This window comes from Bradyrhizobium sp. ORS 111 (assembly GCF_045571485.1).
GTDB lineage: Bacteria > Pseudomonadota > Alphaproteobacteria > Rhizobiales > Xanthobacteraceae > Bradyrhizobium.
In genome coordinates, this window is record NZ_CP120701.1 from 7,407,501 (window position 1) to 7,464,781 (window position 57,281).

General features: G+C 64.7%; 50 protein-coding genes, 1 rRNA gene and 1 riboswitch (2 of these 52 cut by a window edge). Of the genes, 22 read left to right on the forward strand and 29 right to left on the reverse strand.

Going from position 1 to position 57,281, the window contains the following annotated elements; translation table 11 throughout:
• A 16S ribosomal RNA gene (locus P6U30_RS34245) occupies positions 1-1,338 on the reverse strand; it reaches 151 nt to the left of the window's first position.
• An 857-nt stretch (positions 1,339-2,195) separates the two neighbouring features.
• Here P6U30_RS34245 and P6U30_RS34250 point away from each other — a divergent pair.
• The 3 genes from P6U30_RS34250 (at position 2,196) to P6U30_RS34260 (ending at position 5,164) form a co-directional block, all read left to right on the forward strand.
• Positions 2,196-4,259 (forward strand): M23 family metallopeptidase, encoded by a 2,064-nt coding sequence (locus tag P6U30_RS34250; RefSeq protein ID WP_407167098.1) that lies wholly within the window; start codon positions 2,196-2,198, stop codon positions 4,257-4,259.
• A gap of 194 nt (positions 4,260-4,453) precedes the next feature.
• Positions 4,454-4,816, forward strand: coding sequence for an SPW repeat protein (locus P6U30_RS34255; RefSeq protein ID WP_407167099.1), 363 nt, complete (start codon positions 4,454-4,456; stop codon positions 4,814-4,816).
• An 87-nt stretch (positions 4,817-4,903) separates the two neighbouring features.
• The gene (locus tag P6U30_RS34260; protein WP_407167100.1) at positions 4,904-5,164 is read left to right on the forward strand and encodes a hypothetical protein; all 261 of its coding nucleotides are present in this window, start codon (positions 4,904-4,906) and stop codon (positions 5,162-5,164) included.
• A gap of 3 nt (positions 5,165-5,167) precedes the next feature.
• Here the strand turns inward: P6U30_RS34260 and P6U30_RS34265 are convergent, their stop codons facing one another.
• The 3 genes from P6U30_RS34265 to P6U30_RS34275 all read right to left on the reverse strand — a co-directional run bounded on the left by P6U30_RS34265 (position 5,168) and on the right by P6U30_RS34275 (position 9,348).
• Entirely contained in the window at positions 5,168-5,578 is a 411-nt protein-coding gene (locus P6U30_RS34265) for a hypothetical protein (RefSeq protein WP_407167101.1), read from the reverse strand.
• Between the two features lie 252 nt (positions 5,579-5,830).
• Entirely contained in the window at positions 5,831-8,482 is a 2,652-nt protein-coding gene (gene clpB, locus P6U30_RS34270; RefSeq protein WP_407167102.1) for an ATP-dependent chaperone ClpB, read from the reverse strand.
• 299 nt (positions 8,483-8,781) lie between these two features.
• Entirely contained in the window at positions 8,782-9,348 is a 567-nt protein-coding gene (locus P6U30_RS34275; protein ID WP_407167103.1) for a helix-turn-helix domain-containing protein, read from the reverse strand.
• Between the two features lie 58 nt (positions 9,349-9,406).
• Here P6U30_RS34275 and P6U30_RS34280 point away from each other — a divergent pair, with 58 nt between their 5' ends.
• Complete coding sequence (locus tag P6U30_RS34280) at positions 9,407-9,922, forward strand: GNAT family N-acetyltransferase (protein ID WP_407167104.1); 516 nt, start codon at positions 9,407-9,409, stop codon at positions 9,920-9,922.
• 56 nt (positions 9,923-9,978) lie between these two features.
• On the forward strand, positions 9,979-10,770 hold the full coding sequence (locus P6U30_RS34285) for an MOSC domain-containing protein (protein ID WP_407167105.1): 792 nt from the start codon (positions 9,979-9,981) through the stop codon (positions 10,768-10,770).
• A gap of 85 nt (positions 10,771-10,855) precedes the next feature.
• On the opposite strand, the gene P6U30_RS34290 is transcribed toward P6U30_RS34285, so the two are convergent.
• Positions 10,856-11,506 (reverse strand): TIGR02594 family protein, encoded by a 651-nt coding sequence (locus tag P6U30_RS34290; protein ID WP_407167106.1) that lies wholly within the window; start codon positions 11,504-11,506, stop codon positions 10,856-10,858.
• Positions 11,507-11,736: 230 nt separating this feature from the next.
• On the opposite strand from P6U30_RS34290, the gene P6U30_RS34295 reads away from it, so the two are divergent.
• Positions 11,737-12,609 (forward strand): alpha/beta fold hydrolase, encoded by an 873-nt coding sequence (locus tag P6U30_RS34295; RefSeq protein ID WP_407167107.1) that lies wholly within the window; start codon positions 11,737-11,739, stop codon positions 12,607-12,609.
• A gap of 131 nt (positions 12,610-12,740) precedes the next feature.
• Here the strand turns inward: P6U30_RS34295 and metW are convergent, their stop codons facing one another.
• Together metW and P6U30_RS34305 are read right to left on the reverse strand one after the other, a co-directional pair.
• Positions 12,741-13,403, reverse strand: a complete 663-nt coding sequence (metW, locus tag P6U30_RS34300) for a methionine biosynthesis protein MetW (protein WP_407148890.1) — start codon at positions 13,401-13,403, stop codon at positions 12,741-12,743.
• Positions 13,400-14,608 (reverse strand): homoserine O-acetyltransferase, encoded by a 1,209-nt coding sequence (locus P6U30_RS34305; protein WP_407167108.1) that lies wholly within the window; start codon positions 14,606-14,608, stop codon positions 13,400-13,402. The genes metW and P6U30_RS34305 overlap by 4 nt, the downstream gene beginning before the upstream one ends.
• A gap of 84 nt (positions 14,609-14,692) precedes the next feature.
• Positions 14,693-14,772, reverse strand: a riboswitch (SAM riboswitch).
• A gap of 164 nt (positions 14,773-14,936) precedes the next feature.
• Here P6U30_RS34305 and P6U30_RS34310 point away from each other — a divergent pair.
• The 3 genes from P6U30_RS34310 to P6U30_RS34320 all read left to right on the forward strand — a co-directional run bounded on the left by P6U30_RS34310 (position 14,937) and on the right by P6U30_RS34320 (position 17,916).
• Positions 14,937-15,785 (forward strand): chorismate mutase, encoded by an 849-nt coding sequence (locus tag P6U30_RS34310; RefSeq protein WP_407167109.1) that lies wholly within the window; start codon positions 14,937-14,939, stop codon positions 15,783-15,785.
• Positions 15,786-15,872: 87 nt separating this feature from the next.
• Positions 15,873-16,970, forward strand: coding sequence for a histidinol-phosphate transaminase (gene hisC / locus P6U30_RS34315; RefSeq protein WP_407167110.1), 1,098 nt, complete (start codon positions 15,873-15,875; stop codon positions 16,968-16,970).
• A 7-nt stretch (positions 16,971-16,977) separates the two neighbouring features.
• Positions 16,978-17,916 carry a prephenate/arogenate dehydrogenase family protein gene (locus P6U30_RS34320; RefSeq protein ID WP_407167111.1) on the forward strand — a complete coding sequence of 313 codons (939 nt, stop codon included), beginning with the start codon at positions 16,978-16,980 and terminating at the stop codon, positions 17,914-17,916.
• 598 nt (positions 17,917-18,514) lie between these two features.
• Here P6U30_RS34320 and P6U30_RS34325 read toward each other — a convergent pair.
• From P6U30_RS34325 to P6U30_RS34340, 4 genes are all read right to left on the reverse strand, one after another.
• On the reverse strand, positions 18,515-19,660 hold the full coding sequence (locus tag P6U30_RS34325; RefSeq protein ID WP_407167112.1) for a peptidase M15: 1,146 nt from the start codon (positions 19,658-19,660) through the stop codon (positions 18,515-18,517).
• Positions 19,661-19,850: 190 nt separating this feature from the next.
• Complete coding sequence (locus tag P6U30_RS34330) at positions 19,851-20,375, reverse strand: hypothetical protein (RefSeq protein ID WP_407167113.1); 525 nt, start codon at positions 20,373-20,375, stop codon at positions 19,851-19,853.
• A gap of 12 nt (positions 20,376-20,387) precedes the next feature.
• Entirely contained in the window at positions 20,388-21,944 is a 1,557-nt protein-coding gene (locus P6U30_RS34335) for a hypothetical protein (RefSeq protein ID WP_407167114.1), read from the reverse strand.
• A gap of 367 nt (positions 21,945-22,311) precedes the next feature.
• Complete coding sequence (locus tag P6U30_RS34340; RefSeq protein WP_407167115.1) at positions 22,312-23,499, reverse strand: DUF2125 domain-containing protein; 1,188 nt, start codon at positions 23,497-23,499, stop codon at positions 22,312-22,314.
• A gap of 110 nt (positions 23,500-23,609) precedes the next feature.
• On the opposite strand from P6U30_RS34340, the gene P6U30_RS34345 reads away from it, so the two are divergent.
• The 4 genes from P6U30_RS34345 to P6U30_RS34360 all read left to right on the forward strand — a co-directional run bounded on the left by P6U30_RS34345 (position 23,610) and on the right by P6U30_RS34360 (position 29,889).
• Complete coding sequence (locus P6U30_RS34345; RefSeq protein ID WP_407148899.1) at positions 23,610-24,212, forward strand: gamma-glutamylcyclotransferase; 603 nt, start codon at positions 23,610-23,612, stop codon at positions 24,210-24,212.
• A gap of 266 nt (positions 24,213-24,478) precedes the next feature.
• Complete coding sequence (locus tag P6U30_RS34350; RefSeq protein ID WP_407167116.1) at positions 24,479-27,769, forward strand: efflux RND transporter permease subunit; 3,291 nt, start codon at positions 24,479-24,481, stop codon at positions 27,767-27,769.
• Positions 27,770-27,826: 57 nt separating this feature from the next.
• The gene (locus P6U30_RS34355; RefSeq protein ID WP_407167117.1) at positions 27,827-28,291 is read left to right on the forward strand and encodes a peroxiredoxin family protein; all 465 of its coding nucleotides are present in this window, start codon (positions 27,827-27,829) and stop codon (positions 28,289-28,291) included.
• A 116-nt stretch (positions 28,292-28,407) separates the two neighbouring features.
• The gene (locus P6U30_RS34360; protein WP_407167118.1) at positions 28,408-29,889 is read left to right on the forward strand and encodes an aldehyde dehydrogenase; all 1,482 of its coding nucleotides are present in this window, start codon (positions 28,408-28,410) and stop codon (positions 29,887-29,889) included.
• A 38-nt stretch (positions 29,890-29,927) separates the two neighbouring features.
• Here the strand turns inward: P6U30_RS34360 and P6U30_RS34365 are convergent, their stop codons facing one another.
• The 5 genes from P6U30_RS34365 to ftsE all read right to left on the reverse strand — a co-directional run bounded on the left by P6U30_RS34365 (position 29,928) and on the right by ftsE (position 35,409).
• Positions 29,928-31,760: a PQQ-binding-like beta-propeller repeat protein gene (locus P6U30_RS34365; protein WP_407167119.1), complete on the reverse strand. Its 1,833-nt coding sequence runs from the start codon at positions 31,758-31,760 to the stop codon at positions 29,928-29,930.
• 251 nt (positions 31,761-32,011) lie between these two features.
• Positions 32,012-32,779: a lysophospholipid acyltransferase family protein gene (locus P6U30_RS34370; RefSeq protein ID WP_407167120.1), complete on the reverse strand. Its 768-nt coding sequence runs from the start codon at positions 32,777-32,779 to the stop codon at positions 32,012-32,014.
• A gap of 139 nt (positions 32,780-32,918) precedes the next feature.
• A complete protein-coding gene (locus P6U30_RS34375; RefSeq protein WP_407148905.1) occupies positions 32,919-33,629 on the reverse strand; it encodes a YdcF family protein in 711 nt (236 codons plus the stop codon).
• A gap of 159 nt (positions 33,630-33,788) precedes the next feature.
• Positions 33,789-34,757, reverse strand: a complete 969-nt coding sequence (locus tag P6U30_RS34380) for a cell division protein FtsX (protein ID WP_407167121.1) — start codon at positions 34,755-34,757, stop codon at positions 33,789-33,791.
• On the reverse strand, positions 34,750-35,409 hold the full coding sequence (ftsE, locus tag P6U30_RS34385) for a cell division ATP-binding protein FtsE (protein ID WP_407148907.1): 660 nt from the start codon (positions 35,407-35,409) through the stop codon (positions 34,750-34,752). The genes P6U30_RS34380 and ftsE overlap by 8 nt, the downstream gene beginning before the upstream one ends.
• 171 nt (positions 35,410-35,580) lie before the next feature.
• On the opposite strand from ftsE, the gene P6U30_RS34390 reads away from it, so the two are divergent.
• Positions 35,581-36,465, forward strand: coding sequence for an MJ0042-type zinc finger domain-containing protein (locus P6U30_RS34390; RefSeq protein WP_407167122.1), 885 nt, complete (start codon positions 35,581-35,583; stop codon positions 36,463-36,465).
• A 38-nt stretch (positions 36,466-36,503) separates the two neighbouring features.
• A complete protein-coding gene (locus P6U30_RS34395) occupies positions 36,504-36,878 on the forward strand; it encodes a response regulator (RefSeq protein WP_407167123.1) in 375 nt (124 codons plus the stop codon).
• A 277-nt stretch (positions 36,879-37,155) separates the two neighbouring features.
• Here P6U30_RS34395 and P6U30_RS34400 read toward each other — a convergent pair whose 3' ends face one another.
• Positions 37,156-39,768 carry a TIGR02302 family protein gene (locus P6U30_RS34400; RefSeq protein ID WP_407167124.1) on the reverse strand — a complete coding sequence of 871 codons (2,613 nt, stop codon included), beginning with the start codon at positions 39,766-39,768 and terminating at the stop codon, positions 37,156-37,158.
• A 168-nt stretch (positions 39,769-39,936) separates the two neighbouring features.
• Here P6U30_RS34400 and P6U30_RS34405 point away from each other — a divergent pair, with 168 nt between their 5' ends.
• A complete protein-coding gene (locus P6U30_RS34405; protein ID WP_407148911.1) occupies positions 39,937-40,317 on the forward strand; it encodes a carboxymuconolactone decarboxylase family protein in 381 nt (126 codons plus the stop codon).
• A gap of 252 nt (positions 40,318-40,569) precedes the next feature.
• Positions 40,570-41,478, forward strand: coding sequence for an NAD(P)-dependent oxidoreductase (locus P6U30_RS34410; RefSeq protein ID WP_407167125.1), 909 nt, complete (start codon positions 40,570-40,572; stop codon positions 41,476-41,478).
• A gap of 165 nt (positions 41,479-41,643) precedes the next feature.
• Here the strand turns inward: P6U30_RS34410 and lysA are convergent, their stop codons facing one another.
• From lysA to argH, 3 genes are all read right to left on the reverse strand, one after another.
• Entirely contained in the window at positions 41,644-42,909 is a 1,266-nt protein-coding gene (lysA, locus tag P6U30_RS34415) for a diaminopimelate decarboxylase (protein ID WP_407167126.1), read from the reverse strand.
• Between the two features lie 21 nt (positions 42,910-42,930).
• Complete coding sequence (gene lptM, locus P6U30_RS34420) at positions 42,931-43,206, reverse strand: LPS translocon maturation chaperone LptM (protein ID WP_407167127.1); 276 nt, start codon at positions 43,204-43,206, stop codon at positions 42,931-42,933.
• Positions 43,207-43,298: 92 nt separating this feature from the next.
• Positions 43,299-44,696: an argininosuccinate lyase gene (gene argH, locus P6U30_RS34425; RefSeq protein ID WP_407167128.1), complete on the reverse strand. Its 1,398-nt coding sequence runs from the start codon at positions 44,694-44,696 to the stop codon at positions 43,299-43,301.
• A gap of 115 nt (positions 44,697-44,811) precedes the next feature.
• On the opposite strand from argH, the gene tlpA reads away from it, so the two are divergent.
• A complete protein-coding gene (gene tlpA / locus P6U30_RS34430) occupies positions 44,812-45,489 on the forward strand; it encodes a thiol:disulfide interchange protein TlpA (protein WP_407167129.1) in 678 nt (225 codons plus the stop codon).
• A gap of 17 nt (positions 45,490-45,506) precedes the next feature.
• Here the strand turns inward: tlpA and P6U30_RS34435 are convergent, their stop codons facing one another.
• The 7 genes from P6U30_RS34435 to P6U30_RS34465 all read right to left on the reverse strand — a co-directional run bounded on the left by P6U30_RS34435 (position 45,507) and on the right by P6U30_RS34465 (position 50,641).
• On the reverse strand, positions 45,507-45,659 hold the full coding sequence (locus P6U30_RS34435; RefSeq protein ID WP_407167130.1) for a putative motility protein: 153 nt from the start codon (positions 45,657-45,659) through the stop codon (positions 45,507-45,509).
• A 26-nt stretch (positions 45,660-45,685) separates the two neighbouring features.
• Positions 45,686-46,632 (reverse strand): IS630 family transposase gene (locus tag P6U30_RS34440; RefSeq protein WP_407167131.1). Its coding sequence is split into 2 segments (ribosomal slippage): positions 45,686-46,296 and positions 46,296-46,632, totalling 948 coding nucleotides; the frame shifts between segments, so codons are not numbered across the junction.
• Between the two features lie 235 nt (positions 46,633-46,867).
• Positions 46,868-47,749, reverse strand: a complete 882-nt coding sequence (locus P6U30_RS34445; protein ID WP_407167132.1) for a 3-hydroxybutyryl-CoA dehydrogenase — start codon at positions 47,747-47,749, stop codon at positions 46,868-46,870.
• A 250-nt stretch (positions 47,750-47,999) separates the two neighbouring features.
• Positions 48,000-48,947 (reverse strand): electron transfer flavoprotein subunit alpha/FixB family protein, encoded by a 948-nt coding sequence (locus P6U30_RS34450; RefSeq protein WP_407167133.1) that lies wholly within the window; start codon positions 48,945-48,947, stop codon positions 48,000-48,002.
• Complete coding sequence (locus tag P6U30_RS34455) at positions 48,947-49,696, reverse strand: electron transfer flavoprotein subunit beta/FixA family protein (protein WP_407167134.1); 750 nt, start codon at positions 49,694-49,696, stop codon at positions 48,947-48,949. Before P6U30_RS34455 ends, P6U30_RS34450 begins: the two co-directional genes overlap by 1 nt.
• 117 nt (positions 49,697-49,813) lie before the next feature.
• On the reverse strand, positions 49,814-50,386 hold the full coding sequence (locus P6U30_RS34460) for a cob(I)yrinic acid a,c-diamide adenosyltransferase (protein ID WP_280981630.1): 573 nt from the start codon (positions 50,384-50,386) through the stop codon (positions 49,814-49,816).
• Between the two features lie 60 nt (positions 50,387-50,446).
• The gene (locus tag P6U30_RS34465; RefSeq protein ID WP_280981631.1) at positions 50,447-50,641 is read right to left on the reverse strand and encodes a twin transmembrane helix small protein; all 195 of its coding nucleotides are present in this window, start codon (positions 50,639-50,641) and stop codon (positions 50,447-50,449) included.
• A 163-nt stretch (positions 50,642-50,804) separates the two neighbouring features.
• On the opposite strand from P6U30_RS34465, the gene P6U30_RS34470 reads away from it, so the two are divergent.
• A complete protein-coding gene (locus P6U30_RS34470; RefSeq protein ID WP_407152679.1) occupies positions 50,805-51,665 on the forward strand; it encodes a YihY/virulence factor BrkB family protein in 861 nt (286 codons plus the stop codon).
• Here the strand turns inward: P6U30_RS34470 and P6U30_RS34475 are convergent.
• Together P6U30_RS34475 and gluQRS are read right to left on the reverse strand one after the other, a co-directional pair.
• Entirely contained in the window at positions 51,592-52,890 is a 1,299-nt protein-coding gene (locus tag P6U30_RS34475) for an ATP-binding protein (RefSeq protein ID WP_407167135.1), read from the reverse strand. The genes P6U30_RS34470 and P6U30_RS34475 overlap by 74 nt on opposite strands.
• Before the next feature lie 135 nt (positions 52,891-53,025).
• A complete protein-coding gene (gene gluQRS, locus P6U30_RS34480) occupies positions 53,026-53,895 on the reverse strand; it encodes a tRNA glutamyl-Q(34) synthetase GluQRS (RefSeq protein ID WP_407167136.1) in 870 nt (289 codons plus the stop codon).
• A gap of 177 nt (positions 53,896-54,072) precedes the next feature.
• On the opposite strand from gluQRS, the gene P6U30_RS34485 reads away from it, so the two are divergent.
• The 3 genes from P6U30_RS34485 to P6U30_RS34495 all read left to right on the forward strand — a co-directional run.
• Complete coding sequence (locus tag P6U30_RS34485; RefSeq protein ID WP_407167137.1) at positions 54,073-54,819, forward strand: DNA-3-methyladenine glycosylase family protein; 747 nt, start codon at positions 54,073-54,075, stop codon at positions 54,817-54,819.
• Entirely contained in the window at positions 54,816-55,904 is a 1,089-nt protein-coding gene (locus P6U30_RS34490) for a DUF2855 family protein (RefSeq protein WP_407167138.1), read from the forward strand. The genes P6U30_RS34485 and P6U30_RS34490 overlap by 4 nt, the downstream gene beginning before the upstream one ends.
• 97 nt (positions 55,905-56,001) lie before the next feature.
• Positions 56,002-57,281: the 5' portion of a flavin-containing monooxygenase gene (locus tag P6U30_RS34495; protein WP_407170610.1), read on the forward strand. 508 nt of this gene lie beyond the right edge of the window; only the first 1,280 of its 1,788 coding nucleotides appear in the window; the start codon lies at positions 56,002-56,004; its stop codon lies beyond the right edge, outside the window.

The window sequence follows — 57,281 nt, forward strand, 5'->3', positions numbered from 1 at the left end:
AAGGCCCGGGAACGTATTCACCGTGGCGTGCTGATCCACGATTACTAGCGATTCCAACTTCATGGGCTCGAGTTGCAGAGCCCAATCCGAACTGAGACGGCTTTTTGAGATTTGCGAAGGGTCGCCCCTTAGCATCCCATTGTCACCGCCATTGTAGCACGTGTGTAGCCCAGCCCGTAAGGGCCATGAGGACTTGACGTCATCCCCACCTTCCTCGCGGCTTATCACCGGCAGTCTCCTTAGAGTGCTCAACTAAATGGTAGCAACTAAGGACGGGGGTTGCGCTCGTTGCGGGACTTAACCCAACATCTCACGACACGAGCTGACGACAGCCATGCAGCACCTGTCTCCGGTCCAGCCGAACTGAAGAACTCCGTCTCTGGAGTCCGCGACCGGGATGTCAAGGGCTGGTAAGGTTCTGCGCGTTGCGTCGAATTAAACCACATGCTCCACCGCTTGTGCGGGCCCCCGTCAATTCCTTTGAGTTTTAATCTTGCGACCGTACTCCCCAGGCGGAATGCTTAAAGCGTTAGCTGCGCCACTAGTGAGTAAACCCACTAACGGCTGGCATTCATCGTTTACGGCGTGGACTACCAGGGTATCTAATCCTGTTTGCTCCCCACGCTTTCGTGCCTCAGCGTCAGTATCGGGCCAGTGAGCCGCCTTCGCCACTGGTGTTCTTGCGAATATCTACGAATTTCACCTCTACACTCGCAGTTCCACTCACCTCTCCCGAACTCAAGATCCTCAGTATCAAAGGCAGTTCTGGAGTTGAGCTCCAGGATTTCACCCCTGACTTAAAGACCCGCCTACGCACCCTTTACGCCCAGTGATTCCGAGCAACGCTAGCCCCCTTCGTATTACCGCGGCTGCTGGCACGAAGTTAGCCGGGGCTTATTCTTGCGGTACCGTCATTATCTTCCCGCACAAAAGAGCTTTACAACCCTAGGGCCTTCATCACTCACGCGGCATGGCTGGATCAGGCTTGCGCCCATTGTCCAATATTCCCCACTGCTGCCTCCCGTAGGAGTTTGGGCCGTGTCTCAGTCCCAATGTGGCTGATCATCCTCTCAGACCAGCTACTGATCGTCGCCTTGGTGAGCCATTACCTCACCAACTAGCTAATCAGACGCGGGCCGATCTTTCGGCGATAAATCTTTCCCCGTTAGGGCTTATCCGGTATTAGCTGAAGTTTCCCTCAGTTGTTCCGAACCAAAAGGTACGTTCCCACGCGTTACTCACCCGTCTGCCGCTGACGTATTGCTACGCCCGCTCGACTTGCATGTGTTAAGCCTGCCGCCAGCGTTCGCTCTGAGCCAGGATCAAACTCTCAAGTTGGACTTGAAACCTTGAACCGGCTGATCACAACGTTTGACGAGGTCCCACCATTCTTCACCGGCCGAAGCCGGCAAGCTGCCCACGATTCACATCGCTGGCAGCGATGGTGTAACCTTTAAAACGTGTACCGCCGAAGTCTTTCGTCCACTCTCAGACAACGAAAGCCGAAGCTTTCAGATGTTCCGAGAGACGCAAGGACTCCGCCGTCCACGTTTCTCTTTCTTCATCTTCACTTGTCAAACAGCCCGGGATCCGAAGACCCCACACCCTATAGGGTGGTTTCGCTCTCAGCAACCGACGGTGAACCCCAGCCGACCTATACTAAGTCGACCGTTGCGTCACTCATCGAGGTGAGGAGCATCAAGGGCGCGAATGCTTGCCTTGGCCCCGAGGGCCAATGCAGCGCCGCGCTCAGTGGGTGCCTTATAGGCCGGCCCCTTCCGGCTTGTCAACGCCCATTGTCAGAAAATCGTCGCACGACGACAAACTTTTTTCAGGTGCGGAAAAGCCCCTGATTTTTGGGGACCTTACGCCGCACTTGAGCCATAATCCTGCGACGTTCTGACGATAGTTATGCACTGAACCGCTCGAAACCTGTGGGGGCTCGGGCGGCTTTTCGGGGGGAACAGGCGATTTCTCCAAGAACCCGTCGCCTCTCCTCCTTCACGGCCGAGCAACATCGAGAGATCTGCACACCATTGACGTTCGAGATAGCGGCTAGCTAATGGCCATCGTCTCCCGGACTTCGATGCGAGTGGCTCGCTACGTTGCCGCAATCCCTCTCTAGAGGGCTAAGGCGGGACACGGGACGAGCGAAGGGTCGATCGCATGTTGGTGGAATTTGGGGGGACACTGGGTTGAGCCAACGGGCGTCACGCGGCAGCGGTTATGGGCGCGAGACCGGGATGATCGATCTCGGCCACGAACCGCCGCTTTCCGTCGACGGCACCGAGGCCGCGGTGATTGATCGCCGCCGTGTCTCCGTTCAGTGGTTCAGCGGCACGATTCTGACCGGACTATGCGGCGCGGCCCTGATCGGCGGCGCCGTTTTTGCGTCGCTCGATGGCGAGATGACGTTTGCCAAAGTGCCCGAGCGCGTCGAGAGCGCGCTGCGCGGCGCGCTTGGCGCCACCGATCGCGTCGTCAGCCTGCACAAGGGCGATCGTCTGCCGCCGCCGAGCGATTCGTCAGCCTCCCGCACCTTGATGCGCGTCTCGACGGTGACCCGCGTCGGCAATCGCGACGTGATGCGGGTGCGGCCGTTCATCCGCATTTCCGGCAATCTCGCGATGACCACGAGCGATCTGTCGGCGAAGGTCCCGCCATTCAACGCCCAGCGTTTGCTGGCGGACGTCGGCACCAACACCCCGGCCACCGCCGAGGATCCCAACAATCCCGAGGCCGTCGAGCCCGATGCCGAGGTCTCCTTCGTCACCAAGGATCTCAGCAGCGTGCTGCCGAAGGCGAAGCTCGCCGCCATCGTCCCGCTCGACGACGTCCTGATGCGGGTACGCGACGCCGCGAACTGGCGCGGCTCCGGCGGATCGGTCCGTTACACGCTCGCGAATGCCACGGCCGACGCGTCCGGCGCCTCGGACATGAGGATGGCCTACGCGGCCGAGGGCAATGTCTCCGATCCCTATGCGGGCTTCGAGACCCGCGTGGTGCCGGAGAACGTCACCTTGCTGCCGAAGACCAAGGAGCAGGTCACCGGCGGCAATCCGGTCGGCGAGCGCGTCCATGTCGTCAAGAAGGGCGACACCATCGTTTCCATCCTGCGCGATCAGGGCGCGACGCCCGACGAAGCCAGGGCGATCGCCGCGAATCTCGGTCCGCGCGGCCGCGATGGCGGCCTGAAGGAAGGCCAGAAGGTGCGGATCCTGATGGCGCCGGCCGCGCCGGGACCGGGCGTACGGCTACAACCCTATCGCGTGATCGTGGCCAACGATTCGGTCATCGAAGCCGTGGCCGCGCTGTCCGACATGGGCAAATATGTCGCTGTCGACGCGCAGAGCATGAACACAGTCACCGATACGGCGGACAATTCCAGCGACGATGACGAGGATGACGGCAGCGGCGTGCGGCTCTATCAGAGCATTTACGAGACCGCGCTGCGCAACAAGGTGCCGCCGACGGTCATCGAGGACATGGTCCGCATCTACTCCTACGACGTCGACTTCCAGCGCAAGGTGCAGCCCGGCGATTCCTTCGACGTGTTCTATGCCGGCGAGGATGAAGGCACGACGAGCACCGACAAGACCGAGGTGCTCTACGCTGCGCTGACGGTGGGCGGCGAGACCAAGAAATACTACCGCTTCCAGAGCTCCGACGACGGACTGGTCGACTACTATGACGAGAGCGGCAAGAGCGCGAAGAAGTTCCTGGTGCGCAAGCCGGTCAACAACGCGATCATGCGCTCGGGCTTCGGCGCCCGGCGCCATCCGATCCTCGGCTATGTGAAGATGCACACCGGCGTCGACTGGGCGACCGCCTACGGCACGCCGATCTTCGCCTCCGGCAACGGCGTGGTCGAGAAGGCTGAACTCGAGGGCGGCTACGGCAAGTATATCCGGATCAAGCACGCCAATGGCTACGAGACCGCCTATGGCCATCTGTCGGCTTTCGCGAAGGGCATGGAGGCCGGCAAGAAGGTGCGGCAGGGCCAGGTGATCGGCTTCGTCGGCTCGACCGGTCAGTCAACCGGTCCGCACGTCCATTACGAAATCCTGGTCAACGGCCGCTTCGTCGACCCAATGCGCGTGAAACTGCCGCGCGGCCGTTCGCTCGAAGGCCCGATGCTGGCCGCCTTCGAAAAGGAGCGCGACCGGATCGACACCCAGATGAACAGCCGCGGCAACTCGCGCATCGTCTCCGACGCCACCGGCAGCGCTCCAATGACGCGCTCCATCAGCAATCGCTGATCGCATCCCCGAGGGCCTGTACGAGCCGCCTGAGCACGCCACTACGCCGCCATTGGAACCGGGTGGCGCGTCGCAACAGGCGCCTGCGGAGCCCTGATGGCGGCGATTTCAGCCAAATTTAGCGGAACAAGACCGGAACCTGTGCGGGCGCCGCCCAGTTGACTCGTAGGTGAAACCTCCAATGGAGGGTTGTCATGGAGAACTGGACGAACGCAAAACTGTGCGACGTCGCGAACCTGATCCTCGGCGCGATTCTTTTCGTGTCGCCGTGGCTGTTCAAGTTCGACGACGGAGCGGTTTCCACCAACGCCCATATCGTCGGCCTCGTCATGGCGATTCTTGCGATCGCCGCGCTTGCGGCATTTGCGGTGTGGGAGGAGTGGCTGAACCTCATCGTCGGGCTTTGGGCGCTGGTCTCGCCCTGGGTTCTTGGCTTCCAGGGAAGCACCACCCCGATGACCGTGCACGTGGTCATTGGCATCGCCGTCGCGGTCCTCGCCGCGATCGAGCTCTGGGCAATGTCCCAGCATCCGCCACGGCTCACGACGCACAGCTAAGGCATTGAAGAACTCGTGGATCCTTACCCGCCGACCGCGATGGTCTGCGGGTAAGGGCATCTCTGTGCCCAATGAGGATTTGCAATCATGACCCGGCTTACCCGCGACGACGTGTTGAAGGCTGTCGGCCAAGCCGACGACGTGACGATCGCCAGGATCATCGCATCGGGCGCAACCGTCACCGAGCTTGCCGAAGCCCAGGCCTGGCTCGCCAATGACGAGCCGCTGATGAATGCCGGCAAGCCGCTCGCCACCGGCCGCGCCCGAGAACTGGTCGACATCCTTTCCGAGCTCGAACCCAGCGAGGATGACGATCCGGCTCCGCCGAGCGCCGCTCCGCAGGAATGACCGCTACGGCGCAAGGCTCGCACAGACCAGGAATACGATTCCGATCGCGGTCAATCCGAAGGCGACGGCCGCGAGCGGCAACAACATATCAATCGCGGCATGGGTGCTATTGAGCGTGCTGCCCCACACTGCGAAATCGGCAGCGCGCCATTCGCGGAACGGGACCGTCTGCTGATGCGCATCGAGCGGACGGCGATGTTTTTGCCAGATCAGCGACAGCAGCCACGGCAGCAGCACCGCGACGAACAGCAGCACGCTGACCATCGCAAGCGAAAGCTCGATATCGCTCTTGCGATCGAACAGGAGCCACGCCGCGAGCGCAAACCATGCGACGAGGCCGGCGGCCAGGCCATAGACATACGGGTGGAGCCCGTCATAGACGGGCCGGTTGTGGGCGGTCAGTTCCCTGCTCATCAGATACACCTTCCTGTGAGAGGGATCGGCGGCGCGGTTTCGCGATCACGCGAATACCAAGCCCAATTCTATTTTCGGAGGCAGCACCGTGGATATTGCCGCGCCAACCGATCGGGCTGAATGGCAAACGGCGGCCGCTCGCAAGCAGTTTCATTAAACTTCGGCGAGCTATCGGGAACCACGGCGCGACACATGACCGTGCGATCGATGGATGCAGCCTGTCGCCAGGCTGCATCCAGATTGGTGAGGTGATCAGTTCAGCTTGCGCTTCGGGACGGGCGTCTCGAACTGCACGATCTCGGCGGTGTTGGGCACGCGACCGTTGAAGGTCAGCACGTTGCCTTTCTCCGAGATCACCACGCGATCGCCATCCTTGACCTCGCCGGCGAGGATCATCTCGGCGAGCGGATCCTGCACGCTGCGCTGGATCACCCGCTTCAACGGGCGAGCGCCGTAGGCCGGATCCCAGCCCTTCTCGGCGAGCCAGTCCCGCGCCTTGGCGTCGAGCTCGAGCTCGATCTTGCGATCCTCGAGCAGCTTGGTGAGCCGCGCGAACTGGATCTCGACGATCCGGCCCATCTCGCTCTTTTGCAACCGGTGGAACAGGATGATCTCGTCGATGCGGTTCAGGAACTCCGGCCGGAAATGCGAACGCACGACGCCCATCACCTGGTCGCGGACCGCGGACGTGTCCTCGCCCTCCGGCTGGTTCACCAGGAATTCCGAACCGAGGTTCGATGTCATGATAATCAGCGTGTTGCGGAAGTCGACGGTGCGGCCCTGGCCGTCGGTCAGACGGCCGTCATCGAGCACCTGCAGCAGCACGTTGAACACGTCGGGATGCGCTTTCTCGATCTCGTCGAACAGCACGACCTGATAGGGCCTGCGCCGCACGGCTTCGGTCAGAGCTCCGCCCTCGTCGTATCCGACATAGCCGGGAGGCGCGCCGATCAGTCGCGAGACCGAGTGCTTCTCCATGAACTCGGACATATCGAGGCGCACCATTGCGGTCTCATCGTTGAACAGGTCAGCGGCGAGCGCCTTGGTCAGCTCCGTCTTGCCGACGCCCGTAGGGCCCAAGAACATGAACGAGCCGGTCGGCCGGTTCGGATCCTGCAGGCCGGCACGCGCACGGCGCACGGCGGTTGCCACCGCATGAACGGCCTCGGCCTGACCGACAACGCGCTTGGCAAGCGAATCCTCCATTCTCAGGAGCTTGTCCTTTTCGCCCTCGAGCATCTTGTCGACCGGCACGCCGGTCCAGCGCGAGACGACCTGCGCGATGTGGTTGGCGGTCACCGCCTCCTCCATCATCCCGCTGTCGTTCTGCTTGCCGCTCTCCTTGGCCTCGATCTCGGCAAGCTTCTTCTCCAGCTCAGGAATCCGGCCATAGGCCAGTTCGCCCGCCTTCTGGAATTCGCCGCGGCGCTGCGCGTTGGCGAGTTCGACGCGGAGCGCATCGAGCTCGCTCTTCAGTTTCTGTGCATTGGAGAGCTTGTTCTTCTCCGCGCTCCAGCGCGCCGTTAGCGCCGCCGACCTCTCCTCGAGTTCGGCGAGCTCCTTCTCTAGCGTCTGCAGGCGGCTCTTGGAGCCGGCATCGCTCTCCTTCTTCAGCGCCTCCTGCTCGATCTTGAGCCGGATGATGTCGCGGTCGAGCGAATCGAGCTCTTCCGGTTTGGAATCGACCTGCATCTTCAGCCGCGCCGCCGCCTCGTCCATCAGGTCGATGGCCTTGTCGGGCAGGAAGCGGTCGGTGATGTAGCGGTTCGACAGCGTGGTCGCGGCCACCAACGCGGAGTCAGTGATGCGGACGCCGTGATGCTGCTCGTACTTGTCCTTCAGGCCGCGCAGAATCGAGATCGTGTCCTCGACGGTGGGCTCGCTGACGTAGATCGGCTGGAACCGCCGCGCCAGCGCGGCATCCTTCTCGACATGCTTGCGATATTCGTCGAGCGTGGTTGCGCCGATGCAGTGCAGCTCGCCGCGGGCGAGCGCCGGCTTCAACAGGTTGGACGCGTCCATCGCGCCGTCGGCCTTGCCGGCGCCGATCAGCGTGTGCATCTCGTCGATGAACAGGATGATGCCGCCCTCGGCGGACGAGACCTCCTGCAGCACCGCCTTCAGCCGCTCCTCGAACTCGCCGCGATATTTCGCGCCGGCAATCAGCGCGCCCATGTCGAGCGACAGGAGCTTCTTGTCCTTCAGGCTCTCAGGCACATCTCCATTGAGGACGCGCAACGCCAGGCCCTCGACGATCGCGGTCTTGCCGACACCGGGCTCACCGATCAGCACCGGGTTGTTCTTGGTTCGCCGCGACAGCACCTGGATGGTGCGGCGGATCTCCTCGTCGCGGCCGATCACCGGATCGAGCTTGCCGTCGCGCGCAGCCTGGGTCAGGTCGCGAGCATATTTCTTCATCGCGTCATAGGCGTTTTCGGCGGTCGCCGAATCTGCCGTGCGGCCCTTGCGCAGCGCTTCAATCGCCGCGTTCAGGCTCTGCGGCGAGACGCCGCCCTTGCTCAGGATGGTTGCGACCTCGCTGTTCTTCTCGAGCGCGAGCCCGAGCAGCAGCCGCTCGACGGTGACGAAGCTGTCGCCGGCCTTGTCGGCAGCCTTCTCGGCCGCATCGAAGGCGCGCGCCAGCTCCGGAGACAGGTAGACCTGCCCGGCACCGCTTCCCGACACTTTCGGCAGCTTGTTCAGCGCCTCTTCGGTCGCTTTCAGGATCGCTCTGGAATTGCCGCCGGCGCGGTCGATCAGACCGCCGGCGAGCCCCTCGCTATCGTCCAGCAGCACTTTCAGCAGATGCAACGGCGAGAACTGCTGGTGGCCATCGCGCATTGCGAGCGACTGGGCAGACTGGATGAATCCGCGCGCACGCTCGGTGTACTTCTCAATGTTCATTCGTTTTCCCTCGGCCTGCCGTCACCACCCGGGGCGCGATCAGCAAAAGTGGGCACCGGTTTTGCGTCCGATCGCGCCCAAACCTTTAGGTTTGCGCGTGGTCTTGTCGCGAAACCGCACACACTTTCGCGGACCACGCGCGAAGGCATGACAACGGCATCTTCATTGGGTTTCCGCGGGCCGCGTTGACTTCCTCAACCAGCCTCTGGTCGTCGCCATCATTTCTTAGGCTTGCCGCAGATGTGGGCACTTGGTTCCAAAACGGAAGAGCCACAGCCTGTGATTTCGCCCGGTCGAGCTCAGCGCCGCACGATGGCGACGAGGTAGCGGCAGGACTGAGCACTCTCATTACGGAAGACGATGTCCGACGGCGGGCCAAGCTCGATACGGTCGCCCGCAGCGAGCTCGTGACGGACCGCTCCCTCCATCAGGATGAGGCGGCCGTCGATGACCCAGACCACCTGACGGATCAGATGATAGGCGCTGGCGGGGAAACCGACCTCCTGCGCGGCCGGAAGCTCGATCTCGACCAGCTCCAGTGGATTGGCAGGATGCAGGAACACCTGTCGCCGCAGATAGGCCGCCTTCGGATCGCGCCAGATCGGCTGATCGTTGGCGCGCTGCAGGCGGGAGCCTGCTGGCACTGTCGTCTCGAACAGCGCGGCCATGGTCAGGCCATAGGCCGTCGCAATCCGCGACAGCGTCGCCGCCGTCGGGCTCGCCTCGGCCCGCTCGATCTTGCTGAGCATGGCCTTGGACACGCCAGCCCGGCCGGCAAGCTCCGCAAGCGACCAGCCACGACCCTCCCGCTCGGCGCGCACGCGCCGTCCCAGGGTTTCGTCGGCCTTGTCCTCTATAATTGACATGTCGTCTTATATAGTAGACGATCAGGTTCATTCAAGAGGTCCGATCGAGGAACCCGCAATGACCATCCGCCCCGCCACCGAGCACGACATCCCTGCGATCACCGCGATCTACAACGAGGCGGTCGCCAACTCGAACGCGGTCTGGACGGAGCAGCAGGTCAGCGAGGCCGAACGGCTGGGGTGGATGAAGGCAAGACAGGCGCTCGGATATCCGGTGCTGGTCGCCGCCGAGGGACCAACTGTCCTCGGCTATGGCACATTCGGCGACTTCCGGGCTTGGCCGGGCTACCGCTACAGCGTCGAGCACAGCGTCTATATCCATGCCGACCACCGCGGCCGTGGACTCGGGCGCTTGATCGTCGAAGAGCTGGCGGTCGCCGCAACCGCGCTTGGCAAGCACGTCCTGATCGCCGGGATCGACGGTGGCAATCAGGCCTCGCTCCGGCTGCATGCCGACATGGGCTTCGTCGAGGTGGCGCGGATGCCGGAGATCGGCCGCAAGTTCGGCCGCTGGCTCGATCTCGTGTTCATGCAGCGCGTGCTGGACGCACCCGGAGCTGCGCGCGGCGACTAGCCGTTTTCCTGTTCCCGGAGGTTCTCGTCGCGCCTCAAACAGGTTAGATGGGGCAGATGGACAACACGCATACCTCCGCCGCCAGGATCGCCGGCATCTACCGCTATCCCGTCAAGGGCCTCACGCCCGAACCCCTGCCCCATGCGGAGCTCAGGACAGGCCAGACGCTGCGGTCCGACCGACGCTACGCGATCGAGAACGGCCCGAGTGGCTTCGATCCAGCGGCGCCGAACTGGCTGCCCAAGCCGCACTTCCTGATGCTGCAGCGGGACGAGTGGCTGGCGCCGCTGCGGGCCCATTTCGACGATGACAGCCACGTGCTCACGCTGCGGCGAGATGGCGCCGTGGTGGCCCAAGGCGATCTCGAGACGGCAGAAGGCCGTGTGGCGATCGAGCGCTATTTCGCCGCTCAACACGCCGGTGAGATCAAGGGACCGCCCAAGGTGCTGACGAGCCCCGGCCACAGCTTCTCCGACGTCGCACGCAAGGTGGTCTCGATCATCAATCTCGCGAGCCTGCGCGCGATCGAGACCATGGTGCAGGCGCCGGTCCATCCGTTGCGCTTTCGCGCCAACCTGTATGTCGATGGCTGGCCTGCCTGGCATGAGGCCGGCCTGCTCGACCAGACCATCGCGATCGGCAGCGCGCGGGCCAAGGTGGTGAAGCGCATCACCCGCTGCGCCGCGGTCAATGTCGATCCCGACACCGGCGTGCGCGACCTCTCTATTCCGAACATGCTGATGCAGCGCTTCGGCAACAACGAATGCGGTGTCTACGCCGAGATCATCGGCGACGGCAGTGCGGCCATCGGCGACACCATTGCCGCCGAACAGCCGACGCTGGTTTAGGTGCTTCTCGTAATCGCGCAGGATGGGTAGAGCGCAGCGAAACCCATCACCCCTTTTGTCGTTGCTCTACCCACCCCACTCCAACTCAGTTCGTCGGCATCACGTAGGCATAGATCCGGCCGCGTGACACCGGCGCTTCGCGGACGCGGTTGCCGTTGTTGCCCGAGATCATGATCGGATTGCCCTTGGCATCGATGCCGGTGATGATGCCGACATGACCGCCGCCGCGGCGGCTCATCACAGCGATGGCGCCGACCTGTGGTCCGGAAACGCGCTGGCCGTAATGGGCGAACGAGCTCGCCATGTCGGAGCCGGTGCCACGATAGCCCGACCCCTTCAGCACCATGTTCATGAAGCGCGCGCACCACAGGCTCGAGCGGCTGGTCGGATTGCCGCCGAGATAGCGACGTGCCTCGGCCACGAGACCGGACGAACCGAAGCTGCTTGTTTCGGTCGCGGCGACCGTGTCCGGCGTCACGCTGGCGTTGGCATCGGCGAGATCACGGCTCTGCATCCGCGCGACGCCGCGCTCCCAGCGCGAAAGGCGCGATGCATGCCGATAGTGATGATGGGCGGCGTGGTGGCGCGCGTGATGGCCGGCATGGGCCGAATGCGGGTGACGTGAATGGTGTGGACGGGCGGAAGCAGGAGCGGCGGAAACGAAGGCGAGAGCAAGCGAACCCAGAGCCAGCGCGACGAGACGAAGCGACCGGCAATACGCAAACAACTGAATCATACTTTCACGAGATCCTCTGTGATACCCCCATCCCCACGGTGTTCCCTGGGGAACACGGTGTGGTTTGAAAATCGAGATGTGGCGAAAGGAAGGCTGCATGCGGCACTGCGGAAACGATCTCTGGGTCATTCCGCGCAGATCTAACGACGCGCAGAATTCCAGAATTGCCGCGCATTGCAGCTTGGGAAATTAATTGCAAATCTAGCGCCGCCTACGGGAAGGAAATTCAGATGCCAGCGGCCGTCACGAAAGATAATGTCCGCCTCCATTTCGAAGAGGCGGGTAGCGGGAGCCCGATCATTTTCCTGCATGAGTTCGCCGCGGACCACACCAATTGGGAGCCGCAGATGCGGTATTTCTCCCGCGGCCACCGCTGCATCGCCTATTCCGCGCGCGGCTACACGCCGTCGGACGTGCCGCCGAACGCCGACGTCTATACGTACCGGCATTTCTATACCGACGCGCTTGCGGTGCTCGACCACCTCGGCATCGCCAAAGCGCATTTCGTCGGCCTTTCGATGGGCTCTTATTCGTCATTGCAGGTTGCTCTCAACGCGCCGGAGCGCGCACTCTCGATGACACTGGCCGCTGTCGGCTCCGGCTCCAGCCTGGAGAATCTCGACGCTTTCCGCGCGCAGTGCCGCGCCAATGCCGAGCAGTATGAGGCGATCGGCTCGGTCGAGGTCGCGAAGGTCACGCGCGAGGCGCCAAGCCGGATTCCGTTTCTGCTGAAGGACCCGCGCGGGCATGCCGATTTCTACGCGGCGCTGGCCCGACATGACGCCAAAGGATCCGCCAACACGATGCGCAGCTTCCAAGGCGGCCGCCCCTCGATCTACACCATGACCGAGGCGATCCGGCGCGTGCCGACGCCGGCACTGATCCTGTGCGGCGACGAGGACGACAATTGCATCGAACCCAGCATGTTCCTCAAGAAGCATCTGCCGGCGGCAGGCCTCGCTTTCTTCCCGAAGTCGGGCCACGTGCTCAATCTCGAGGAGCCCGCGCTGTTCAACGAGATGGTGGAACGCTTCATCGCGCTGGTCGAGGCCGGCCGCTGGCCGGTGCGCGATCCGCGCTCGCTGGTGGCAGTATCGGTTTGACAGATCGTCAGTGCGAGCCACCCGGTCGGCGCGGAGCGCCGCCGGATGACAGGCTCCGCGAAGCATTCCATTCGCCCGCACATGCGGAGAGATGGATTGCTTCGCCACTTCGCTCCTCGCAATGACGGCAGCTATTTCACACCGCCCCGGCTCAGCAGGAACACGCCCTGTTCGCCGAACATGTTCCAGACCCACCAGGGCAGATTGAGCGGCACCGGACGGCCGTAAAGATCGAGCGCCACCGCGCGCTCCATCTTGACGTTGATCTCGTCGCAGAGCTGCACGAAGTCCTTGATGGTGCAGAAATGGATGTTGGCGGTGTCGTACCAGGTCGCCGGCAGGTTCTCGGTGCGCGGCATGTGGCCGCCGATCAGGAGCTGCAACCGCATCTTCCAGAATCCGAAATTCGGGAACGAGACGATCGCGCGATGACCGATGCGCAGCAGATTCTCCAGCACCACTTTCGGCTGCCGCGTCGCCTGCAGGGTCTGCGACAGGATCACGTAGTCGAAGGCGTCGTCGGGATAGTTGGCGAGGTCGGTGTCGGCATCGCCTTGCACCACCGCGAGCCCCTTGGCGACGCAGCGGTTGACGCCCTCGCGCGACAGCTCGATGCCGCGGCCGTCGATGCCGCGGCTCTCCAGCAGCTCCAAGAGGTCGCCGTCGCCGCAGCCAACATCGAGCACGCGCGAACCCGAAGCCACCATGTCGGCAACCAGCAGATGGTCCGTGCGGAAGCTTCCGGTGCGCTCGTGCTCGACGCCCGGCAGCGGCAGGGTTTGCTGGATGCTCATGACTGGCCCTCGCCATCCTTAAGCCCGCGCGCCTTGCCCGCGGCCTGCAGAAAGGCGCGCGCGATGTCGAAGAATTCCGGCACGTCGAGCAGGAACGCGTCGTGGCCCTTGTCGGTCTCGATTTCGGCAAACGACACCCGCGCATTGGACGCATTCAGCGCATGCACCAGTGTGCGCGATTCCGAGGTGGGAAATAGCCAGTCGCTGGTGAACGACACCACGCAGAAGCGCGTCTTGATGCCGGTGAACGCATTCGCCAGCACGCCGTTGTGGTCGGCGGCGATGTCGAAATAATCCATCGCACGCGTCAGATAGAGATAGCTGTTGGCGTCGAAGCGCTCGACGAACGACGAACCCTGGTAGCGCAGATAGCTCTCGACCTGAAAATCGGCGTCGAACGAGAAGGTCGGCAGCTCGCGATCTTGCATCCGGCGTCCGAACTTGCGGTGCAGGGCGGCGTCCGACAGATAGGTGATGTGCGCAGCCATCCGCGCCACCGCCAGCCCGCGATGCGGCAGGGTGTGGTTCTCGGCGTAGCGGCCCTGATGCCAGTTCGGATCGGCCATCACGGCTTGCCGGCCCAACTCGTGGAAGGCGATGTTCTGTGCCGAATGACGCGTCGCGCAGGCGCTCGGCAGTGCGGAGAAGACCCGCTCTGGATAGGCCACTGTCCATTGCAGCACCTGCATGCCCCCCATCGAGCCGCCGACGACACAGAACAGCATGTCGATGCCGAGCCGATCGATCAGCATCGCCTGCGCGCGCACCATGTCGGGGATCGTCACGACCGGAAAATCCAGCCCCCACGGCTTGCCGGTGGCCGGGTTGGTCGAGGCCGGACCGGTCGAGCCCATGCAGCCGCCGATGACGTTGGCGCAGATGATGAAGTAGCGGTCGATGTCGAGTGGCAGGCCGCGGCCGACCATGTTCTCCCACCAGCCGGGCTTGCCGGTCATCGGGTGGACATTGGCGACATGCTGATCGAGCGTCAGCGCGTGGCAGATGAGGATAGCGTTGGAGCGGTCGGCGTTGAGCTCGCCATAGGTCTGGTAGGCGATCTGGAACGGTGCGAGGTCGACACCGCAATCGAGCTTCAGCGGCTGATCCATGCCGAACTTCGCCACCAACGACGACGGATGATCGGCCTCATGGGCGCGATCACCACTGTTGATCGAAGGGCTCGGTATCGGACGCACGTTGCTCATTTAGGCGACCCCGCCTCCGCGCGGGAGGCCTCGAACAGAAATCAGGCCATAAAAAACCCGGCCTGAACAAAGGTTCGGCCGGGAGCTGATCTGTCCCCGGCCTGTTTAGCGAGTTGTTTAACGTGGCTGCAAGCCGGCCGGCTCAAATGACCACGGAAGTCGAGGGAAACTAGTCTTTGAACCCCGCGTCGTCAAGATTGGCCTCGCCCGCCCCATGGTTAACCCCGATCGCGCAAGGCACGCCTGCGACGTTTCTCTTTGCTTTCGGCGGCGGTCTTTCCTAATCAGGGACGTCGTCATCGGGCCGCCCGGATCACAAGGTTTTCAGATGTCCAACCCACCCCCGTCGCCGCCTTCGCTGCAGGACCTGCGCAAGGAGATCGACGCCATCGACGAGCAGGTCCACCGCCTGCTGATGGCGCGCGGCGACATCATCGACCGCCTGATCCAGGTCAAGAAAACCCAGGAGGTCGGCTCGGCCTTCCGCCCGGCACGCGAGGCTAGCATGATGCGCGAGCTGGTGAAGCGCCATCACGGCATCCTGCCGCTCGACACCATCGAGAGCATCTGGCGCGTCATCATCTCGACCTTCACTTACGTACAGGCGCCGTTCTCGGTGCATGCCGATGTCTCGGTCGGCGAGTCCGCGATGCGGGATTCGGCGCGATTCCATTTCGGCTTTGTGGTGCCCTATGTCGCACATTTCAACGCGCAAGCCGCGGTCGATGCGGTGGCGAAATCCAAGGGCGACCTCGCGCTGGTCTCGGCGATCGCAAGCCGCACGCCGTGGTGGAACGCGCTCGAAGCGGATGGGGCGCCGAAGATCATCGCGCGGCTGCCGTTCCTCGAGCGCGCCGACCATCCTGCCGCGCTGCCGGTGTTCCTGGTCTCGCGGGTCGCCGACGATGCCATGGTGACGGAAGTCCAGATGTGGAGCGTGCGCGTCTCCGGCTGGAACGCAGACGTCGCGCGCGCGCTGGCGCCGCTCGCTGAAATCGTCGCGGTGCCCGACACCGCCTTCGACGGCGCGGCGCTGCTCATCTCGGTCGCAGGGACCGGCTTCGAGGCGATCAAGCTCGCCTTGATCGAGGCCGGCGCCTCGGTCCGCTCGTCGGCCCTCGTCGGCAGCCACGCAACGCGCTATACGGTGCCTCCTGGCAGGCCGGCCAGAAGCTAGACCGACCGCCTCTATACTTGTTTTGACACGTTTCCTTGCGCGAACTGGTATCCAGTTCGCTGGAAAACGCTCTGTCCGGAGTTGATGATGTCCCGCCCCGTGCCGAACCCCGGCATCCTCGATATTGCGCCCTACGCGCCGGGCAAGAGCCCGGTGCCGGAACCGGGGCGCAAGGTGTTCAAGCTGTCGGCCAACGAGACGCCGTTCGGCCCGTCGCCGAAGGCGATCGCGGCCTACAAGCAGGCCGCCGACCATCTCGAGGATTATCCGGAGGGCTCCTCACGCGTGCTGCGCGAAGCGATCGGCCGCACCTACGGCCTCGATCCCGACCGCATCATCTGCGGCGCCGGCTCCGACGAGATCCTCAATCTGCTGGCGCATACCTATCTCGCACCGGGCGACGAGGCGATCTCGACCACGCACGGCTTCCTGGTCTATCCGATCGCGACCATGGCGAACGGCGCGAAGAACGTCATCGCCGCTGAAAGCAATTTCACCGCCGATGTCGACGCCATCCTGAAGGCGGTGACGCCAAAGACCAAGCTGGTCTGGCTCGCCAACCCGAACAATCCGACCGGCACCTATCTGCCGTTCGACGAGGTCAAGCGCCTGCGTGCCGCCTTGCCGTCGCAGGTGCTGCTGGTGCTCGACGCCGCCTATGCGGATTACGTCTCGCGCAATGATTACGAGTTCGGCATCGAGCTCGTCGCCACCACCGACAACACGGTGGTCACCCACACCTTCTCGAAGATCCATGGACTCGCCGCGCTGCGCGTGGGTTGGATGTTCGGACCGGCGCATATCGTCGATGCCTGCAACCGCATCCGCGGTCCGTTCAACGTCTCGACCCCGGCGATGCTGGCGGCCGCGGCAGCGATCGAGGACTCCGCGCATGTGCAGATGTCGAAGGTGCACACCGAAAGGTGGCGCAACTGGCTGACCGAGGAGATCGGCAAGCTCGGGCTCAAGGTGACGCCGAGCGTCGCGAACTTCGTGCTGATCCATTTCCCGACCGACAAGGGCAAGACCGCGGCGGACGCCGACGCTTATCTCACACGGCGCGGCCTCGTGCTGCGCGCGCTGAACAATTACAAGCTGCCACATGCGCTGCGCATGACCATCGGTACCGAGGAAGCCAACCGCCTCGTGGTCGAGGGCCTGCGCGACTTCATGGCCGGAAAGTGAGCCCAACGTGACCTCTGCCCCGCTCTTCAAACGCCTGGCGCTGATCGGCTTCGGCCTGATCGGCGGTTCGATCGCGCGCGCTGCCCGCGCGCAAGGCCTGGTCGGCGAGATCGTCACCACCGCACGTTCGGAGAAGACGCGCGCGCGCGTCGCCGAGCTCGGCATCGTCGACAAGGTCGTCGCGACCAATGTCGAGGCGGTGAAGGATGCTGATCTCGTCATCCTCTGCATTCCGGTCGGCGCCTGCGGTCCGGTCGCGGCCGAGATCGCGGCACACCTCAAGCCGGGCGCCATCATCTCCGACGTCGGCTCGGTGAAGGGCGCGGTCGTCAAGGACATGGCGCCGCACCTGCCTGATGCCGTGCACTTCGTGCCGGCGCATCCGGTCGCCGGCACCGAGCATTCGGGGCCGGATTCCGGTTTCGCCGAGCTCTTCATCAACCGCTGGTGCATCCTGACGCCGCCCGATGGCACCGATCCCGTCGCGACGGACCGGCTCCGCGCCTTCTGGGCCGCGCTCGGCGCCAAAGTCGAGATCATGACGCCGGATCATCATGATCTCGTGCTCGCGATCACCAGCCATTTGCCGCATCTGATCGCCTACACCATCGTCGGCACCGCCGACGAGCTGGCGCAGGTCACGGAATCCGAGGTGATCAAGTTCTCGGCCGGCGGCTTCCGCGACTTTACCCGCATCGCAGCGTCGGATCCGACGATGTGGCGCGACGTGTTCCTCGCCAACAAGGAGGCCGTGCTGGAGATGCTCGGCACCTTCAACGAGGACCTGTCGAAGCTCACCCGCGCGATCCGCCGCGGCGATGGCGAGGCGTTGTTCGACCACTTCACCCGCACCCGCGCGATCCGCCGCGGCATCGTCGAGATCGGCCAGGATTCCGCCGCCGCCGACTTCGGCCGGCCGCATGCGAATCTGGGGAAGGCGAACTGACGCGATCGTTGCCGCCGGGATGGAGCGAAGCGAAATCCGGGCGCACTGTCATCACCCGAGAAAGTCCGGGATGACCTCAGTGCCAAGTTCTCCGCTGTCGTTCCTGCGAAAGCAGGGACCCATAACCACAGGATTGTGTTGTTGAAGCGCACTGTGGCTCCAACCTCGCAAGACAATGCGCGGTCGTGGTTATGGGTCCCGGCTCAAGGCCGGGACGACAGCGAGTATGTGACGCAGCTTGTGTGTCATACATTCGCGTTCTCGCGACATGTTTGTCCGAGCTTTGCATTTCGCCCTCATCAGGTAGAGGGCGCAGGGAAAGCCGGATGCCGATCGCACCCATGGGCCTCGAGCAATGGTAGAAAGTTCGGGGGTAGGACCACAGGTGGCCCCTGACGCTCAATCACTGAGTTGCCCGACGTGGCAAGACCCGTGCGCTCTCCGCATTGATTACAACGACCAGCGAACGCGAGTTGCGACGACAACACCTCATCAATCATCTCGCCCGGGGCCACCCCTCTCCCGCAAGGGGAGAGGGAGCCCGAGCAGCGTGCTCACCTCTCCGGTTGCTTCGCGTCTTGCGTCAGCGCAATCCCGGTCAGATCGTTCTCACCTTCGACGACTTTGCGGTTCTTGGACGTTTCGCCTTGGCGTGACTGTCCCGTACAACGGACCGGTTGCGTGTCTTCACGTCCAGTGCCGCCTGTTGCGTTTTGGCGCCGTGGTTGTGCGCGGCATATTCCTTGCCGTCGATCGGGGCGGTGTGCGGCGGGTCGCGATCGAGATAGGGGCGCCCGACGCCGAACTCCCGTCCATGCGCGTCGATCCATTTCCAGAGCTTGTCGGATGCCCGCCATCGCTCGTCGCGTGTCGCGCCATCGACGCTGACAATATCGGCCGCAAGTCCGTGGCCGTAGCCGCCACGGAAGCTGCCGCCGTGATAAGATCTGTCGCTCGCCGCCTTGAGGCCGCTCGCAATCGATTGCCGGTAGTCATCGCGGAATGCGCTGGTGATGCCCGGCGACAGGCCGGCCTGTTCCGCCGCGAGCAGCGCATGAAAGAGCTTCAGCTTGAAGCTCCGATCCATGCCCCCGATGACGTAATCCGCCATGGGCAAGGTGGCTCGCTGGGCTGCCTTCGCGTCCTTCCAGGTGAAATCCTCATCGACAAGCTTGATGAAGGTTCGAGTGACTTTCACCATTTTCTTCTTTTTCTTGACCATCACCGTCCGTTGTTCGGGCACCTTGATGGTGTCTTCCTTCGGCGTCCTCTGATAGAGCGCCCACAAATAGCGGTCGATGCAGACGTTCACGTCCCAGCACTCATCGAGAACCTCGATGGAGCCCACCGTCACCTTGGCCTCGCGAGGCTCTGGATCCGGCGTGTTCACGACCGGTGCCTGAGCCGGTTGGATTTCCGGCGACAGCGGCGGATCGGTCAATCGGACCTCTTCGCCGGTGTCCGGCTCCTGAGAGGTCGGCTCCGGGTTGACGGTCGCCACCGCTTCCGAGCCGCCGGCGGTCACCACATTGGCGATCTCGGCTGCGGTGTTCGACCCGGCAGTTGCTGGTGATGGGGCGGGTGCGGCATCGGCGACGACGGGAGGGGCACGGACCTCATCCATTGACGCGCCGATATTCTCGAGTCCCGCCGAACCGAACATCGCAAACCCGGCGACAATGCAACCGGGCAGAACGACTGTCCGGCACACCGCCGCCGCCCCGATTCCCCGTGCGTTCATCATCCCAGCCTCCAAAGGCTCCTCGGAGCCTGATTGCACAGCCAAGCATGTGACGAGGCTTGATTGTCGGCTCAGGGAATGGTCGCGCAATGGCGAAAGAAGGTTAACGATCCATCTTTCCGGGGGATGTTGCCCGAATGCAACTCGGCTCTGCAGACGCTCGCCGCTGCGAAGCCCGCCTCTAGCGGCGACGCTAGCGCCGCACTGTCTTCGCGGCGCTGCAGGCCGATCCACGCGCGCCCGCCATCGCGGCGACCGTCCGCGCCAAGCGCTGGCGGCCGAGCAGCCCGGCGGTCGCGAGCATCGCCAGGCCGCCGATCCACCAGGAGCCGATCACGAAGGCCCAGGTCCGCGACGGCGCCTCGTCGAAGATGATGCCATAGACCGACACCAGCGCGGCCATCGCAGCAAGGAACGTGCCGCTCGCACTGAGGAGCTCGACCGCATCGAGCTTGCGCGCACGGATCGCCGCCGACCGCCGCGGCACATCGATCCCGAGATAGAATCCTGCGGCACCGATCAGAATCGTCATGGCAATGAAGGAGACCGTGTCGAACATCGCGACATGGCCTTTCGCGAGATGGGCGGCAACGAAGGTCCCGCCCATGGCGCCAGCCATCGCCAAGCCGGCTCGCTGCAGCACATGCGCGGCCCGGCTGACCATCATCAGCTCGCGCGCGAAGGCAGCTCTTCCCCCGGGTTTGCTTGCGATCCTCATCTGCAGTCTCCCTTAGAACGGGTAGTAGCGGAGCTGGGTCATGACGATGTGGTCGTCCGTCTTCGGCGCGCCGCCGACGCCAGCGAACGCGAAGCGCTGGGTGTAGGAATATTGCGCGCCGGCCTTGATGGTGCCGTAGCTGCCCTTGAAGATCGTGTCGTAGAAGCCCGCGGTGTACTGCCTGACTTCGGAGGTATTGCCGTTGCAGGTCGCCGCCGGCGAGTTCTCGATGTTGCAGCCGAGATTGTTGTAGAGCGGATTGCCGTAGCCGAACGGCACGGTGCCAACATTGGAGAACGTCGCCTTGGTCTTCTCCAGGCCGGCATAGGCATAGAGATCAAGCGACGGCGTCGTGTGCCAGACGGTGCCGACCAGGAATGCCGTGATCGGCAACGGCTGGATCGAGCCGTCCTGCCGCACGGTCACGTCCGGGAATGGGGTCGCCGTGAAGCGGCCAAGCGCGCCGTAGGAGGCCGAGGCCTGCACCTCCAGCGTCCTCGGCACGATCTCGGCCGAAAGATGCCCGCCGAAGCTGACGGTGTTGACGTCATGATTGGCGAAATTGAAGCGATCGTAGAAATCGCGATACAACGCCCAGCCCTCGAGATGCAGCTTGTAGGGCCCGAGCTGCGGATCCCATGCCGCCTTCACGGTGACATCGGGAACGTGGTTGAGGCTGACATTGTTCAGGCTGTTGAAGAAGCTGCCGCCCGGACCGGTCAGGTTCACCAGCAGGTTCGGGTTGAGCACGCCTTGCGGCCCGACCGCGGGCGTGCCGACCAGCGGCGTGTTGCCGCCGAAGAACGAGGTCTGCGGATTTTCCGCCGAGATTGCCAGCTTGAGCTCGGGCCCGAAATCCTGCCAGACGCGGATGCCCGGCTGCCGCGCGCCGAGGAAGCCCGGCACCAGTTCGAAATCGATCACGCCGGGCGTATCGGCCGCGCGCGGATCGATGCCCGCCTTGCTCGGCGTGTTCAGCGACCAGCTCTGGCCGGCGAGCACATGCAGGCCGAGATCGGTGCGATCGATCTCAATGCTCGCCTGCCGCAGCCGCGGATTGAACGAGTTGGTGGCGACCGAATTGGCGGTCTGCGCTGCGCCCTCGAAGTCGATCTCGCCATAGCCGGCGACACGGACGTCCGCCGTCGCATTGGCTTCGGCGAGCACGGAGAAACGGGTCTGGCGCGCGGTGAAGCGCGCTTCGTCGGTGTTGAAGTTCTTGCTCTGCGGGAACGGAATGAAGTTGTAGATCGAGCCGCTGTCAGAGGCGAGATTGCGGCTGCGATAGATGCCGGTGAGATCGATCCAGCCGCCGAAGGTGAAGGTGACGCCCTTGTAGCAGAGCTTGCCTGGCACACAGGGATCGAACGGCGATGGCGCCTTGGTCGCGACCTGCGTGTCCGCCCGCGCAGCCAGCGCCTCCTGCCGACGCGCCTGCTGCTCCATGCGCTGCTCGAGCTGCTTCAGCCGCGCCTTCAATGCACGCAGCTCGGAGGCGTCGTCGTCGGCCCATGCCGGACCGGCCACCACCAAAATGCCGCCGAGCAGAATCCCCCAGAGTCCTTTCATGTGCTCCCTCCCACGCGAGGATGTTTCCTCAGGGTGGAGAGAGCGGCGCTCGACTGCGGATATTCGCGACGAGACGCGATATTCCGATCACGTTTTTCTCATCGCGATGGCGGGAATGTTTCGCCGGGGTCGGCGATATCGCGCGCGAAGCCTGTTTGTCGCTCTCGCGCTGACGCGGAGAGCCGTGAGCTGGGGCAAGACGGTGTCGGAGGTCACTTCCCCCTGGGAGATGTGAACCGAAAAGGTTCATCCCGCTCTATCTAAAGCGGGATCAGTTTTGGTTTGAATCGGCTTGGCGCGGCCTCGATTCACCTCCCCCAAGCGAGAGGTGAACTTTCGACGCCGTTCCAGCTAACCTCGTCAGGCTTTAGAACAGCGGCGGAATCTGCGCCACTTTCAGCGGTCCCAAAAACACCGCGCCGTCGGCGAAGCGCAGCGGGAAGCTGCGCGCCTTCTTGCCCTCGAGCATGGCTTCGGTGCCGAGCGAATTGATGCCGGCGGTGATGCCGGCATTGGCGTTCTGCTTGATCACCTTGCCGAGACCGGGAATGGCGCGATCGAGCGCGCCGAGCAGATTGCTGAGATCCTGGCTCTTCACACCCGGCGCGACGCGATCGAGCGTTGACTGCGGCACGCCGTCGTCCAGCATCTTGTCGATGCCGAGCGCGGGGATGATGCGCTCGAGGCCGGCGACGGTCATCTGTAGCTCACCCTCGATGCGCCCCTGCGCGTTGAGGCGCAGCGTGCCTGCGGCGACCGAGAGAACGTCGCCCTGCTCGATCCGCGACTGCATGATCTCGACGCTGCCGCCGGCGGCCTGAAGCTCGCGGAAACGATCCGGCCACGGCTTCGGCGAAAGGTCCTTCAGCCCGTTCAGCCGCGCATGGATATCGGCGTTGAACGGCTGGGTCAGCAAGGGATGGACGTCCTGCAGGGTCCCGTTCGAGATCTGCAACACGGTTTCGACCGCCGGGCTGTCCGGGGTCGGCCCCTCGACCTGCCGGCCGTGCAGTTCGACATGACCCACGCGCGCCAGCGGCACCGCCGTCGCGCCGCCGATGCGATCGACGGCGAGATCGTCGAACACCAGCGAGGCGCGCTGCGGCACCGCCGGCAGCCCGACCACACTGCTGCGCCCCTTGCTCCAGTCGATCGACAGCGACGGCGACGCGCCGTGTTCACCGAGCGTTGCCGGCCCCTTGAATTCCGCGATCACGAGCCTGGGATCGTAGATCTGCGCCACGACCAGGATCTCGGCGAGCCGTGCGACGAACGAGGTTTGCGGCGAGGCGGTCTGCGAGACCAGCATCACGCTCGGATCAGCACAGCGGATTTCCAGCCGAAACGGGTAACCGGCCACCGACCGTTTGCCGCAGTCATAGACCCGGCCGGCCTTCGCCTCCTGCGCGCGCCAGGCATCGGCCTGCACCCCGACCTGCGAGGCGGCATAGAACCAGAACCCGCTCCACGCCACCGCGGCGACGAGGACCAGGGCGGGCACGATGTAAAGGCCAAAACGCGAGCGCCGGCGCGGCACGGAGGTCTTGTCGGACATATCGGGTCCTTTGGCGGGCGAATTTGTCAAAATCTAAGCGGCGGCAAGCTCTGGAAATACCACGGAATTTGCTTCGCCTCGGCGATTCGTTCTGCTAGCCCATCGGCGCCATGGCAGCAAATCATCCCTCATCATCCGGCCCGGCTGACGGCGACCTCTGGGTGTTCGGCTACGGCTCGCTGATGTGGAAGCCGGGCTTTGCCTTCATCGAGCAGCTTCCAGCCCGGCTGATCGGCGAGCACCGCGCGCTCTGCGTCTATTCCTTCGATCACCGCGGAACGCCGGAAAAGCCCGGCCTGGTGCTGGGCCTCGACCGCGGCGGCGCCTGCCGCGGCATCGCGTTCCGCGTCGCTGCCCACCTGCGCCACGACACCATCGCTTACTTGCGCGCGCGCGAGCAGACCACCAATGTCTATCGCGAGGTGATGCGCTCGGTGTGGCTCGAGAACGAGGCACGGCAACGGGTCAGCGCGCTGGCCTATGTGGTCGACCGCGGCCACGTGCAATACGCCGGACGGCTGTCGCTCACGGAGCAATTGCGCCTTGTGCAGCAGGGCCACGGCCGCTCCGGCAACAATCGCGATTACGTGCTCTCGACCGTGGCCTCGATCGAGAAGCAGGGCTTTCGCGACGCGCAGCTCCACCAGCTTGCGGTGATGCTGCACGACGCGCATCCGGCCCATCACCCGCTGCTGGATACGAGAGAAGCGTAGGACGGGTGAGCGCAAGCGTAACCCACCATCTTCCTCGCAAGGGACGTCGGTGGGTTTCGCTTCGCTCGACCCACCCTCCAAACTGGTCGTGGTGCCCATATCGCGGCGATGTGCGTTTTATTCCAACCAAGCTCTGAGGCCCGGCGAGGCTGCTCGCAGCAACGAAATCGCGGCGGAGGTGTGGCGGCGTCCCCTGAGATTTGGGCTTTTGTCTCGCGACGCGGACGGATAGAAGCTCATCCGCAACGACGCCGATCGTGAATTCGATGAATCTTTCCGCCCTCTTTGTCCGCCGTCCAGTGGCTACCACGCTGCTGTCGCTGGGACTCGTGGTGGCGGGCGTCATCGCCTTCTTCAAGCTGCCGGTCTCGCCGCTGCCCGATGTCGACATTCCGACCATCATGGTGCAGGCGACCCTGCCCGGCGCCAGCCCCGCTGATGTCGCCGCCACGGTGGCAAGCCCGCTCGAGCGTCACCTCGGCCAGATCGCCAGCGTCACCGAAATGACGTCCGCAAGCTCGCTCGGTTCCGCCCGCATCACGCTGCAGTTCGACATCGACCGCGACATCAACGGCGCCGCGCGCGACGTGCAGGCCGCCATCAACGCCGCGCGCGCCGACCTGCCGAGCAACCTGCGCACCAATCCCACCTACCGCAAGTTCAATCCGGCCTCGGCCCCGATCCTGATCTACACCCTGACGTCGGATACGCTGACGCCGGCCGAGCTCTATGATGCCGCCTCGACCGTGCTGGCCCAGAAGCTGTCGCAGGTCGAGGGCGTCGGCGAAGTCTCGGTCGGCGGCGGCTCGCTGCCCGCCGTGCGCATCGAGCTGGTTCCGTCGGCGCTCTATAAGTATGGCATCGGGCTGGAGGACGTTCGCGCCGCGCTCTCCAGCGCCAACGCGCACAGTCCGAAGGGCGGCATCGACGTCGGCGCGCGACGCTACCAGATCTACGCCAACGACCAGTCGCGAAAGGCCGACGACTACAAGCCGCTGGTCGTCGCCTACCGCAACGGCGCGGCGGTGCGGCTGACCGATGTTGGCGACGTCATCGATTCCGTGGAGAACGTCCGCACGCTCGGCCTATCCAACGGCAAGCCGGCGATCGTGATGATCGTGTACCGGCAGCCCGGCGCCAACATCATTAAGATGGTCGATCAAGTGAAGAGCCTGATGCCGCAGCTCAAGGCTTCGGTGTCGCCCGCCATCGACATCACGCTCGCGGTCGACCGCTCGAAGACGATCCGGGCCTCGCTGCACGACGTCGAGATCACGCTCCTGATCGCGGTTGCCCTGGTGATCCTGGTCGTGTTCGCCTTCCTGCGCAACGCGCGCGCGACGCTGGTGCCTGTGGTCGCAGTCGGTGTGTCGCTGATTGCGACCTTCGCGGTAATGTATATGTTGGGATACACTCTCGACATCTTCTCGCTGATGGCGCTGACGGTGGCGACCGGCTTCGTGGTGGACGACGCCATCGTCGTGCTGGAGAACATCACCCGCCACATGGATGCCGGGATGTCGCGGCTGGAGGCGACGTTGCAGGGCACCCGCGAGGTCGGATTCACCGTTCTGTCGATGAGCGTGTCGCTGATCGCGGTGTTCGTTCCGATCCTGCTGATGGGCGGCCTGGTCGGGCGCCTGTTCCGCGAATTCGCCATGACGATCACGATTGCGATCGTGATCTCGCTCGTGATCTCGCTGACCACGACGCCGATGATGTGCTCGGTGCTGTTGCGCACCGAGCGTGGCCAGCGGCACGGGCGGCTCTACCGGGTCTGCGAGCGTGCCTTCGAGCTGATGCTGAGCGGCTACCGGTGGACGCTCGCCATCGCATTGCGTCACCCGGTGCTGGTGATGCTGATCCTCGGCACCACCCTGTACCTGAACTTCCATCTCTACGGCGTCGTGCCGAAGGGCTTCGTCCCGCAACAGGATACCGGACTGCTGATCGGCTCGATCCAGGCCGACCAGAGCACCTCGTTTCAGCTCATGCGGCAGAAGCTGACGCAGTTCATCGGCATCGTCAAAAGCGATCCCGCGGTCGACACCGCCGTCGGCTTCACCGGCGGCGGCGCGGGCCCGGGCGGCGGAACCAACACCGGCACGGTGTTCGCGTCGCTGAAGCCGATGGGCGAACGCAAGATGCGCGCCGATCAGGTGATCGAGCGGCTGCGCGAGAGATTGTCGGAAGTGGCGGGCGCTACCCTGTTCCTGCAATCGATCGGCGACCTCGGCGCCGGCGGGCGGTCGGGCAACGCGGCGTATCAATACACGCTGCAAGGCTCGACCTTCGCCGAGCTCAATGAATGGACGCCCAAGCTCGTCGCAGCGCTGCAGAAGGAACCGACGCTCGCCGACGTCAACAGCGACCAGCAGAATAAGGCCCTGCAATCCAACCTGATCATCGATCGCGACGCCGCCGCCCGCCTCGGGATCACGGTCAGCCAGCTCGACAACACGCTCTACGATGCCTTCGGGCAGCGCCAGGTCTCGACGATCTTCGTCGCACGCAACCAGTATCACGTGATCATGGAGGTCGCCCCCGCCTATTCGCAGGACCCGGAAACCTTGAAGCAGGTCTATATCTCGACTTCCGGCGGAGCGGCGACGGGATCACAGACCACCAACGCGGTGGCCGGAACGGTGGCCTCCTCCTCGCAGAAGAGCTCGGTCAGTTCGGTCGCGGCCAACGCGGTGCGCAATCTCGCCACCAACTCGATCGGCGCCACTGGCAAGGGCGCGTCATCGACCGGGACGGCGGTCAGCACCAACCAGGAGACGATGATCCCGCTCGCCAGCGTCGCGCGGTTCGAGCAGGGCGAGACGCCGCTGGTCGTCAACCATCAGGATTTGCTGGTCGCCAGCACCATCTCCTTCAACCTGCCCCCGGGCGCCTCGCTGAGCACGGCGACCACCACGATCGAGACGGCCATGAAGCAGATCGGCATGCCGGCAGGCATTCACGGCGCCTTCGCCGGCGCCGCCAAGATCTTCCAGCAATCGCTGGCGAACGAGATCTATCTCATCCTGGCGGCGCTGGCGACGATCTACATCTCGCTCGGCATGCTCTATGAGAGCTACATCCATCCCCTCACCATCCTGTCCACTCTGCCCTCGGCCGGCGTCGGCGCAGTGGCCGCGCTGATGCTGTCGCACACCGAGTTCGACATCATCGCCATGATCGGGGTGATCCTCCTGATCGGCATCGTGAAGAAGAACGCGATCATGATGATCGACTTCGCGCTCGATGCCGAGCGCCAGCGCGGGCTGTCGTCGCGCGACGCGATCTACGAGGCCTGCCTGATGCGGTTCCGCCCGATCATGATGACGACGCTCGCCGCCCTGTTCGGCGCGGTGCCGCTGATGATCGGCCTCGGTGAAGGCAGCGAGCTGCGCCAGCCGCTCGGCATCGCGATCTTCGGCGGGCTGATCCTGAGCCAAATTCTGACGCTCTACACGACGCCGGTCGTCTATCTCTATCTCGATCGCGCCAGGCACTGGACCATGCGGCGACGGGCCGCCCGCCGGGCGCGTTCGAGCATGGCCGGTCGTTGACAGGCCGGTCCCGATATTGCCAACTTGCCGCCGACCGCAAGTGCAGGGGACAAGGCTTTGGCAGTCGCGCCTGAAATCTCGGTGTCGCGCTGGTTCAACACCGGCGAGCCTCTGACGCTGGCCGGGCTGAGCGGCCGTCCGGTTCTGCTGCACGCGTTCCAGATGCTGTGCCCGGGCTGCGTCGCGCACGGCACGCCGCAGACGCAGCGCGCCTTTGAGCTGTTCAAGCATTCCGACCTGCAGGTGATCGGCCTGCACACGGTGTTTGAGCACCACGCCGCCATGACGGCGGTGTCGCTGGAGGCCTTCATCCATGAATACCGGCTGACTTTCCCGATCGGCGTCGACGAGGCCGGCGACGGCACGCCGATCCCGGTCACCATGCAGCGCTATGGCATGCAGGGAACGCCGACCAGCATCCTGATCGGACGAGACGGCAGCGTCGTGCATCACGGCTTCGGTCAGCAAAGCGATATGGCGCTCGGCGCCATCATTGCAGCAGAGCTCGCCGCCGTGCGCTGACACTCAGTCCGCGAGCTTGCCGCGCCGCTTCACGCGACTGCGTTATGACGGCACAGCGCAAGCCGTGATATCGTTTTCTCAATCAACGGAACATGGACGCGCGGGAGGATAATATCGTGAAGACCTATCAGCTCTACATCAATGGCCAATATGTCGACCCCGCCAACGGCGAGTGGTTCGAGACGATCGATCCCTATCGCGGCGAGGCGTGGGCGAAGATCCCGCGCGGCTCGGCCGCCGATGCCGACAAGGCGGTGAAGGCCGCCAATGAAGCGATGTGGCGCGGGCCGTGGTCGAAGATGACGGCGTCCGCCCGCGGCAAGGTGATGCGCAAGCTCGGCGATCTCGTCGCCGCCAATGGGGAGCGCCTCGCCGAGATCGAGGTGCGCGACAACGGCAAGCTGATGGCGGAGATGCTGGGCCAGCTCCGCTACCATCCGGAGTGGTGGTGGTACTACGGCGGGCTGGTCGACAAGCTCGAGGGCGGTCTGGTGCCGATCGACAAGCCGGACACCTTCGCCTACACGACGCATGAGCCGGTCGGCGTCGTCGCAGCACTCACCGCCTGGAATTCGCCGCTTTTGTTCGTCGCCTGGAAATGCGCCGCGGCGCTCGCCGCCGGCTGCGCCGTGATCGTCAAGCCGTCGGAGTTCACCTCAGCCAGCACGCTGGAATTCGCCGCGCTGACCAAGGAGGCCGGAATTCCCGACGGCATCTTCAATGTGGTGACTGGCTTCGGACCCGAGATCGGCACCGAGCTGATTTCGCATCCCGGCGTTGCCAAGATCACCTTCACCGGATCGGATACCACCGGCGCCAAAGTCTACGAGACTGCGGCGAGGAGCCTGAAGCGTGTCTCGCTCGAGCTCGGCGGCAAGTCTCCCAATATCGTGTTCGAGGATGCCGACCTGACTGCCGCCGCGGCCGGCGCCATTTCCGGCATCTTCGCCGCGACCGGCCAGACCTGTATCGCCGGCTCGCGCCTGTTGGTGCAGAGCTCGATCAAGGAGAAGTTCGTGGAGCGCGTGCTGGAGCTCGCCCGCTCCGCCAAGATCGGCGATCCGATGCGGCCAGACACCAATGTCGGGCCGATCACGACGCCCGCGCAGTACAAGAAGGTGCTCGACTATATCGACATCGCGAAAGCCGAGGGCGCGCGCTGCTTGCTCGGCGGCAAGCCGGCGTCCGGCGCCGGCATTTCGGGTGGCCAGTTCGTCGAGCCGACCATCTTCACCGATGTCGACAACACGATGCGGATTGCACGCGAGGAGGTGTTCGGGCCGGTGCTGTCGATCATCTCTTTCGACACCGAGGAAGACGCCATCCGCATCGCCAACGACACGATCTACGGCCTGGCGGCGGGAATCTGGACCCGTGATCTCGCGCGCGCCGTCCGCGTGCCGAAGCAGCTCCGCGCCGGCACCGTGTGGGTGAACACCTACCGCGCCATCAGCTACATGATGCCGTTCGGCGGCATGAAGTATTCCGGCGTCGGCCGCGAAAGCGGCATCGACGCGGTGCGCGAATATCAGGAAACCAAGAGCGTGTGGATCTCGACCGCGCAGGACGTGCCGGCCAACCCCTTCGTGATGCGGTGATTGTTATCTGCGGCGCGCCGCATCAGTGCGGCGCGCTGTCAGGGATTGCCGACTTCGAAGGCCAACAGGACGTTGCCGGGCAATCCACTCCATTGCGCGTAGCCGGAATTGACGTACAGCATGCCGTCCACGACGATCGGGCCGGGTCCATCCATGGCACCGCCACGAGCTGCAACGCCATTCACCGTGGTGTAGTCGCGCGCGGTGTCGATTTCCCAAAGCAGCCTTGCGCTATCGGTCGCGTAGGCGCGCAGGAAGCCGCTTACGCCGCCCGAGAAGACGACGCCGGGAATGACGGTGACCGCTGCGGACAGGGCGGGACTGCATTGGGGGCGGTCGCCACAGGCGACTGGCGCGACCTGCATCACGATTTTCCCGGTCGCAAGATCAAGGCCGAACAGGCCTCCGCCTTCACTTGCATTCAGACGCCTCGTGCCATCACGAAGGAACCGCACATCCGAGTTGGCGACGTAGACTCGGTCCTGGTCCGCGGCGGAGCCCCACTCAGTCCCTCCTAACGGGCCGCCCTTGCCGATCCGCGTCTGCCACACGATCTTGCCTTCATGGTCGGGATCCAGCGCGTGGACCACGCCGGATTTCTGCCCGATGACCAGCACGCGTTGTCCGCCGTGCAAGCTCACCAGGATGGGCGATTGTCCAAAGTCATGGTCGGGGCCACGATCTTCCGGGCAGTTGCTCTGATCGAGGCCGAAACACGCAACGACGAAGCTGTCCTTGGGTGTAGTCTGCTGATGCCAAAGCATTCGGCCGGTCGCAAGATCGAACGCGAGGATGGCATCGCTGGTGTCGGTTGCGGGGTCGGAATAGCTGTTCGATGTCGCGACATAGAGCGCCTGGCGCTGAACATCGATTGTCGGTGCGGACCAAACCGACGCTCCGGCCGGACCGAAGAGCTGCGTTCCGATGGCGTTCGTCCGCGTGGGATGCGCCGCTTCAGGGATGGTATAGGCTTTCCAAATCTGTGCGCCGGTCTCGGCCTTCAGCGCAACGACGCTGCCGCGAAACGTGCAGCATTGATAGGTGGGGCGCGACCCCGTAGCCTCCTCGATCGATGAAACCCCGACATAAACAGCGCCGGAATAGACGCTTGGTGCACCGGTAATCCGGGCGGCTGGATGATCGTCGACCTTGATCTTCCAGATCAGCGTGCCGGTCGCCGCATTGACGGCGTAGACGTTGGCATGCACGTCGCCAAAGAAGACGGCAAATTCGCCGTTATCGAGCGGGGCAAAACTGATGGCGGCGCGCACCGGCGCCTCGGTCGGAAAAGTCCAGCGGGTGCATCCGCTTTTCGCGTCGAGGGCGTGGACCTTCCGGTCGCCGCCACCGACGAACAGCAAGCCGCCGACGACAGTCGGTTGAGCGTAGGCGTTGGACGTGTCAGGAAATCCGAACGCCCATTTCAGACGTAACTGAGGGACCTCGTCTCGCGCGAGCCCGGCCATCGCCGCCGGCTGAAACCGCGTGTTGTTGAGATCCGCGCCCCAACCGTTCCACCGCGGCCCATTGACCGCTTGCGGAAATCCGACCTCGCTCGATGCGCATTGGCCTACATTCTCCGTCGCCGCATGCGAAGCGACCTTTCCGGTGACGAGAGAGGCGATAGCCACCCGCTCGTCATTGGTCAGCCCCTGCGCGAAAGACGCCATCGTGCCTGTGGCGATCGCACCCAGAACCTCACCGAACGATCTTGATTGCAGTGCGGCGCGACTTGGCGCGCGCACATCCTTGTTGCTGCTGTCATGACACTGCGCGCAGCGTTGCGCATAGAGGGTGGCACCGCCAGGCTGTGCGGTCGCAGGGAGTGAAAACGAGATTAATATAACGGCTGTCGCAGCACCCAGTTTCATCGCGTTTCACCGGCGTTGCTTATGATGACAAGAACGATTGTAGCGTAGCAGAACCGGGATGGTTGCCAACGTGCCTGGCTACACAAACAAATCCCGTGCGGCCGACGGGTCGCAGTCCGCCTGCAGCCAATCGCCTCTCATCGTATCGGCCCGATCTGTCCCGGACGTCCAGGTCTTTGTAGATGCAAGCAGCCAAAACGTGAATGTCCCGGACAAGGCCGGGTGTGACGATTTGTGGAGGGAGCCCCGCTCTAACCCTTCGCCGGGCTCGGCTCGCCGCCGAACAGTTGCGCCTGCTCGGCGCGGGCGGCGTCGACGATGCGGCTGGTGGCAGTTTCGATCTGGTCGCGCAGGCGGGCCATGAATTCGTCGCGCGGCAAGCCCGGCGGCAACGGATCGAGAAATTCGACCACCAGCGTTCCCGGATAGCGCATGAAGGTGCGGCGCGGCCAGAACAGTCCGGAGTTGAGTGCGACCGGCAGGCACGGCACGCCGCTCTCGACGTAGATCTGGGCGACGCCGGCCTTGTAGGCCGGTGGTGCGCCGGGCGCAGTGCGGGTGCCTTCCGGAAAGATGACGAGCTGGCGGCCAAGCTTCACCTCGGCCGCCGCGCGCTTCAGCGTCTTGAGCAGCGAGCGCGGGCCGCCGCCGCGCTCAACCTCGATCATCCCCGCCTTCTTCAGCAGCCAGCCGAACACCGGGATCATCATCAGCTCGCGCTTGAGGATGAACAGCGGATGCTCGAAGAAGCGCGCCAGCGCAAAGGTTTCCCAGAACGACTGATGCTTGGAGGCAATCAGCAGCGGCCCTTTCGGAATCTTCTCGACGCCGCGAAATTCGATCCTGATGTTACAGACCACGCGCATCAGGAACAGGCTGGTGTTGGCCCAGGTCGCCTCCAGCGCCATCAGCGCCGGCCGCGGCAGCAGCAGCGTCGGGATCGCGATGATACAGAGCACCACCAGCACCAGGTAGAACAGCACGTTGAAGACGAGTGAGCGCAGGAAGATCGAAGTCATCTCAACGGCTATCCCTTGTGAAGTCACCGGTCATTCCGGAGCGCGCAGCGAACCCGGAATCTCGAGATTCCCCGATACACAAGTGTGTATCCGAGGTCTGGTGCTTGCGCACCATCCCGGAATGACGGTGCCAAAAACATCAATTGGCCTGCGCCGTGGTCGGGGGGCGCGGCGTGGCCGCCGGCTCGCCGAGATCGAAGGTCGGGTCGAGGCCGACATCGGCGAGCCGCACCCGCACCTCCGCGGCGACGTATTTGGCGTATTCCGATAGCAGCAGCCGGAAGGTCGCGCCACTCGTCCACCAGGGCTCGTCGCGCCATTTGTCACCGACCACCGCGAACGGGATCAGCGTGACATCCGGCATCGCGTGCGACAGTTCCACGATGGCGCGCGGCATGTGGTAGTTCGAGGTCACCACGATCAGCGACTTGAAGCCGCGCTCGCGCACCCAGCGACGCGTTTCCGCTGCATTGCTGCGGGTGTTCACCGCGGAGCGGTCGAGATCGACGCAGCAACTCATCAGCCCCTGGCTGTCCGGCACCGAGCGCGAGATGTCATGCGCGCCGTTGGTCGGATGCACGCCCGAGATCAGCAGCCGCTTGCCGTAACCCGCCGCCAGCAGCTCCATCGCGTCCGACACCCGCGACGAGCCGCCGGTCAGCACCACGATGCCGTCGGCATCGTGCGGTGGATCGGTCTCGGCGCCCCGCAATTGCGACAGAAAGCCGACGAAGCCGACCGCCGCGGCGACGAACGCCAGCGCCAGCGAGGCGACCACGGCCGCGCGCAGCCGGCCCCGCGGGGGCGCGGCACGGCTGTCGAGCGACGTATCGTCGGTCTGCGAACTCATATGATGCGATACCCTTCCCTCCGGGCGATTTTAGAGCATGATCCGAAAAAGTGGAAACCGGTTTCCCCGCGACAGAAGCGAAGCAGCCGCGCTGCGAAGTCACGCGTGATGAGCGCAGGGATCACGAAGGCGGCATCCATGATCGCGACCGCGCAACCGTCAGTCGATATCATCGAGTGTTGCAAACAGCGTGCGGCGCGACGCCCAGGCGGTGATCGCGGCGATCAGCACCGCCTGCGCGGCCAGCGCCAGATAGCCGGACGGGCGCAGGGAAAAGGTGCCGAGCAGCGCCGCAAACTGGTCGCCGACCGGCGTGCCGGAGAACCAGTTGGCGATCGATTCGGAGAAGCCGAAGGCCAGCATCGCGGCGCCGCCGCCGATTAGCCCGCCTTCGAGACCGAGCCTGAGAAAATGCCGCAGGAAGCGGTTGGCGATGTAGCTGTCGCCGGCACCGACGAAATGCAGCACCTCGACAATCGGGCGGTTGGCAGCCATCGCGCCGCGGGTGGCGAACGAGACCGAGATGATGGTGGCGACGATGACGAGAATGAGGATGCCGACGCCGGCAAATACCGTGGCGCCGGTCATGGAGCGCATGCGCTCGATCCAGGCGCGGTGATCGTCGACGCTGGCGGTCGGCGCGGCCTGCGTCACCCGCGTGCGCAGCGCGGCGAGATCGAGCGTCGCGCCGGGCTGCACCCGCGCCACGATGACGCGCGGCACCGGCAATTCGTCGATCGAGAGACCGCTACCGAGCCACGGCTCGAGCAGCTTGGCCGACTCCTCCTTGGTGAACGGGCGAACATCGAGAATGCCCGGTTGCGCCCGCATCGCGTCGACCGTCGCCTGCACGTCGCGGTCGAGGTCGCGGCCGGCCGCGGGACGCACCTGGATAGTGATCTCGCTTCCGACCTCCGACTGCCATTCTGCCGCCGATGCGCTGACCAGCAGCACGGTGCCGGTCGTGATCGAGGCCAGGAAGGTCATGATCGCGACGACCGCGACCAGCGCGCGGCCGGCGATCGAAGCGCGCGGCACGATCGGCGACATATTGCGCGCCGTCGCCGGCACCTGCGGGCGCTCGCGCCCGAGATCCACCAGCGACACCTGCTCCTCGCTCCTATTCATAGACGTGCAACCGTCCCTGGTGCAGCACCAGCCGCCGCGCCTCGTACTGATCCATCAGCGTGATGTCATGGGTCGCGATGATGACGGCGGTGCCGGATTTGTTGAGCTCGATGAACAGCCGCAGCAGGCGACGCCCGAGCGTCGGATCGACGCTGCCGGTCGGCTCGTCCGCCAGCAGCAGTTGCGGCCGCGAGATCACGGCGCGCGCGATCGCGGCGCGCTGCTTCTCGCCGCCCGACAGGATCGGCGGCAGCGCGTCCATGCGCTCGCCGAGGCCGACCCATTTCAGCAGATCGATCACCTCGCGGCGGTAGCTCGATTCCTCCCGTCCCATCACGCGGAACGGCAGCGCCACGTTCTCGTAGGTCGTCATGTGGTCGAGCAGGCGGAAGTCCTGCAGCACAATACCGATGCGCTTGCGCAGATCAGCGACCTGGTCCTTGTTGAGCAGGGAGACGTCTTTGCCGAACAGATTGACCAGCCCGCGCGTCGGCCGCAACGACAGGAACAACAGCCTCAGCAGCGAGGTCTTCCCCGCCCCCGACGGTCCGGTGAGGAACTGGAACGAGTGCGCCGGGATCACGAAGGAGAGGTCGCGCAGGATCTCCGGGCCGAGCCCGTAGCGCAAACCGACATGTTCGAACCGAACCAAAGCACTAGCTCCGTTCGAGATGGGCAACAGCCCGAAACCCTGCACAACGGGCCCACCTGCCGGCGAACCGGCGGCGGACCGCCCAGCAGCCTTGTGCGTCGGTTATGGTTTCCGATTCGTTAACAGTCGCTGGGTAGCATCCGGGCAGAGACACGGTGAAGATTCGGCTCCATGCACATCGTTTGCCCGTATTGTACAACATCTTACGCCATCAAGCTGGCCACCCTCGGCGAGGCCGGACGCACCGTCCGCTGTTCCCGCTGCAAGGAAGTTTGGCTGGCGCGGCCGGAGGATGCGGTCGGGGCCGCGGTGTCGACCATGGCGGCAGCCGACCCTTATGCCGGCTCCGCGGCCGCCGAATGGGAGGCGATGGCCCGGGAGGAGGACGCGGAAGCGACCCCCGTGGTCGAGAGTCCCTCGATCTCCGCCGATTGGCCCGCCGAGGGCGATAGTGCCGTAGGGGACTGGCCGGCGGTGGCCAAGGAAGATGCGGCGGTCCGTGGCGACGTCCAGGTTGCCGACGGAACCCGGCGCCGCCGCCTTCGCCTGCCGACCCTGTTCCGTCCGCGCCAGTTCCGCCTACCGTCGTTGCCGCGGATTCCCTTCATGCCTGTGGTCGGTGCCCTGCCGACCTCCTGCACGGCGATGGCGGCGCTGCTCGTTGCACTGCTGGTCTGGCGCAATGATGTGGTGCGCCTGCTGCCGCAAACGGCGCTGTTCTATAAGATGGTCGGGCTCGAGGTGAATTTGCGCGGGCTCGCATTCAAGGACATCAAGGTCACCAACGAGACCCTCGACGGCAAGCCGGTGCTGGTGATCGAAGGCATGATCGTCGGGCAAACCCGCAAGCCGGTCGAACTGCCACGACTGCGCTTTTCGGTCCGCGACGCGCACGGCAGCGAGATCTACGCCTGGAACGCGGTATTGGAGCAGTCGGTGCTCAAGCCCGGCGAACGCGCTTTCTTCAAATCGCGCCTCGCCTCGCCGCCGTCCGAAGGCCGCAATATCGACGTACGTTTCTTCAACAAGCGGGATCTGATCGGCGGCCGCGCCTGAGACCGCCGAAAGATCGCCCCGCCAACCGATTGATCGTCATGCCGCGTGTCCTGATTGCCGACGATGAAGACTCGATGCGCTCGCTGGTGGCGCGCGCGATCGCGATGGACGGCCACGAGACCGTGACCGCGCAGGATGGCGCCGAGGCGCTCGATATCCTGACCCGCGATCAGGGCGCGTTCGACCTGCTGCTCACCGACATCCAGATGCCGGTGATGGACGGCATCGCGCTAGCGCTCACCACGGCGCGCGACTTTCCCGAGCTGAAGATCCTGCTGATGACCGGCTTTGCCCACCAGCGCGAGCGCGCCTCCGGCCTCAATGCGATCGTGCATGACGTCGTGACGAAGCCGTTCTCGGTAGCCGATATCCGCACTGCGGTGGCGGACGCGCTGGCAGCGCGGAGGGTTTAGCGGCGCGTGATTGCCGGGCGCCGCTTCGCGATCCAATCGGGATAACCCGGCAGTCCGTCACGAAATGGTTGTTCCGAACCTTGACGGATGCGCGGGTCAAGCCCGCGCATGACGAGTGTCAAATTTCGGACGGAGCGGCTCGTCACACCCACCCTCGTCATGGCCCGCGCATGCGGGGCATCCAGTGCGCCGCGGCGCCTCGATTCAAGTGCTGGTGTCTCTGGAATACTAGGCCATCCGCCTCTGCGGGTGGCGACAGTGTGGGGTGCGGTTCCGCTCAGTAATCCTTCAACAGCCGCTCGATGTAATCGAGCTCGTTCTGCGGCCGTGACGGATCGGCGAGGCGGCGGCGCAGTTCCTCCAGGATCCGGCGCACGCGCTGCACGTCGATCTCGCCGGGGACCTTTACCGTATAGTCGTCGCCGAATTCGCGGCCGTGCAGCGGCCGGCCCAGCGGGTCGGTCTGGTTGCCACCGCTCTGCTGGCGGCCGGCGCGGTTGCCGGGGCTGTTACCCGGCTGGTCGCCATCGCCCTGCTGCATGGCCTCAGCGAGGCTCTGGGCGCCCTTGCGCAGCGCATCGAGCGCGCGTCCCTGCGAATCCACCGCGCCATCGGCATTACCTTCGCCGAGCCGCCCGGAGGCATCGCCCATCGCGGAATCGGCCTGGTCGAGCCCGTCGCCGTCATCGGCCTGGTCGCCGCCTTGCTCGCCCTGTTGTCCCTGTTGACCCTGCTGCGCCTGGTCGCCGCGCTGGCCCTTCTGGCCGCGCTGATCCGCTCCCATGCCGCGCTTGGCGAGCTCCTCCTGCAGCTTCTTCAGCCGGTCGCGCAGCGCCTGCTGATCCTGCTGCAGGTCGGACATCGACTGGTCACCCTGCTTGCCGCGCATCCGGTCACGCCGCGAATCCTGACCCTGTTTGAAGGTCTTGTCGCGCAACTGCTGCTGCTTGCGGATCATGTCGCCGAGCTCGTTGAGCGCCTGCTCCATGTCGTTGTCGCCCTGCCCCGGCTGCGCCATCTGCAGATTTTCCAGCATCTGCTGCATCTGATCGAGGAGCTGCCTCGCAGCCTCCTTGTCGCCGGAACGCGACAGCCGCTCCATGCGGTCCAGCATGTTCTTGAGATCCTGCTGGCTCAGCGTCTTCGTGTTGGGATCGAGCGGCCGTGCCAACGCTTGCGGATTGTTGCGGGACTGCTCGGCGAGCTCGCGCAGGAAATTGTCCAGCGCGGCGCGCAGATTGTCGGTCAGCTTCTTGATCTCCTCGTCGCTGGCGCCGCGCTCCAGCGCCTGCTTGAGCGCGTCCTGCGCTGCACGCAGCGCCTTGTCGACGTCGGAGATGTTGCCGTCCTCGATGGTGACGGCCAGCGCCCACATGCTGGCGACGACCTCGCGCAACTGGTCGTCGGTGCGCGCCGCCTCGAGCTGCCGGCTCACATTGTAGAGGCCGAGATAATAGCCGGCCTCCGGCGTGAACATCTCGGGCGCGATCATCAGCCCGTCGAGCGCGGCGAACACCTGCCCGTTCTGGTTGGCGTCCAGCGCCAGGATCCGGCGTTGCTCGATCAACGCGCGCGCCAGCGGTTTGGTGAACACGCGCTCGGGAAGCCGCATGTTGAACGGCTCGCTCTTGCCCTCGTTGCCGGCCTCATCCTTCGCCGTCAATGTCAGCGTCACCTCGGCGCCTGCGTAGGGATCCTCGCTGAGATCCTTCACAGTCTGGCCGACGCCGTTGCGGGTCCGCGCGTTGGGCAGCACCAGCGGGAATTGCGGCGGCTGGAACAGGGGCCGCGGCTCCGCAGCCTTGTCGCCGTCGCGGCTCGGGTCTTTCGGCATCTCGCTCGGGCGTGCGGCAAATTGCGCATGGGCTTCGGTGACGCCGTAATCGTCCTCGAGCCTGTAGGACATTTGCAGTGCGCCGTGCGCCTGCCGCTCCGGATCCTTGGCGAGTGCGATGCTCGGCGCACGGTCGGGGATCGCGGTGAACTTCCACTGCGGCTGTCCGGCCGGCGCCCGGACATGGGCGGTGCCGTCGCCGGCGATCTTGAAATGACGCTCGCTGGTGCCCTTGGGTGCCTCCTCGGCGGCCGCGACCTCGGTCACGCCACCGCCGGCCACGACGTCGATGGCGCCGCCGCTGGAGCGCACCAGGAGCGTGCTGCCCGCCGGCACCGCCAGCGGGCCGTTGTCGGCCGCAGCGGCATCCTTGTTGGCATTCGACAGGATGATCGGCGGCCTGCCGGTGTAGTTCGGCGGCGTCACCCAGGCATCGACGCGGATGTTGGCCGGCGCCATGATGCCGTTCCAGTCGAAGGCCGAGCCGACGCGCAGGCCGCGCTCGTCGCCGGCCGCGATATAGGTCGCGACCATCATCACGATCACCAGCGCACGCAGCGCCCAGGGATCATGAAGCGCGACGCGCGGCCGCGGCAGACCGGCGCGGATGCGCCTGATCGAGGCCAGCGTGCGCTCGCGCTGCGCCTGCCACAGCGCCAGCGTGAACGGATCCTGGCTCGTGACCGTGTCGGACAGGGTGGTCGCCGGACGATGGCGGATGCCGGCGCCGCGATCGAGCCGGCTCAGGCCCTCCTCGCGGGTCGGCCAGCGGAAACGCAGCAGCGGCACCAGCGCCGCCAGCGCGGCGAGCCCGAACAGGGTCGTGCCGGCGACCCGCGCGACAAACGGCAACACCAGCCATAGCCCGGCCCATGAAGCGACCAGGAACAGACCGGCGACCGTGAGGAACCGCGCCAGATGCGGCCAGGCCCGTTCCCACGCGATCGCGAATTTTGCCCGTTGCAGAGCCTGTGTCAGTTTCAGCCGCGCGATCGCCTCGCTGTCGCGCGCGGCGCGTAACGTAGTCTCTGACGGGTCGAGGTTGGCGCCGCTCAATCAAATCTCCGGGTTACCGGGCAGGTCAGCGTAGCACAGCGGCACCATTGAGGCACCCGCTTCGGGGCGTAGCCCACACCGGGAATTTCGCATAACACGAAGGCGTGACTGCGGCGTCTCCACCCCGTAACGTCCCGGCCGAACCATCGCATCAAGGTAAGGAACATCATGGACCAGAAAACGCACGACAAGGGGCTTGAGATCCGAAAGGCGGTGCTCGGCGAGGCCTATGTCAACAATGCGCTGAAGAATTCCGACAGCTTCAACAAGCCGTTCCAGGAACTGGTCACGGAATATTGTTGGGGCGCGGTGTGGGGCCGCGAGGAGCTGCCGCGCAAGACGCGCAGCATGCTGAACCTCGCCATGATCTCGATCCTCAACCGGCCGCACGAATTGAAGGCGCACATCAAGGGCGCGCTGACCAACGGCGTCACCCGCGACGAGATTCGCGAGATCTTCATGCAGGTGTCGATCTATGCCGGCATCCCCGCCGGCGTCGACAGCTTCCGCATCGCGCGCGAAGTGTTCGCCGAGCTCGACAAGGCGTGACACAGGCACTGCTCCCTCGCTGTCGTGCCGGGCAAGCCAACGGGTCGCGCGAACGCGCGCCCGATGACGGGCCCACCGCGACGCAGGGCCCATAGCCGCAGCACGGGACCGCTCCGGCGGCCGTGGCCCCGGCTGAACGGGACAATTCGGTCCCGAGGTTTGGGTTCCTGCGTTCGCGAGAACGACATCGAGATCGGCGCCAGGCTGCTTAGCGCGCGACAACATCGCGTCACAATGTAGAGGAAACGACCTATGGACATCGGATTCATCGGCCTCGGGAAGATGGGCTTCCCGATGGCGCGCCGGCTGATCGAGGCCGGTCACAAGCTCACCGTGTTCGACACCCGCAAGGATGCCGTCGACCAGCTCGTCGCACTCGGCGCTACGGCGGGATCGTCGCCGAAAGACATCGCCGACCGGGTCGACACCGTGATGGCCAGCCTGCCGTCACTGCAGGCTTCGCTCGACGTCGCGACCGGCCCGGGCGGCGTGATCGAGGGCACACGCGTCAAGCGCTTCATCGATCTCTCGACCGTCGGTTCGCAGATGGCGGTCAGGATTCACGATCTGCTGGCAAAGAAGAACATCGTGCAGATCGACAGCCCGGTCTCCGGCGGCGTCTCCGGCGCCGAGAAGGGCACGCTTGCGGTGATGGTGTCGGGCCCGAAAGCCGATTTCGAGCTGGTGAAGCCGGCGCTCGACATCATCGGCAAGGTGTTCTTCATCGGCACCAAGCCCGGCTCCGGCCAGACCATGAAGCTCGCCAACAACTTTCTGTCAGCGACCGCGATGGTCGCAACCTCCGAAGCCGTGGTGATGGGCGTGAAGTCAGGGCTCGATCCGGCGGTGATGATCGACGTCATCAATGCGGGCTCGGGGCTCAACACCGCAAGCCGCGACAAGTTTCCGCGCTCGGTGCTGCCGCGCAGCTTCGACTTCGGCTTCGCCACCGGACTGATGGTGAAGGACGTGCGGCTCGCGGTCGAGGAGATGAGATCGCTCGGACTGTCGATGGAGGTTGCCGAAGCAGTCGGCCGACTCTGGGAAACCGTCATCCGCGAGGAGGGACCGGAGTCCGATTTCACCGCCGCGATCAAGCCGATCGAGAAGGCCGCCGGCGTGATCGTGGGTGGTGGAAGAGGTCATCACGCCGCCAAGTAACAACTCAAGTAACAGCTGTCGTCCCGGCGAAAGCCGGGACCCATAGCCACGAGTCTTGGTGGTGACAGAAGCCGGAGCCCCAGCTCAGCATAGCAATCAGAGTCGGTGGTTATAGGTCCCGGCCTTCGCCAGGACGACACCGTTGATGTGGCACGCGCTGTGGCCTCACAACCACGGCGCCGGCTTGTCCATCGCGATCAGTGCATCGATGTCGATGCGCGGGCGGACCACCGCGTACTGGTCGTCCTTGACCAGCACTTCCGGCACCAGCGCACGCGTGTTGTAGGTGCCGGACTGCACCGCGCCATAGGCGCCGGCGGTCATGATCGCCAGGAGATCGCCGGGCTTGGGCTGCGGCAGCGAGCGATCCAGCGCCAGATAGTCACCGGTCTCGCAGACCGGCCCGACCACATCGGCGACGATGCTCGGCGCGCCCTTCGCGGGCTCCCGCACCGGGAGGATGTCGTGATAGGCCTCGTACAACGTCGGACGGATCAGGTCGTTCATCGCGGCATCGATGATGACGAAATTCTTCGCCTCGCCCTGCTTCACGTAGATCACGCGGGCGACGAGGATGCCGGCATTGCCGACGATCAGCCGACCCGGCTCGAACATCAGCGTGCAGCCGAGATTGTGCGTCACGCGCTTGACCATCGCGGCATAGGCGTCGGGCGCCGGCGGCGCGGCGCGGTCCATATAATAGGGAATGCCGAGGCCGCCGCCGAAGTCGATGTGCGAGATGGTGTGGCCGTCGGCGCGCAGCGTCTGCACGAATTCGGCGAGTAGCCGGAAGGCGGTCTCCAGCGGCCCGAGATCGGTGATCTGGCTGCCGATATGGACGTCGGTGCCGGTGACCTTGATGCCGGGCAGCTTCGCCGCGCGGGCATAGACCTCGCGGGCGCGGCTCAGCGGAATGCCGAATTTGTTCTCGGACTTGCCGGTCGAGATCTTCGCATGCGTGCCGGCATCGACGTCAGGATTGACGCGCACCGAGATGCGCGCGGTCTTGCCCATCTCGACCGCAAGCCGCGACAACAGCTCGAGCTCCGGCTCGGACTCGATGTTGATGCAGAGGATATCGGCGGCGAGCGCGGCGCGCAGCTCGGCCTCGGTCTTGCCGACGCCGGAGAACAGGATCTTGGAGGCCGGGAAGCCCGCGGCGAGCGCCCGCTTCAACTCGCCGCCCGACACCACGTCGGCGCCGGCGCCGAGCCCAGCCAGCGTGCGCAGCACCGACTGGTTGGAGTTCGCCTTCATCGCGTAGCAGACGAGGCTGTTCTCACCGGCGAAGGCTTCGGAGAAGACGCGGTAGTGCCGCTCCAGCGTCGCCGTCGAATAGCAGTAGAACGGCGTGCCGATGGCTTCCGCAAGCTCAATGAGATTGACCGCCTCGGCGTGCAGCACGCCGTTGCGATAGTCGAAATGGTTCATGACACGCTTTTGGTTGTCGAATTAATTACCGAGCAGCGGGTCGAGGATAAAGGACTTCTTGCTGCCTTTCGGCGCGCTCGGCCCGGCATCCGCCCCATAGGTCGGGTTGAACACGCTCGGCTGGCTGGCGCGCTCGGTCTCGGTGTCGCCGTTCACCTGCGCGGTCGGAGCGGCGTTCGACGCCGTCGGCGGCAGGTCGAGCGGTCCCTTGCGGCCGCAGCCGCCGAGCACGAGCGCGGCTGCGCTCAGCACAATGATGGCCCATCCCGACGGGGTCAGGCTTGTCTTGCTGGTCACGACGAAAATCCCCAATTCGGGCTGCACCATACAAACATTGCCACGCTCTGGCGAGACCCGGGCGGCCTCGAAATGACAGCGAAATTTCCCGTTCAGCCCAATTTTCGCTCTTTTTCCAGCCGCTTGGCCCAAGCCTTGGCCTGCGCCAGCACATTCTTCGGCGCCGTGCCGCCGAACGAGGTCCGGCTCTTCACCGACGACTCGACGCTGAGCACCTTCAGTGCGTCGGCCGTGATCTTCGGCTCGACCTCCTGCATCGCCGCCAGCGGCAATTCGTGCAGCGCCACGCCCTGTTCCGAGGCGAGTGCGACGATCCGCCCAGTGACGTGGTGGGCGTCGCGGAACGGCATTTTCAGGCTGCGCACCAGCCAGTCGGCGAGATCGGTCGCGGTGGCGTAGCCCTCGCCGGCGGCGGCCTTCATGCGTGCCTCGTCCGGCACGAGGTCCTCGACCATGCCGGTCATGGCGCGGATCGCGAGCGACAGCGCGGCGAATGCCTCCATCGCGCCTTGCTTGTCCTCCTGCATGTCCTTTTGATAGGCGAGCGGCAGGCCCTTCATCACGATCAGCAGCGCGGTGAGCGCGCCAATCACGCGGCCGGTCTTGGCGCGCACCAGCTCGGCGGCATCAGGGTTGCGCTTCTGCGGCATGATCGAGGAGCCGGTGGTGAACTTGTCGCTCAGCCTGACCAGGCCGACCAGCGGCGAGGTCCAGATCACGATCTCCTCGGCAAAACGTGACATGTGCACGGCGCAGATCGCGGCCGCCGACAGCGTCTCCAGCACGAAATCGCGGTCGGACACCGCATCGAGCGAGTTGGCCATCGGACGGTCGAAGCCGAGCGCCTTGGCTGTGGCGGCACGGTCGATCGGAAACGAGGTGCCGGCAAGCGCGGCAGCCCCGAGCGGCGATTCGTTCAGCCGCTTGCGCGCATCGGCGAAGCGGCCGCGGTCGCGGCCAGCCATCTCGACATAGGCGAGCAGATGATGGCCGAAGGTCACCGGCTGCGCGGTCTGCAGATGGGTGAAGCCCGGCATCACGGTTCCGGCATGCTCCTCCGCGCGTGCCACCAGCACCGTCTGGAATGCAGCCAGCGCCGCATCAGTCTCGTCGATCGTGTCGCGGACAAAGAGCCGGAAATCGGTCGCGACCTGATCGTTGCGCGAGCGCGCGGTGTGCAGCCGGCCGGCGGCCGGTCCGATCAGTTCGGACAGCCGCGACTCGACATTCATATGGATGTCCTCGAGCGCGCGCTTGAAGTCGAAATCGCTCCTGCCGATCTCTGACAAAATCGTGTCTAGACCTTTGCGGATATTTTTCGCATCAGCAGCGGTGATGATGCCTTGCGCGGCCAGCATGGCGGCGTGGGCCTTGGACGCGGCGATGTCCTGGGCATAAAGGTGACGATCGACGTCGATGGAGACGTTGATTTCCTCCATGATCGCGTCGGGACGCTCAGAGAACCGTCCGCCCCACATCTTGTTGCTCATGACTTCTCGCTCACGACTTTGTATTTGAGGCCACGCTGTTTCGTGCCGGAGCGGCGAAACAGCGCGGCGGTTCCGATCGTAATTCCCGGCACTGCATAGCCATAACTGCCCCAGGATGACAAACGATATGCCCGAGACGACCCCTCCCAAGCCTGCCGCCACGCGCCGGATTCCGCTCGTGCTGGGCGCGGTGCTGATTGGAGCCGTGATCGGCTACGTCGCCGTCTCCAACCTTAAGCATCCCGGCGGCGATGTGGCCTGCAATGGGGCGGTGGACCTGGCCAAGAAGATCGCCCCGCTGGCTCATGGCGAGGTCGCGGCGCTGACCATGGCGACCACGCCTCTCAAGCTGCCGGATCTCACCTTCGAGGACGCCAACGGCCAGCCGAGGAAGCTTTCGGACTGGCGCGGCAAGACGGTGCTGGTGAACCTGTGGGCGACCTGGTGCGTGCCCTGCCGCAAGGAGATGCCGGCGCTCGACAGCCTGCAAACCAAGCTCGGCGGCAAGGATTTCGAGGTGGTCGCGATCAACATCGATACCCGCGACCCCGACAAGCCGAAGAATTTCCTGAAAGACGCCAACCTGACCAATCTCAGCTATTTCAGCGACCAGAAAGCCAAGGTTTTTCAGGATCTTAAGAACATAGGCAAGGCATTGGGAATGCCGACCTCGGTGCTGGTCGACGCCAAGGGCTGCGAAATCGCCAATATCGCCGGGCCCGCCGAGTGGGCCAGCGACGACGCCATCAAGCTGGTCAAGGCTGCGGTGCAGCCGGCCCCGGCCGGATTCTAGATTTCAGGCGGTGGGTGTCAGGCCGTGACGTTGAGGTTGCCGCCGACGCCGGGCGCCAGATTGGCGGTCGAGGGCGTGCCGAGCAGGGTCTGAACCGCGAATTTCTCCGCATCGAGGTTCTGCTTGGTCAGCCGGGTCGCGATCTGGCCCTGCAGGTTGCCCTGCTGCATCGACAAGATGCTAGAGCGGTTCCCGATCAGGTTGGCTCGTATCCAGCGGCTTTGAAGTAGTTGACGCATTCGCGGGACGTGAAGCAGTCGAGGCAGCGCCCGATTGCGCTCCACAAGCCTTCGACGGTGCGCGCGGCAGCCGTGCGCAGCAGCGCTTTCAGCTTGGCGAAGGCGTTCTCGATCGGATTGAGGTCGGGGCTGTAGGGCGGAAGATAGAGGAGCTTTACGCCGGCAGCCTCGATCGCCGCGCGCACGCCGGCGCCCTTATGGCTGCCGAGATTGTCCATGATGACGATATCGCCTTTCCGCAATTCGGGGACCAGCACCTGATCGACATAGGCCTGGAACGCGCGCCCATTGATCGGTCCATCAAGAACCATCGGCGCGACCATGCCTGACAGCCGCAGGCCGGCGACGAAGGTCGTCGTCTTCCAGTGGCCGTGCGGAATGGCGGCATGCAGCCGTTCGCCGCGAGGCGCCCGCCCGCGGGTTCGCGCCATATTGGTCGACGCCCATGTCTCATCAATGAAGACGAGCTTGTCGGGATCGAGGTCGATCTGGCCATCGAACCATTGCTCCCGCTTCTTTAGGACGTCTGGCCGCTCCTGTTCGGCGGCGTGCGCGGTCTTTTTTTGAGCGTGATCTTGCGGCGCTGAAAGAAGCGCGACAACGCCGAGACGCTGAAGACGTGTCCATCGGCCGCGAGCGCCGCCTTCAGCTCCTCCAACGTGCTGTCCGGCCTGGTCGCAAGCAGCGCAAGGATGCGCTCGGCCTGCGCTTCGATCGCCTGGGAGCGTCGGTCGCCGCCCTGCGGCTTTGGCGTCACCTCGCCCGTCGCGCGCGCTTGCGCCACCCAACGGATCGCGCTCGATACTCCCACACGGAAGTGCGCCGCAGCCGCTCGACACGACATGCCGCCCTCAACGGCGCCGACCACACGCTTGCGAAGATCGACTGAAAGAGATGCTGCCATACCCGCCGGCCTCCTTCACCGGCAGGCAGCTTGAATCAGAACCAGCCCGATTTGGGAATCCCAAACGATTCAATCCGGTCGGGACCCGCTCTAGTGACCATGCTCATTGTGTCCATACGCGGTATTCCCAACTCCGGCTTGCAAGTACGGAGGGCATAGCGCGGAGGGGTTAACGGCCGGTAAGAGCGCGCCGCGTCGGGCGGACGCATCGCCAGCCCGAGAGCTGATAGCGGAATTACCGCGTCGGGATCGGCTTATCGCCGCGATAGTCGTAGAAGCCGCGCTGGGTTTTACGCCCGAGCCAGCCGGCCTCGACATATTTCACCAGCAGCGGACACGGCCGGTATTTGGAGTCGGCCAGACCCTCATGCAGCACCTGCATGATCGACAGGCAGGTGTCGAGGCCGATGAAATCGGCGAGCTCGAGCGGCCCCATCGGATGATGCGCACCGAGCTTCATCGCGGCGTCGATCGCCTCGACGTTGCCGACGCCCTCATAGAGCGTGTAGATCGCCTCGTTGATCATCGGCAACAGAATGCGGTTGACGATGAAGGCGGGAAAATCCTCCGACACCGCGACCTGCTTGCCGAGCTTGGCAACGAAGGCCTTCGCGGTATCGAACGTCACATCGTCGGTCGCGATGCCGCGGATCAGCTCGACGAGCTCCATCACCGGCACCGGATTCATGAAGTGAATGCCGATGAAGCGCTCGGGGCGATCGGTCGACGCCGCGAGCCGCGTGATCGAGATCGATGAGGAGTTGGAGGCGATGATCGCCTCCGGCTTCAGCACGGCGCAGACATCGTGGAAGATCTTGCGCTTGGTCTCTTCCTTTTCGATTGCGGTCTCGATCACAAGATCGCAATCCGCCAGCGCATCGAGCGTCTCGGCTGGCGTGATGCGGTCGAGCGCCTGCTTGCGGTCGGCGTCGGAGATGGTCTTCTTGGAGACCTGGCGGGTCAGGTGGCCGTTGATGGTCGCCAGCCCTGACTTGAGCCGCTCGGCGGACACATCGTTGAGCACCACGTCGAAACCGGCCAGCGCGGCCACATGCGCAATGCCGTTGCCCATCTGGCCCGCACCGATCACGCCGACTTTCTTGACTGTCACCGTCATCTTGTCATCCACCGGAACGGCGCGCACATCGCGCCTGCCCAATCCCAACGATACCCGAAGCGAAGCCTTCCGGATGCCCTATTGGCCGGAAAATTGGCCCCCGAGCTCATGATGCAGGAGGAAGCGCGTCATGACCTCATCTCTTTGTTTGAGCATGATCTTTTCGGGACACCGTTCCCGTTTTCTCAAAACCACGCCCGAAAAAATAACACCGGCCGGAGCCTAACTCATCCGGCCGGTGTCGTGTCGCTTACTTTCCGAGCTTGCCGAGCGCTTCGGTCAGCTCCGGAACCGCCTGATAGAGGTCCGCGACCAGGCCGTAATCGGCGACCTGGAAGATCGGTGCGTCCTCATCCTTGTTAATGGCGACGATCACCTTGGAGTCCTTCATGCCGGCCAGGTGCTGGATCGCGCCGGAGATGCCGATCGCGACATAGAGTTCCGGGGCGACCACCTTGCCGGTTTGGCCGACCTGCCAGTCGTTCGGCGCATAGCCGGCATCGACCGCGGCACGCGAGGCGCCGACGCCGGCGCCGAGCTTGTCGGCGAGCGGCTCGATGTACTTGGTGAAGTTCTCGCGGCTCTGCATCGCGCGACCACCGGACACGATGATCTTGGCCGAGGTCAGCTCGGGACGGTCGCTCTTGGCGACTTCCTCGCCGATGAACGAGGAGAGGCCCGGATCGGCCGCCGCCGCGGCGTTCTCGATCGCCGCGCTGCCGCCCTCGCCGGTCGCGGCGAAGGTCGAGGTGCGCACCGTGATGACCTTCTTGGCGTCCTTCGACTTCACGGTCTGGATCGCATTGCCGGCATAGATCGGCCGCTCGAACGTATCGGGCGCAACCACCTTGATGATCTCGGAAACCTGCATGACGTCGAGCAGCGCCGCGACGCGCGGCATCACGTTCTTGAAGCGCGAGGTCGCGGGCGCAACGATCGCATCATAGCTGCCGGCGAGCGAGACGATCAGCGCGGCCAGCGGTTCGGCAAGATCGTGCTCATAGGCGGGCCCTTCGGCCACCAGCACCTTCTTGACGCCGTTGAGCTTGCTTGCTGCTTCCGCGGCCGCCTTGGTGCCCTGGCCGCCGGCGATCAGCACATGAACGTCGCCGCCGAGCTGGCTTGCCGCGGTCAGCGCCTTGTTGGTGGAGTCCTTCAGGGTCTCGTGGTGGTGTTCGGCAATCAAAAGCGTCGTCATCAGAGAACCCCGGCTTCGGTCTTGAGCTTGTTAACGAGTTCGGCGACGTCCTTGACCTTGACGCCTGCCTTGCGGCCCGCCGGTTCCGCGGTCTTCAGCACCTCCAGACGCGGGGTGAGATCGACGCCGTAATCGGCCGCCGCCTTGTCGTCGATCGGCTTCTTCTTCGCCTTCATGATGTTGGGCAGCGACGCGTAGCGCGGCTCGTTGAGGCGGAGGTCGGTGGTGACGATCGCCGGGCCCTTGAGCTTGACGGTCTGCAGGCCGCCATCGACTTCGCGCGTGACCTTGAAGTCGGAACCATCGACCTCGAGCTTGGAGGCGAACGTCGCCTGCGACCAGCCGAGCAGCGCCGCCAGCATCTGACCGGTCTGGTTGGAATCGTCGTCGATCGCCTGCTTGCCGAGAATGACGAGGCCGGGCTTCTCCGCCTCAACCACCGACTTCAGGATCTTCGCAACGCCGAGCGGTTCGACATTGCCCTCGGCCTTGACGAGGATGCCGCGGTCGGCGCCCATCGCGAGACCGGTGCGGATGGTCTCGGAAGCCTGCGCCGGTCCGATCGACACCACCACCACCTCGGTCGCCTTGCCGGCTTCCTTGAGCCGCAACGCTTCCTCGACGGCGATTTCGTCGAACGGGTTCATCGACATCTTGACGTTGGCGAGCTCGACGCCCGATCCGTCACTCTTGACGCGGACCTTGACGTTGTAGTCGACGACCCGCTTTACCGGCACAAGAACCTTCATCGATCCTCTTTCGCTATGATTTTGTGGGTTTCGGTTGGCTGGCGCGGAACCTAAAGGTCCGGATACCCCCGGTCAACGCGCGTGAGCCAAAAATCCGGCCTCCCGATTTGAGGCAGTCTAACGGTTCTGGCCCGGCACCCACAACACGTCTCCCGCCCCCTTGTTATTCTGGAAGCGGCTGGCAACGAAAAGGAAATCCGACAGGCGGTTCATATACTGGATGCCAGCGGCATTGACCGGTTCGTCGGGCCGGGCAGCGAGTTCCACCATCATGCGTTCCGCCCGGCGACATATCGTGCGGGCGAGGTGCAGATATGCAGATGCGGCTGTCCCGCCGGGCAGCACGAACGAGGTCAACGGCGCGAGCTGATCATTCAAGCTGTCGATGTCGCGCTCGAGCCGCTCGACCTGGCTCGCCAGCATCCGCAAGCGCTCGGCCTTGCCCTCGCGCTCGGGCACCGCAAGGTCGGCACCGAGATCGAACAGATCGTTCTGGATCCGCCCGAGCATGGCGTCGAGCTCGGGACTGTCAGCGAGATGCAGCCGCACCACGCCGATCGCGGCATTGGTCTCGTCGACGGTGCCATAGGCAGCGACGCGCAGATCGTATTTCGGACGGCGTTCGCCGGAGCCGAGCGCCGTGGTGCCGTCATCGCCGGTGCGAGTGTAGATCCGATTGAGAACGACCATGACCAGCTCCAGTGTTCGTGTCCACCTCTCCCTGTGGGAGAGGTGAAGAGCCTGCCTCAGCTAGCGTCCCATCGCCCAGACCGCGAGCATGGCGATGACGATCGCGACGAACTGCAACAACACGCGCAGCCGCATCAGCCTTTGCGATGTGTTCGGCGAGCCGCCCTTCATCATGTTGACGAGGCCGAGCAGCAGAACCAGCGCCACGGCGGCGACGGCGATGGGAAGGATAAACGAGCTGAGAAAGGATGCCATCGGCGGTACATAACACTGCGCGGAGCGGACTTCCACAGACCGCAGCGATGCAACCAACTGGCTTTTCATCGCATAATATCAGATGCTGGCCCTGCTTCGGGTCGACCCCTTCGACAATGCCCGGTGGAATGTGAAACAGCTTCGTTACGTCTACCGCGTCGTGATGGATGCCTTCTACACCTTTCTCTCCGACGACGGCTGGGCGATCGCGAGCCACATCGCGCTGTCGACGCTGATGGCGCTGTTTCCATTCCTGATCGTGCTGACTTCGCTGGCCGGCTTCTTCGGCTCCAAGGAGCTTGCCGACCAGGCCGTCGGGCTGTTGCTGCAGGTCTGGCCGCAGCAGGTCGCCGAGGCGCTGTCCGGCCAGATCCACGACGTGCTGACCAACACCCGGGGCGACATCCTGACCATCGGCGCGGTGCTCGCGGTCTATTTCGCCTCCAACGGCGTCGAGGCGCTGCGGGTGGCGCTCAACCGCGCCTACGCCGTCGCCGAACCACGGCGCTGGTACTGGCTGCGGTTGGAATCGATCGGCTATACGCTGGTCGCGGCCTTCACCTCACTCGCGATGGCATTCCTGATCGTGCTCGGACCGCTGATCATCGAAGCTGGGCGGCGATATATTCCATTCTTCGTCGAATCGAACGAGAGCCTGCTCAACACCGCCCGCTACGGCACAACGATCCTGGCCCTGATCATTGCGCTGTTCATCCTGCACGCATGGCTGCCGGCGGGCCGCCGCAGCTTTTTACAGATCCTGCCCGGCATCATCTTCACCATGGTGGCATCGCTGATCTCGGGCATTGGGTTCGGCATGTATCTGGCGCGCTTCGCCAACAACTACGTCACGATGTATGCAGGACTGGCCTCGGTGATCATCGCGCTGGTGTTCATGTATTTCATTGCCGCGATCTTCGTCTTTGGCGGCGAGCTGAATGCCGCGATCATCAAGTCTCGGTTGCCGCGCGGCGTGTCGCTGCAAGCAGCGCAGTCGCTAGCGCCCGCGGAGAGACAGGCTTGACCAGGAAGGCGTCGGCGCCTGCGGCGCGCGCAGCATCCTCATCCTCGCTACGGCCGGAAATCCCGATGATCGCGACGCTTCCATGCGGCGACGGCAACGCGCGGATCCGCTTGATCGCTTCGACTCCGCCGATGCCCGGCAGCACCATGTCCATCAGCACGGCGTCGAAGCGACCTTGAGTGAGCCGATCGGCTGCGGCTTCGCCCTCGCCGATGAATTCGGTGTGATGACCGAGTTCGGTCAGGATCGTGTTGAGCACGACGCGGCCGAACGGATTGTCTTCCACGCTGAGCAGCCGCAGCCCCTGCGACGCGCGCGCTGCGGCGGCGTCATCCGACATGCCGCCGATCGGTCCCTTGGCCGGCGCGAGCACTACGCTCAGCGTGAAAGTAGTGCCGCCGCCCTCGCGCTGGACCGCGACGATGTCGCCGCCCATCGCAAGCGCGAGCTGCTTGACCGAGGACAGGCCGAGCCCGGCACCGCCGAACCGCGAAGCGATCGAGACATTGGCCTGAGAGAACGGCCGGAACAGGCGCTTCACCTCCTTGAGCGTCAGCCCGATGCCGCTATCGGAAATCGCGAAGCTGACACCGATCTTGCCCTTCGCGGCCCGAGCCGGCGCCACCCGTAGCGCGATGCCGCCGTGCTCGGTGAACTTGACGGCATTGTCGATCAGGTTCTCCAGCGCCGCCCGCAAGCGGACGGGGTCGCCGACCGCAAAGGCAGGCGGTTCGTCTGATATCTCGACGGTGGCTTCCAGCCCCTTGGCAGCGGCGCGGCCGGCCAGCGAATCGCCGGCACTGCGCGCCAGCGTGTGCAGATCGAAGAAATCCTGCCGGACCTCGAGGCCCGGGCCCTCGCTGCGCGCGGCATCGACAAACAGAGTGGCAAGGCTCGCCAGATGTTCCGCACCGGCCTTGATGGTGTCGACCCAACGCCGCTCCCGCTCGCCGAGATCGGAGGTCGCGAGCAGATTGCTGATCGCCAGGATCCCGGTCAGCGGCGTCCGCACCTCATGGGCAAAAGCGGCCAGCGCGGTTTCAACCATCCCGGGACCGGCCTTCCTGCTCACCTTGGGTGCGGCCCCCTTGCTGCGCGGCTTGGCCGCCTTGACGGCCTTCTTGGCAGCGCCGGACCTTGGTGCGCGCGTTCGCGGGGCGCGCATCTTGGACGGCGCCCGCTTGGGTCGCCGCTTGTTGCGCCTTGCGCGCGATGTCGCCGCCATGGTTTCCGTAATCCCGTCCCCGGGAGCCAGCATGGCATGTCAGGAGTGCCGGAGTCACGGCGGTGTGTGCAGCCCGCGACCGCAAAGCGCCGTGATGGTAACCGGATTTCCTTCGCGACCGCACGCCGGTGAAATCTACGGCAGGCCCACGAGGCGGCGAATGTCGGCCGGGCTCACGCCCTTGCTCCGCAACTCGCGCAGCCCGGTCGCTCGCGTCGATTTCGACAGCTTGTGGCCCGCCTCGTCCCGAATCAGCCGGTGATGCCGGTAGGCCGGTGGGGCCAGGCCGAGCAGGTCTTGCAACAAGCGATGGACACTGGTCGACCAGAACAGGTCGGTGCCACGGACCACGTCAGTAACGCCCTGCAGGGCGTCATCAATCACGACTGAGAGGTGGTAGCTGGTCGGCGTCTCCTTGCGGGCCAGGATCACGTCACCCCACGCCTCCGGCCGCGCGGCGACCTCGCCGGTTTCACCGGCCGGACCCTCGCCCGATTCGCGCCAACTAAGGCCGCCGGCGCGCCGGCGTGCCGCGGCCATGTCGAGACGCAGCGCGAACGGTGCACCCTGCCCGATCAGCCGGTCGCGCTCCTCCGGCGGCAGCGACTTGGCCGTGCCCGGATAAAGCGGCGCTCCATCCGGATCGCGCGGCCAGGCGCTCCTTGTTTCCCTTTCGGCGACCAGTCGCGCGATCTCCGCCCGGCTCTCGAAGCCCGGATAGACCAGCCCCTGCGCCGACAGCCGCGCGATTGCCTCGCTGTAGGCGGCAAAATGCTCCGATTGCCGCCGCACCGGCGTCTCCCAGGCGATGCCGAGCCAGGCGAGATCCTCGTAGATCGCCGCTTCGAACTCGGGCCGGCAGCGCGCCCTATCGATGTCCTCGATCCGCAGCAGCAAGCGTCCGCCCGCCTGCCGAGCCAGGTCGAAGTTGAGCAGCGCCGAGAAGGCATGGCCGAGATGCAGGTAGCCGTTCGGGCTTGGGGCAAAACGGAAAACGGGTGGCATGGCGATTGGTCGCGCGTCATTGCCGGGCATAGCCGTCTGAAGGACGGCGTCGCTTCCGCTCGCCTATGCCCGGCATCCATCTGAAGGAGACTCTGTTACGATAGGCGATGGTGCGGGTCATCCCCAATCAAGTTCGAGCCTCATGCCCCCGCGCGACACAGTGATGCCGATCCCACAATGCTGATCCATCTCGAAACCCAGGCCGACCTCGACGACGCGGTTAACAAGCTGGTCGATCAAGACCGCCGTCTAAGACCAATCCTCGAAGTGACGGGCATGCCAGCGATCCGCCAGCGCGAGCCGGGCTTTGCCGGGCTTGCCGCTATCGTCTGCGGGCAGCAGCTCTCGACCGCGAGCGCCGCGGCGATCTGGGGGCGCATCAGCAAGGCGTTCGATCCGTTCCATCACGATGCGATCCGAAAAGCCCGCGCCGACCGGCTTGGTCGGCTCGGCCTGTCCGCCGCCAAGATCAAGACGCTGAAGCACATCGCGCGCGAGCTCGCCGAGGAGCGGCTGAACCTCGAGGTGCTCGCCAATGAGGACGCGGACGCCGCCCACAATACGCTGACCGCGCTGCCCGGCATCGGGCCATGGACCGCCGACATTTACCTCCTGTTCTGCCTAGGCCATGGCGACGCCTGGCCCGCGGGCGACCTCGCGGTGCAGGAAGCGGTCAAGATCGGCCTCGGGCTCAAGGAACGGCCGACGCCGAAGCAGATGGCGCCGCTCGCCGAACCATGGCGCCCGCTGCGCGGCGCCGCCGCGCATCTGTGGTGGGCCTACTATCGCGTGCTGAGGAAACGTGAGGGCGTCATCGCCGGCGACAAGCAAGCGAACAACGTTTCAAACTTTGTTGCTGTTGCGGAGCCCCCCAGGGGCAAGGCAAAGATCGCCCCGCGCAAAAGGCCGGGATCGAGGTCATGAAATCCACCGACTTCATCGTCATCCGCAACAATTTGCAGCAATGCAAGATGATCGAGATGCACCTGCCTGATCCCGCAGCACTGCCCACCGATGCGCTGCTGGTGAAGGTCTCGCGCTTCGCTTTCACCGCCAACAACATCACCTACGCCGTGATCGGCGAGCAACTGAAATATTGGCACCTATTCCCGGCGCCCGAGGGCTACGGCATCATCCCGGTCTGGGGTTTTGGCGAGGTTCTCGCCTCCAAGCATCCCGATGTCGAGATCGGCGAGACGCTGTTCGGCTATTTCCCGATGGCGACGCACCTGGTAATCGAGGCCAGCGACGTCAGCAAGCGCGGCCTCCGCGATGCTGCCGCGCACCGGCAAGAGGTATCACCGGTCTACAACGCCTATGCCCGCGTCTCCGGCGACCCGACCTATGCCGGACGGCAGGGCGACTATCGGGCGCTGCTGCTGCCCCTGTTCATGCTCTCGTTCCTGGTCGACGACTTCCTGGCCGAAAATGACTTCTACGGCGCACGCAACGTCATCCTGTCGTCGGCCTCGAGCAAGACCGCGTTCGGTCTCGCCCACCTGCTGCATCAACGGCAGGGTATCCGCGTGATCGGGCTGACATCCAACGGCAATGTCGGTTTCGTCACGTCGCTCGGCTGCTACGACGAGGTGGTCACCTATGACCACATCACCGCGATGCCTGCGGCTGAGCCCGTCGCCTATGTCGACATGGCCGGCAACAGCGCGCTGCGCGAGACGCTGCACCGGCACTTCGGCGCGCGGATGGTCTATTCCGGCCGGGTCGGCTTGACCCATCGCGCCAGCGAACCGGACGAACCGGCTTTGCCCGGCGCCAAGCCGGTCTGGTTCTTCGCCCCGGATCAGATTCGCAAGCGCGCCAAGGAATGGGGACCGGGCGGCGTCGACCAGCGGTTCAGTGCGGCCTGGGCGGGGCTCGCGCCGCGACTGCCGGAGTGGCTCGACGTGATCGAGCGGCGCGGACCATCCGAAGTGCGCGAGGCTTATCTCGATACCCTGCAGGGCCGGGTTCCACCGAAGCAAGGCTTGATCCTGTCACTGGCCGAATAGGCGGCATCCCGTCACGTTCATTCTGCAAGCCCGCGAAATGGGTATAGGCTTTGGCTATGTGAATGCCGCCCAGACGGCCGATGACGAGAAACGTCCGATGCTCGACAAGACCGACGACATTTCGGTTGCCGCCGACAATTGGCTTGTGCAGTTCGAGGACGCGCTGGCAAGCCCCGACGATGTGCTGCTGAAGCCGCTGTTCCATCCCGACAGCTACTGGCGCGACGTGCTGGCGCTGAGCTGGAACATCCAAACCGTCAACCGCGGGTTCGCAATTCTCGAGGAGCTACCCGCGCATGCGCGACGCAGCGCGCCGCGCAACTTCCGCATCGATGCCGATCGCGCAGCGCCCCGGCGGGTGACGCGTGCCGGCACGCAGGCGATCGAGGCAATCTTCAAGTTCGAGACATCGGTCGGCCGCGGCCATGGCATCGTGCGTCTGGTTCCCGATGCTGGCGACGGCGGCCGGCTGAAGGCCTGGACACTGCTCACCGCGCTCGAGGAGCTCAAGGGATTCGAGGAACAGCAAGGCCATACGCGGCCCCGCGGCCAGGCTTACTCGCGCGACTTCCGTGGACCCAATTGGCTCGACCTGCGCAAGGCAGCCGCCGAATATGGCGACCGCGATCCCGCCGTGCTCGTGGTCGGCGGCGGGCAGGCCGGGCTCGCGATCGCCGCACGGCTGAAGCAGCTTGCGATCGACACGCTGATCGTCGATCGCGAGGCACGCGTCGGCGACAACTGGCGCAAGCGCTATCACGCGCTGACCCTGCACAACCAGGTGCAGGTCAATCACCTGCCCTATATGCCGTTTCCTCCGAACTGGCCGACCTACATCCCCAAGGACAAGCTTGCCAACTGGTTCGAAGCTTACGTCGACGCCATGGAGCTGAACTTCTGGACCGGCACGGAATTTGTCGGCGGCAGCTATGACGAGGCGCAGGGGCGCTGGAACATCGAGTTGCGCCGCGCCGACGGCACGACGCGCAGGATGCAGCCGCGCCATGTCGTGATGGCGACCGGCGTCAGCGGCATCCCGAATCTGCCCGACATCCCCGGCCTGAAGAATTTCTCCGGCAAGGTGGTGCATTCCAGCCGCTACGAGGATGGCGAGGACTGGACCAGCAAATGCGCGCTGGTGATCGGCACCGGCAACAGCGGTCACGACATCGCGCAGGATCTGCATTCCTTCGGCGCCGATGTCACCCTGGTGCAGCGCTCATCGACCCTGATCACCAACATCGAGCCGTCGGCGCAGCTCGCCTATGCCGCCTACAATGAAGGCACGCTCGAGGACAACGATTTGATCGCGACCTCGATGCCGCTTGCGCTCGCCCGGCGCAGCCACGTGCTGATGACGGAACGGTCGAAGGAGCT

Excerpts from the sequence above, each read along its gene's own strand:
- P6U30_RS34340 (WP_407167115.1), bottom strand. The coding sequence starts at position 23,499 with ATGTCCGACAAGACCTCCGTGCCGCGCCGGCGCTCGCGTTTTGGCCTT.
- P6U30_RS34460 (WP_280981630.1), bottom strand. The coding sequence starts at position 50,386 with ATGGTCGTTCTCAATCGGATCTACACTCGCACCGGCGATGACGGCACC.
- P6U30_RS34435 (WP_407167130.1), bottom strand. The coding sequence starts at position 45,659 with ATGCAGCAGGGCAACCTGCAGGGCCAGATCGCGACCCGGCTGACCAAG.
- P6U30_RS34370 (WP_407167120.1), bottom strand. The coding sequence starts at position 32,779 with ATGACTTCGATCTTCCTGCGCTCACTCGTCTTCAACGTGCTGTTCTAC.
- argH (WP_407167128.1), bottom strand. The coding sequence starts at position 44,696 with ATGAGCAACAAGATGTGGGGCGGACGGTTCTCTGAGCGTCCCGACGCG.
- tlpA (WP_407167129.1), top strand. The coding sequence starts at position 44,812 with ATGACAAACGATATGCCCGAGACGACCCCTCCCAAGCCTGCCGCCACG.
- P6U30_RS34275 (WP_407167103.1), bottom strand. The coding sequence starts at position 9,348 with ATGTCAATTATAGAGGACAAGGCCGACGAAACCCTGGGACGGCGCGTG.
- lysA (WP_407167126.1), bottom strand. The coding sequence starts at position 42,909 with ATGAACCATTTCGACTATCGCAACGGCGTGCTGCACGCCGAGGCGGTC.
- P6U30_RS34265 (WP_407167101.1), bottom strand. The coding sequence starts at position 5,578 with ATGAGCAGGGAACTGACCGCCCACAACCGGCCCGTCTATGACGGGCTC.
- P6U30_RS34445 (WP_407167132.1), bottom strand. The coding sequence starts at position 47,749 with ATGACGGTGACAGTCAAGAAAGTCGGCGTGATCGGTGCGGGCCAGATG.
- P6U30_RS34485 (WP_407167137.1), top strand. The coding sequence starts at position 54,073 with ATGCTGATCCATCTCGAAACCCAGGCCGACCTCGACGACGCGGTTAAC.
- P6U30_RS34470 (WP_407152679.1), top strand. The coding sequence starts at position 50,805 with ATGGATGCCTTCTACACCTTTCTCTCCGACGACGGCTGGGCGATCGCG.
- P6U30_RS34290 (WP_407167106.1), bottom strand. The coding sequence starts at position 11,506 with ATGATTCAGTTGTTTGCGTATTGCCGGTCGCTTCGTCTCGTCGCGCTG.
- P6U30_RS34410 (WP_407167125.1), top strand. The coding sequence starts at position 40,570 with ATGGACATCGGATTCATCGGCCTCGGGAAGATGGGCTTCCCGATGGCG.
- P6U30_RS34325 (WP_407167112.1), bottom strand. The coding sequence starts at position 19,660 with ATGATGAACGCACGGGGAATCGGGGCGGCGGCGGTGTGCCGGACAGTC.
- P6U30_RS34395 (WP_407167123.1), top strand. The coding sequence starts at position 36,504 with ATGCCGCGTGTCCTGATTGCCGACGATGAAGACTCGATGCGCTCGCTG.
- P6U30_RS34345 (WP_407148899.1), top strand. The coding sequence starts at position 23,610 with ATGGCAGCAAATCATCCCTCATCATCCGGCCCGGCTGACGGCGACCTC.
- P6U30_RS34310 (WP_407167109.1), top strand. The coding sequence starts at position 14,937 with ATGTCCAACCCACCCCCGTCGCCGCCTTCGCTGCAGGACCTGCGCAAG.
- metW (WP_407148890.1), bottom strand. The coding sequence starts at position 13,403 with ATGAGCATCCAGCAAACCCTGCCGCTGCCGGGCGTCGAGCACGAGCGC.
- clpB (WP_407167102.1), bottom strand. The coding sequence starts at position 8,482 with ATGAACATTGAGAAGTACACCGAGCGTGCGCGCGGATTCATCCAGTCT.
- P6U30_RS34260 (WP_407167100.1), top strand. The coding sequence starts at position 4,904 with ATGACCCGGCTTACCCGCGACGACGTGTTGAAGGCTGTCGGCCAAGCC.
- P6U30_RS34350 (WP_407167116.1), top strand. The coding sequence starts at position 24,479 with ATGAATCTTTCCGCCCTCTTTGTCCGCCGTCCAGTGGCTACCACGCTG.
- P6U30_RS34280 (WP_407167104.1), top strand. The coding sequence starts at position 9,407 with ATGACCATCCGCCCCGCCACCGAGCACGACATCCCTGCGATCACCGCG.
- P6U30_RS34335 (WP_407167114.1), bottom strand. The coding sequence starts at position 21,944 with ATGAAAGGACTCTGGGGGATTCTGCTCGGCGGCATTTTGGTGGTGGCC.
- P6U30_RS34285 (WP_407167105.1), top strand. The coding sequence starts at position 9,979 with ATGGACAACACGCATACCTCCGCCGCCAGGATCGCCGGCATCTACCGC.
- P6U30_RS34330 (WP_407167113.1), bottom strand. The coding sequence starts at position 20,375 with ATGAGGATCGCAAGCAAACCCGGGGGAAGAGCTGCCTTCGCGCGCGAG.
- P6U30_RS34305 (WP_407167108.1), bottom strand. The coding sequence starts at position 14,608 with ATGAGCAACGTGCGTCCGATACCGAGCCCTTCGATCAACAGTGGTGAT.
- hisC (WP_407167110.1), top strand. The coding sequence starts at position 15,873 with ATGTCCCGCCCCGTGCCGAACCCCGGCATCCTCGATATTGCGCCCTAC.
- P6U30_RS34380 (WP_407167121.1), bottom strand. The coding sequence starts at position 34,757 with ATGAATAGGAGCGAGGAGCAGGTGTCGCTGGTGGATCTCGGGCGCGAG.
- P6U30_RS34375 (WP_407148905.1), bottom strand. The coding sequence starts at position 33,629 with ATGAGTTCGCAGACCGACGATACGTCGCTCGACAGCCGTGCCGCGCCC.
- gluQRS (WP_407167136.1), bottom strand. The coding sequence starts at position 53,895 with ATGCCACCCGTTTTCCGTTTTGCCCCAAGCCCGAACGGCTACCTGCAT.
- P6U30_RS34295 (WP_407167107.1), top strand. The coding sequence starts at position 11,737 with ATGCCAGCGGCCGTCACGAAAGATAATGTCCGCCTCCATTTCGAAGAG.
- P6U30_RS34365 (WP_407167119.1), bottom strand. The coding sequence starts at position 31,760 with ATGAAACTGGGTGCTGCGACAGCCGTTATATTAATCTCGTTTTCACTC.
- P6U30_RS34465 (WP_280981631.1), bottom strand. The coding sequence starts at position 50,641 with ATGGCATCCTTTCTCAGCTCGTTTATCCTTCCCATCGCCGTCGCCGCC.
- P6U30_RS34490 (WP_407167138.1), top strand. The coding sequence starts at position 54,816 with ATGAAATCCACCGACTTCATCGTCATCCGCAACAATTTGCAGCAATGC.
- P6U30_RS34405 (WP_407148911.1), top strand. The coding sequence starts at position 39,937 with ATGGACCAGAAAACGCACGACAAGGGGCTTGAGATCCGAAAGGCGGTG.
- P6U30_RS34255 (WP_407167099.1), top strand. The coding sequence starts at position 4,454 with ATGGAGAACTGGACGAACGCAAAACTGTGCGACGTCGCGAACCTGATC.
- P6U30_RS34455 (WP_407167134.1), bottom strand. The coding sequence starts at position 49,696 with ATGAAGGTTCTTGTGCCGGTAAAGCGGGTCGTCGACTACAACGTCAAG.
- P6U30_RS34450 (WP_407167133.1), bottom strand. The coding sequence starts at position 48,947 with ATGACGACGCTTTTGATTGCCGAACACCACCACGAGACCCTGAAGGAC.
- P6U30_RS34390 (WP_407167122.1), top strand. The coding sequence starts at position 35,581 with ATGCACATCGTTTGCCCGTATTGTACAACATCTTACGCCATCAAGCTG.
- P6U30_RS34475 (WP_407167135.1), bottom strand. The coding sequence starts at position 52,890 with ATGGCGGCGACATCGCGCGCAAGGCGCAACAAGCGGCGACCCAAGCGG.